51 protein-coding genes and 3 pseudogenes are annotated in these 56,768 nt (G+C 58.8%); 29 read left to right on the top strand and 25 right to left on the bottom strand.

What is annotated here, in order from left to right:
- Positions 1-134: 134 nt before the first annotated feature.
- On the top strand, positions 135-770 hold the full coding sequence (locus tag AOA62_RS12025) for a hypothetical protein (RefSeq protein WP_017134545.1): 636 nt from the start codon (positions 135-137) through the stop codon (positions 768-770).
- A 28-nt stretch (positions 771-798) separates the two neighbouring features.
- On the opposite strand, the gene AOA62_RS12020 is transcribed toward AOA62_RS12025, so the two are convergent.
- On the bottom strand, positions 799-1,884 hold the full coding sequence (locus AOA62_RS12020) for a LacI family DNA-binding transcriptional regulator (RefSeq protein WP_017134544.1): 1,086 nt from the start codon (positions 1,882-1,884) through the stop codon (positions 799-801).
- 304 nt (positions 1,885-2,188) lie between these two features.
- Between AOA62_RS12020 and AOA62_RS12015 the strand changes: the two genes are divergently transcribed.
- From AOA62_RS12015 to AOA62_RS12005, 3 genes are read left to right on the top strand one after another with little or no spacing between them, the layout of a single operon-like run.
- Entirely contained in the window at positions 2,189-3,514 is a 1,326-nt protein-coding gene (locus AOA62_RS12015) for an MFS transporter (protein ID WP_099548755.1), read from the top strand.
- Positions 3,515-3,537: 23 nt separating this feature from the next.
- Positions 3,538-4,524 (top strand): dihydrodipicolinate synthase family protein, encoded by a 987-nt coding sequence (locus AOA62_RS12010; protein WP_017134542.1) that lies wholly within the window; start codon positions 3,538-3,540, stop codon positions 4,522-4,524.
- Entirely contained in the window at positions 4,514-5,449 is a 936-nt protein-coding gene (locus tag AOA62_RS12005) for a PfkB family carbohydrate kinase (RefSeq protein ID WP_099548754.1), read from the top strand. The genes AOA62_RS12010 and AOA62_RS12005 overlap by 11 nt, the downstream gene beginning before the upstream one ends.
- Positions 5,450-6,004: 555 nt before the next feature.
- Here the strand turns inward: AOA62_RS12005 and AOA62_RS12000 are convergent.
- Complete coding sequence (locus AOA62_RS12000) at positions 6,005-6,916, bottom strand: LysR family transcriptional regulator (protein WP_099548753.1); 912 nt, start codon at positions 6,914-6,916, stop codon at positions 6,005-6,007.
- A gap of 250 nt (positions 6,917-7,166) precedes the next feature.
- Here AOA62_RS12000 and AOA62_RS11995 point away from each other — a divergent pair, with 250 nt between their 5' ends.
- Positions 7,167-8,582: a cytosine permease gene (locus AOA62_RS11995; protein ID WP_017139661.1), complete on the top strand. Its 1,416-nt coding sequence runs from the start codon at positions 7,167-7,169 to the stop codon at positions 8,580-8,582.
- Between the two features lie 29 nt (positions 8,583-8,611).
- Here AOA62_RS11995 and AOA62_RS11990 read toward each other — a convergent pair whose 3' ends face one another.
- From AOA62_RS11990 to AOA62_RS11970, 5 genes and pseudogenes are all read right to left on the bottom strand, one after another.
- Positions 8,612-10,144, bottom strand: a complete 1,533-nt coding sequence (locus tag AOA62_RS11990; RefSeq protein WP_099548759.1) for a sensor domain-containing diguanylate cyclase — start codon at positions 10,142-10,144, stop codon at positions 8,612-8,614.
- 181 nt (positions 10,145-10,325) lie between these two features.
- Positions 10,326-10,427: pseudogene (locus AOA62_RS32465) on the bottom strand (LysR family transcriptional regulator); the annotation flags it as partial.
- A 117-nt stretch (positions 10,428-10,544) separates the two neighbouring features.
- Positions 10,545-11,519: a hypothetical protein gene (locus AOA62_RS11980; protein WP_143521814.1), complete on the bottom strand. Its 975-nt coding sequence runs from the start codon at positions 11,517-11,519 to the stop codon at positions 10,545-10,547.
- Positions 11,520-11,646: 127 nt separating this feature from the next.
- Positions 11,647-12,687: a DUF4917 family protein gene (locus tag AOA62_RS11975; protein WP_099548751.1), complete on the bottom strand. Its 1,041-nt coding sequence runs from the start codon at positions 12,685-12,687 to the stop codon at positions 11,647-11,649.
- Positions 12,688-12,882: 195 nt separating this feature from the next.
- Positions 12,883-13,776 carry a LysR substrate-binding domain-containing protein gene (locus tag AOA62_RS11970; protein WP_169988761.1) on the bottom strand — a complete coding sequence of 298 codons (894 nt, stop codon included), beginning with the start codon at positions 13,774-13,776 and terminating at the stop codon, positions 12,883-12,885.
- A 94-nt stretch (positions 13,777-13,870) separates the two neighbouring features.
- On the opposite strand from AOA62_RS11970, the gene AOA62_RS11965 reads away from it, so the two are divergent.
- The gene (locus tag AOA62_RS11965) at positions 13,871-15,040 is read left to right on the top strand and encodes an MFS transporter (protein ID WP_099548750.1); all 1,170 of its coding nucleotides are present in this window, start codon (positions 13,871-13,873) and stop codon (positions 15,038-15,040) included.
- An 8-nt stretch (positions 15,041-15,048) separates the two neighbouring features.
- Here the strand turns inward: AOA62_RS11965 and AOA62_RS11960 are convergent, their stop codons facing one another.
- The 4 genes from AOA62_RS11960 to AOA62_RS11945 form a co-directional block, all read right to left on the bottom strand.
- Complete coding sequence (locus AOA62_RS11960) at positions 15,049-15,531, bottom strand: GNAT family N-acetyltransferase (RefSeq protein ID WP_099548749.1); 483 nt, start codon at positions 15,529-15,531, stop codon at positions 15,049-15,051.
- A 74-nt stretch (positions 15,532-15,605) separates the two neighbouring features.
- Entirely contained in the window at positions 15,606-15,965 is a 360-nt protein-coding gene (locus tag AOA62_RS11955) for a hypothetical protein (protein WP_099548748.1), read from the bottom strand.
- Positions 15,966-16,940 carry a hypothetical protein gene (locus tag AOA62_RS11950; RefSeq protein WP_099548747.1) on the bottom strand — a complete coding sequence of 325 codons (975 nt, stop codon included), beginning with the start codon at positions 16,938-16,940 and terminating at the stop codon, positions 15,966-15,968.
- A 193-nt stretch (positions 16,941-17,133) separates the two neighbouring features.
- Entirely contained in the window at positions 17,134-17,598 is a 465-nt protein-coding gene (locus AOA62_RS11945; protein ID WP_169988759.1) for a MarR family winged helix-turn-helix transcriptional regulator, read from the bottom strand.
- Positions 17,599-17,695: 97 nt separating this feature from the next.
- On the opposite strand from AOA62_RS11945, the gene AOA62_RS11940 reads away from it, so the two are divergent.
- On the top strand, positions 17,696-18,118 hold the full coding sequence (locus AOA62_RS11940) for an antibiotic biosynthesis monooxygenase (RefSeq protein ID WP_099548746.1): 423 nt from the start codon (positions 17,696-17,698) through the stop codon (positions 18,116-18,118).
- Positions 18,097-18,555 carry a hypothetical protein gene (locus AOA62_RS11935; RefSeq protein WP_099548745.1) on the top strand — a complete coding sequence of 153 codons (459 nt, stop codon included), beginning with the start codon at positions 18,097-18,099 and terminating at the stop codon, positions 18,553-18,555. Before AOA62_RS11940 ends, AOA62_RS11935 begins: the two co-directional genes overlap by 22 nt.
- 119 nt (positions 18,556-18,674) lie before the next feature.
- Here AOA62_RS11935 and AOA62_RS11930 read toward each other — a convergent pair whose 3' ends face one another.
- On the bottom strand, positions 18,675-19,214 hold the full coding sequence (locus AOA62_RS11930) for an AAA family ATPase (RefSeq protein ID WP_099548744.1): 540 nt from the start codon (positions 19,212-19,214) through the stop codon (positions 18,675-18,677).
- An 829-nt stretch (positions 19,215-20,043) separates the two neighbouring features.
- Between AOA62_RS11930 and AOA62_RS11920 the strand changes: the two genes are divergently transcribed.
- The 4 genes from AOA62_RS11920 to AOA62_RS11905 all read left to right on the top strand — a co-directional run bounded on the left by AOA62_RS11920 (position 20,044) and on the right by AOA62_RS11905 (position 25,181).
- A complete protein-coding gene (locus AOA62_RS11920; protein ID WP_099548742.1) occupies positions 20,044-20,784 on the top strand; it encodes a helix-turn-helix domain-containing protein in 741 nt (246 codons plus the stop codon).
- Between the two features lie 209 nt (positions 20,785-20,993).
- Positions 20,994-22,490, top strand: a complete 1,497-nt coding sequence (locus AOA62_RS11915) for a TolC family protein (protein ID WP_099548741.1) — start codon at positions 20,994-20,996, stop codon at positions 22,488-22,490.
- Entirely contained in the window at positions 22,487-23,641 is a 1,155-nt protein-coding gene (locus AOA62_RS11910; protein WP_099548740.1) for an HlyD family secretion protein, read from the top strand. Before AOA62_RS11915 ends, AOA62_RS11910 begins: the two co-directional genes overlap by 4 nt.
- On the top strand, positions 23,634-25,181 hold the full coding sequence (locus AOA62_RS11905; protein ID WP_099548739.1) for an MDR family MFS transporter: 1,548 nt from the start codon (positions 23,634-23,636) through the stop codon (positions 25,179-25,181). Before AOA62_RS11910 ends, AOA62_RS11905 begins: the two co-directional genes overlap by 8 nt.
- 218 nt (positions 25,182-25,399) lie before the next feature.
- Here AOA62_RS11905 and AOA62_RS11900 read toward each other — a convergent pair whose 3' ends face one another.
- The gene (locus AOA62_RS11900; RefSeq protein WP_099548738.1) at positions 25,400-25,774 is read right to left on the bottom strand and encodes a tautomerase family protein; all 375 of its coding nucleotides are present in this window, start codon (positions 25,772-25,774) and stop codon (positions 25,400-25,402) included.
- 6 nt (positions 25,775-25,780) lie between these two features.
- Positions 25,781-26,116, bottom strand: coding sequence for a carboxymuconolactone decarboxylase family protein (locus tag AOA62_RS11895; RefSeq protein ID WP_099548737.1), 336 nt, complete (start codon positions 26,114-26,116; stop codon positions 25,781-25,783).
- A gap of 109 nt (positions 26,117-26,225) precedes the next feature.
- Here AOA62_RS11895 and AOA62_RS11890 point away from each other — a divergent pair, with 109 nt between their 5' ends.
- Positions 26,226-27,113: a LysR substrate-binding domain-containing protein gene (locus AOA62_RS11890; RefSeq protein WP_099548736.1), complete on the top strand. Its 888-nt coding sequence runs from the start codon at positions 26,226-26,228 to the stop codon at positions 27,111-27,113.
- Positions 27,114-27,876: 763 nt separating this feature from the next.
- Here the strand turns inward: AOA62_RS11890 and AOA62_RS11880 are convergent.
- Positions 27,877-29,277 (bottom strand): J domain-containing protein, encoded by a 1,401-nt coding sequence (locus tag AOA62_RS11880; RefSeq protein WP_099548735.1) that lies wholly within the window; start codon positions 29,275-29,277, stop codon positions 27,877-27,879.
- Positions 29,278-29,605: 328 nt separating this feature from the next.
- On the opposite strand from AOA62_RS11880, the gene AOA62_RS11875 reads away from it, so the two are divergent.
- Complete coding sequence (locus tag AOA62_RS11875; protein WP_099548734.1) at positions 29,606-30,091, top strand: MarR family winged helix-turn-helix transcriptional regulator; 486 nt, start codon at positions 29,606-29,608, stop codon at positions 30,089-30,091.
- Here the strand turns inward: AOA62_RS11875 and AOA62_RS11870 are convergent.
- Positions 30,083-30,493 carry an ester cyclase gene (locus AOA62_RS11870; RefSeq protein ID WP_099548733.1) on the bottom strand — a complete coding sequence of 137 codons (411 nt, stop codon included), beginning with the start codon at positions 30,491-30,493 and terminating at the stop codon, positions 30,083-30,085. The two genes, AOA62_RS11875 and AOA62_RS11870, sit on opposite strands and share 9 nt — an antisense overlap.
- A gap of 112 nt (positions 30,494-30,605) precedes the next feature.
- On the opposite strand from AOA62_RS11870, the pseudogene AOA62_RS32455 reads away from it, so the two are divergent.
- Positions 30,606-30,710: pseudogene (locus tag AOA62_RS32455) on the top strand (Mg chelatase-like protein); the annotation flags it as partial.
- Between the two features lie 15 nt (positions 30,711-30,725).
- Here AOA62_RS32455 and AOA62_RS11860 read toward each other — a convergent pair.
- Positions 30,726-31,940: an aldose 1-epimerase family protein gene (locus AOA62_RS11860; RefSeq protein WP_099548732.1), complete on the bottom strand. Its 1,215-nt coding sequence runs from the start codon at positions 31,938-31,940 to the stop codon at positions 30,726-30,728.
- 227 nt (positions 31,941-32,167) lie between these two features.
- A complete protein-coding gene (locus AOA62_RS11855) occupies positions 32,168-32,962 on the bottom strand; it encodes a helix-turn-helix domain-containing protein (RefSeq protein ID WP_099548731.1) in 795 nt (264 codons plus the stop codon).
- A gap of 88 nt (positions 32,963-33,050) precedes the next feature.
- Here AOA62_RS11855 and AOA62_RS11850 point away from each other — a divergent pair.
- Positions 33,051-34,298: pseudogene (locus AOA62_RS11850) on the top strand (MFS transporter).
- Here the strand turns inward: AOA62_RS11850 and AOA62_RS11845 are convergent.
- Positions 34,211-35,122, bottom strand: a complete 912-nt coding sequence (locus tag AOA62_RS11845; RefSeq protein ID WP_099548730.1) for a LysR family transcriptional regulator — start codon at positions 35,120-35,122, stop codon at positions 34,211-34,213. The pseudogene AOA62_RS11850 and the gene AOA62_RS11845 overlap by 88 nt on opposite strands.
- A 145-nt stretch (positions 35,123-35,267) precedes the next feature.
- Here AOA62_RS11845 and AOA62_RS11840 point away from each other — a divergent pair, with 145 nt between their 5' ends.
- The 8 genes from AOA62_RS11840 to AOA62_RS11795 all read left to right on the top strand — a co-directional run bounded on the left by AOA62_RS11840 (position 35,268) and on the right by AOA62_RS11795 (position 42,140).
- Positions 35,268-36,665, top strand: a complete 1,398-nt coding sequence (locus AOA62_RS11840) for an amidohydrolase family protein (RefSeq protein ID WP_099548729.1) — start codon at positions 35,268-35,270, stop codon at positions 36,663-36,665.
- Between the two features lie 11 nt (positions 36,666-36,676).
- Positions 36,677-37,150 carry a DMT family transporter gene (locus tag AOA62_RS11835; RefSeq protein WP_099548728.1) on the top strand — a complete coding sequence of 158 codons (474 nt, stop codon included), beginning with the start codon at positions 36,677-36,679 and terminating at the stop codon, positions 37,148-37,150.
- A 39-nt stretch (positions 37,151-37,189) separates the two neighbouring features.
- The gene (locus AOA62_RS11830) at positions 37,190-38,050 is read left to right on the top strand and encodes an SMP-30/gluconolactonase/LRE family protein (RefSeq protein WP_099548727.1); all 861 of its coding nucleotides are present in this window, start codon (positions 37,190-37,192) and stop codon (positions 38,048-38,050) included.
- Positions 38,051-38,616: 566 nt separating this feature from the next.
- Positions 38,617-38,910: a hypothetical protein gene (locus AOA62_RS11825; RefSeq protein ID WP_056859523.1), complete on the top strand. Its 294-nt coding sequence runs from the start codon at positions 38,617-38,619 to the stop codon at positions 38,908-38,910.
- A 447-nt stretch (positions 38,911-39,357) separates the two neighbouring features.
- Positions 39,358-39,849 carry a GNAT family N-acetyltransferase gene (locus tag AOA62_RS11815; RefSeq protein ID WP_017139679.1) on the top strand — a complete coding sequence of 164 codons (492 nt, stop codon included), beginning with the start codon at positions 39,358-39,360 and terminating at the stop codon, positions 39,847-39,849.
- A gap of 175 nt (positions 39,850-40,024) precedes the next feature.
- Positions 40,025-40,570 carry a hypothetical protein gene (locus AOA62_RS31420; RefSeq protein WP_143521812.1) on the top strand — a complete coding sequence of 182 codons (546 nt, stop codon included), beginning with the start codon at positions 40,025-40,027 and terminating at the stop codon, positions 40,568-40,570.
- 193 nt (positions 40,571-40,763) lie between these two features.
- On the top strand, positions 40,764-41,183 hold the full coding sequence (locus AOA62_RS11800; protein WP_099548725.1) for a GNAT family N-acetyltransferase: 420 nt from the start codon (positions 40,764-40,766) through the stop codon (positions 41,181-41,183).
- Between the two features lie 63 nt (positions 41,184-41,246).
- Positions 41,247-42,140, top strand: coding sequence for an AraC family ligand binding domain-containing protein (locus tag AOA62_RS11795; protein WP_017139682.1), 894 nt, complete (start codon positions 41,247-41,249; stop codon positions 42,138-42,140).
- Here the strand turns inward: AOA62_RS11795 and AOA62_RS11790 are convergent.
- Positions 42,082-42,669, bottom strand: a complete 588-nt coding sequence (locus tag AOA62_RS11790; protein WP_017139683.1) for a LysE family translocator — start codon at positions 42,667-42,669, stop codon at positions 42,082-42,084. The two genes, AOA62_RS11795 and AOA62_RS11790, sit on opposite strands and share 59 nt — an antisense overlap.
- Before the next feature lie 219 nt (positions 42,670-42,888).
- Positions 42,889-43,323 (bottom strand): helix-turn-helix domain-containing protein, encoded by a 435-nt coding sequence (locus AOA62_RS11785; protein WP_017139684.1) that lies wholly within the window; start codon positions 43,321-43,323, stop codon positions 42,889-42,891.
- 107 nt (positions 43,324-43,430) lie between these two features.
- On the opposite strand from AOA62_RS11785, the gene AOA62_RS11780 reads away from it, so the two are divergent.
- Positions 43,431-44,129, top strand: coding sequence for an SDR family oxidoreductase (locus AOA62_RS11780; protein WP_099548724.1), 699 nt, complete (start codon positions 43,431-43,433; stop codon positions 44,127-44,129).
- A gap of 190 nt (positions 44,130-44,319) precedes the next feature.
- On the opposite strand, the gene AOA62_RS11775 is transcribed toward AOA62_RS11780, so the two are convergent.
- The 3 genes from AOA62_RS11775 to AOA62_RS11765 form a co-directional block, all read right to left on the bottom strand.
- On the bottom strand, positions 44,320-45,765 hold the full coding sequence (locus tag AOA62_RS11775; protein ID WP_099548723.1) for a mechanosensitive ion channel domain-containing protein: 1,446 nt from the start codon (positions 45,763-45,765) through the stop codon (positions 44,320-44,322).
- A gap of 214 nt (positions 45,766-45,979) precedes the next feature.
- Positions 45,980-46,606 carry an isochorismate family cysteine hydrolase YcaC gene (gene ycaC, locus AOA62_RS11770; RefSeq protein WP_017139687.1) on the bottom strand — a complete coding sequence of 209 codons (627 nt, stop codon included), beginning with the start codon at positions 46,604-46,606 and terminating at the stop codon, positions 45,980-45,982.
- 85 nt (positions 46,607-46,691) lie between these two features.
- On the bottom strand, positions 46,692-47,558 hold the full coding sequence (locus AOA62_RS11765) for a pirin family protein (RefSeq protein ID WP_017139688.1): 867 nt from the start codon (positions 47,556-47,558) through the stop codon (positions 46,692-46,694).
- 106 nt (positions 47,559-47,664) lie between these two features.
- Here AOA62_RS11765 and AOA62_RS11760 point away from each other — a divergent pair, with 106 nt between their 5' ends.
- Positions 47,665-48,573, top strand: a complete 909-nt coding sequence (locus tag AOA62_RS11760) for a LysR family transcriptional regulator (protein ID WP_026013891.1) — start codon at positions 47,665-47,667, stop codon at positions 48,571-48,573.
- Positions 48,574-48,690: 117 nt separating this feature from the next.
- Here the strand turns inward: AOA62_RS11760 and AOA62_RS11755 are convergent, their stop codons facing one another.
- Positions 48,691-49,893 (bottom strand): multidrug effflux MFS transporter, encoded by a 1,203-nt coding sequence (locus tag AOA62_RS11755; RefSeq protein ID WP_099548722.1) that lies wholly within the window; start codon positions 49,891-49,893, stop codon positions 48,691-48,693.
- A 101-nt stretch (positions 49,894-49,994) separates the two neighbouring features.
- On the opposite strand from AOA62_RS11755, the gene AOA62_RS11750 reads away from it, so the two are divergent.
- From AOA62_RS11750 to AOA62_RS11740, 3 genes are all read left to right on the top strand, one after another.
- Entirely contained in the window at positions 49,995-51,101 is a 1,107-nt protein-coding gene (locus AOA62_RS11750) for an efflux RND transporter periplasmic adaptor subunit (RefSeq protein WP_099548721.1), read from the top strand.
- Between the two features lie 2 nt (positions 51,102-51,103).
- Positions 51,104-54,187, top strand: a complete 3,084-nt coding sequence (locus AOA62_RS11745; protein ID WP_099548720.1) for an efflux RND transporter permease subunit — start codon at positions 51,104-51,106, stop codon at positions 54,185-54,187.
- Positions 54,188-54,333: 146 nt separating this feature from the next.
- Positions 54,334-56,768, top strand: a 2,435-nt coding sequence (locus tag AOA62_RS11740; protein ID WP_143521816.1) for an RHS repeat domain-containing protein, incomplete at its 3' end; no start/stop codon positions are given.

The raw sequence follows: 56,768 nt of genomic DNA, 5'->3' as shown, positions 1-56,768 counted from the left end.
CTGACTGCGTCATCTTTTCAACAAAGGTAACCCACATGCGAGTAGAAACCTCTCCTCCTCCCTATATCAGTTTGGGCGTCAGAGATGCGCTATTGAATGGGCGATCCCCCTTTGATACCGGCGGATTGGAGAACATGAGCAACGCCGATGTCGCACGTCACGCCAACGTGCGCTTTAGCCCGAATTATGGCGCGCCGACATTTGAGGTTGCTCAGCAGTCCACTGGTGAGGTCTTGGGTGGCTGGAGCTGCGAAAATAAAGCACTGAAGCTCAAGAAGTTTCCATTTATCAAATTCACGCGCACACCCGCCAAAGAAGAAGGGAAATCGGTGGGCGACAAGTTCCACATCAGCGTGACACAAAAGGATGTGCCCAAAGCCTTTGAAGTCATCAGCACGCTCATTCACTCAGAGGACAGCCCGATCAATAGCTGGAAAACCACTGATGTAAGCCGTGTTGATCCAAGGGACACCCGAATTTCGCAGGGCGCTCAGTTCACGCTCTACCCCAAGCCAGACCGCACGGATGGCACCTATAGCCCCGAGCACATGGGAAAAATCCGGGCCTTGGTAAAAGCCCTCGAACAGGCGTTGCAAGAGGCCGGCGTCGGTAAAAGCGAGCACAAACCCGCCTCCGATGTCTCGGCACCGCAGTGGGGATACGTGTCTTATCGCAATGAAGTACGCAGCGACCGGCAGGGCTCCGAAAGCCAAAGCGCCGCATTGAAACAAGAGCCGTTTTTCAAGCTCATCGCCGGGATCACCACCTGAATACACAGAGCAGGCGTGAACGATCTAGCTACTGTGGGGGCCGGCTTGGCGCCGGGCCTGTCGACTCGCGCTCGACGAGCTGCACCTCCAGCATCGGCGGCGCCTCACAGGCAAGTCCCGCCAGACGGTCGATCAGGTACTGCGCCGCCATTTCACCTATCAGCCGGTCAGGCACCTGAACGGTGGTCAGGCCGGGCTGGCTGTGGGCCGCGATCTCGATGTCGTCGAAGCCGCAAATCGACAATTGGCCGGGCACTGCGATACCCAGTGCCTGAGCCTCCAGCAACGCGCCGATGGCAAGCATGTCATTACCGCAAATGATGGCGGTGGGGGCCGGTTGCTGGCTCATGATGTGCCTGAGGCTGGCACGGGCAAACGCGACGCGTCCCTCGTTCAGGCGCTGGTCGCGGATAGCCTGATGCTGAGGCCGCAGCGCAAGCCCTTGTTCGGCCAGGGTGGCGTGCACGGCTTGCAGCCGCGCCTGGATCCGGCCGTTGTCGGTGACCGACTGGAAAATAATGCCCAAGCGCTGATGCCCAAGCGCCAGCAGGTGTCGGGTAATCATGGCGTAGGCCTGCCCGTGGTCGAAACCCGCGCAGGGGTGCCGCGCACCGGCACGCTTGCCGAAGGTGACCACATACGGCGTGCCCTTGGCATTCAACTGATCAAATAACGCATCGGGATAATCATCCCCCAGCAGCGCCAACGCATCGACGCCGCGCGCCAGCATACCTCGAGCCTGACGATAACCCTCGCCAGGATCATAGGCCGAGCAGGCGACAAACACCGCCAGCCCCTGAGCCCCCAAACGGTTCTGGAAAGCCTGTAACTGCTGGTGAAACTTTTCGTGCTCTAGGGTCGGCACGATCACGCCGATGGTATACGAGCGCCTGGAAACCAGCGACCGCGCCGCCGCGTTGGGCACCCAGTCCAATTGGTCAATGGCCGCGCGGACCTTGGCCCGGGTCTTCTCACTGACACGTTGCGGCTCATTCAAATAGCGCGAAACCGTTGCGGTCGACACATTAGCGATCCGGGCAACGTCGGCGAGTACCGGCTCCTGGGTAACCAGCGCTTGGGGCGTGTCGGGGGGCGTGGTGGTGGCAGCGGGCATAGGCGGCTTCATGTCAAAAGTTAAGCGTCAGGCACAAACTAAGCGGGCGCCCAGACACAGTCAATGAACCGTTGACAGCGCGCAAACTGAAAACCTAGGATGTAAGCGCTAGACAAAAATCATAAACGGAAAAATTAGAAGTTTATATTGGGCATAAATCAGTAAAACTTTAAAAGCCCTAAGCGCTTTTTTGTCTTTATGATAAACGGTTACATAACGCCACGTACGGCCAGGCCAACCTTTATGCCGAGCCAACGCGCCAGTTAAGGCACGCTGTCAAAAACAATAAAAAGAGACCTCCACCATGAGCCAGACACCTGCACACCCGGTTGCGCCACCGCGTATTCGACGCCAGCAAACCCTCGCCCTCAGCCTGTTGGTGCTCAGCGGCATCATCAACTACCTGGACCGGGGCACCCTGGCCGTCGCCAATGAATTCGTGCGCGCCGACCTTGGCCTGTCGATGGGCGAAATGGGTATCCTGCTCTCGGCGTTCTCCTGGAGCTACGCGCTGTGCCAACTGCCCGTCGGAGCCCTGGTCGACCGCATCGGGCCGCGCTGGTTGCTGGGCGGCGGCCTGGTGCTTTGGTCCCTGGCCCAAGCGGCGGGCGGCCTGATGTCGAGCTTTGGCTGGTTCTTGCTCGCCCGTGTGCTGCTGGGTATCGGTGAGTCGCCGCAATTTCCGTCTGCGGCGCGGGTGGTGAGCAACTGGTTCCCCGTGCGCTCGCGCGGCACGCCCACCGGCATCTTCAATTCGGCCTCTCCACTGGGTATTGCCCTGGCCCCGTTGTGCCTCTCGGCGCTGATCGCGGCACTCGACTGGCGCTGGGCGTTTTACATTACCGGTGCCGCCGGCCTGCTGGTCGCGGTGGTCTGGCTGGCAGTCTATCGCGACCCGGTCAAGAACACGCTCACAGAGGAGGAACGTCGCTACCTGTACAGCGACGAGCCCGACCTCATCAGCCCCAAGGTCACGTTCGCGGACTGGCGCGCGCTGTTCTGCCATGCGACGACCTGGGGCATGATGCTTGGCTTCATGGGCTCGGTGTATTTGAATTGGGTCTACCTGACCTGGCTGCCCGGTTACCTGCGCAGCGCCCGGAACATGAGCCTGGAAATGAGCGGCGTGGCCGCCGCCCTGCCGTTCCTCTGCGGTTTTATCGGCGCGCTGGTGGCCGGCTGGGTGTCCGACCGGATCACCCGCCGCAGTGAAACAGCGGTGCTGGGACGGCGCAACGCCATGGTCGCCGCCATGCTGGGCATGGTGATATTCACCATCCCGGCAGCGCTGGTCGAGAGCAACGTGATCGCCGTGGCCTGCATTTGCGTGGTGATCTTCCTCGCCAATGCCTCCTCGGCCTGCGCCTGGTCACTGGCCACTGCGGTGGCGCCGGCCAATCGCGTGGCCTCGCTGGGTTCGATCCAGAACTTCGGCGGTTTCCTGGGCGGTGCACTGGCGCCCATCATCACCGGCTTTATCGCCCAGACGTGGTCGTTCGTACCCGCACTGCTCACCGGTGCCGCCATAGCCCTGGTCGGCGCGCTGTCGTACCTGTTGCTGGTACGCAAACCCATTCCGGACATTCGGCCATCACCTTCGGCCCAAGCCGCAATAACAGCTCACCCATGAGCACTCGCACAGAGGACACTGCTATGCCACGCCCTGCCCAACCCATCATCGAAGGCATTGTCCCGGTGATGCTCACCCCCTTTAACGACGCCGGCAAAATCGACTTCCCCAGCGTTGAACGCTTGATCGAGTGGTACCTGGCACATGGCTGCGACGCCCTGTTCGCAGTGGCCCAGTCCAGTGAGATGCAATGGCTCAGCCTTGAGGAGCGCACGCAGCTGGCCCGGCATGTCGTAGAGTACGTGGCAGAGCGAGTGCCGGTGGTGGTGTCGGGCCATATCAGCGACGACCTCGACACCCAGGTGCATGAGCTCAATGCAATGGCCGGCAGCGGCGCCGATGCGGTGGTGCTGGTCACCAACCACCTTGACCCGCAACGCGAGGGCAGTCACGTGCTCCTCGCTAACCTGCATGCCCTGCTGGACCGCCTGCCCACCGACTTGCCACTGGGCCTCTACGAGTGCCCGGCGCCTTATCGGCGCTTGCTCAGCGATGAGGAGCTGCAAGCCTGCATCGACAGCCAGCGCTTCATCATGCTCAAGGACGTGAGCTGCGACCTGCAGGTGGTCAAGCGCCGCGTGGCCCTGGCGCAAGGCTCGTCGTTGCGCATTCTCAACGCCAATGCGGCGATCGCCTGGGACGCCATGCAAGCCGGCGCAGCAGGTTTCAACGGCGTGTTTACCAACTTCCATCCCGACCTGTACCGATGGCTGCGCCTGCAGGGCACGCACCACCCGCAATTGGCTGAAGAGCTGGCAACGTTCTTGGTGCTGGCGGCCACCACGGAAGGCATGGGCTACCCGGCACTGGCCAAAATCTACCATCAGCGGCTGGGCACCTTTGATTCAATCCGTTGCCGGGTGATCGACTACGACGTGCGTGAGCGTTTCTGGGCCCTGGATGCGGTGCTGGATAAAATCGTTGCGGGCACCGAACACTTTCGCGCCAGGATTCAAGCGCTTGACGCCCCGCAAGGCACGCCCGCAGGAGAACGGCTGCATGTCGGCTAACCCTGTGATTTGTGTCGGCTGCGCGCTGTGGGACACCATTTTCAGTGTCGATCACATCCCGCCACTCAGCGCCAAGGTCCTGCCCCGCCTGGCGGTACAGGCCGCTTCAGGCATGGCCACCGCTGCGGCGATCAGCATCGCGCGCCTGGGTGGCCCGGTCGCCCTCTGGGCGCGTGTCGGCGACGACGCCACCGGCAAAATGCTCATCGACAACCTGAAGCGCTCCGGGGTTTCCACCGCCGGTATCCAACCAGTCCCAGGAGGGCACACTCCGTTCTCAACCATCCTGGTCGACCGCGATGGCGAGCGACTCGTGGTGCCCTACATCGACCCCGCCCTGGACGCAGCCCCCGACTGGCTGCCCCTCCACGACATCGCGGGCGCTGCGGCGGTGATGGCCGACGTGCGCTGGGTAGAAGGCGCAAAGGCGGCGCTCACCGAGGCCAGGCGCGTGGGCGTACCCACGATTCTTGACGCCGATGTCGCCGCCGTGGAAGACCTCAACACACTGATCCCCTTGGCAGACCACCTGCTGTTTTCCGAACCGGCACTGCGCTCACTTGTCGATAACGCCACGCCCGAAGAAGCACTACTGACGTTGGCAGCCCGCAGCAAAGCCAACGTCATCGGCGTCACCCTTGGCGAGCACGGCGCGCTGATCTGGCAGCGCGGCACATTGACTGTGCAACACGTTGCGAGCCCGCGTATTCGAGCCATCGACACCCTCAACGCCGGGGATATCTGGCACGGCACCTATGCGTATGGCCTGGCGCACGGCTGGACACTCGACAAGCGTGTGCACGCAGCCAACATTGCCGCCGCCATGAAGTGCGAAGTGTTTGGCGGGCATCTGGGCGCCCCTCGCATGGAGCAACTGCTGGCGCGCCTGAGCGTCGAACGCCAAGCGCTTCTTTCAGGCCGTTGAAAAGACGCGCAACACGGCCTGGCGGTGTAAGGCCGTGAGGGGCGGCCTCCCCCTGTGGGAGCTGGCTTGCCCGCGATGGCGGTGTATCAGGTGGCCCATTCTCAGCTGGCCCACCGCTATCGCAGGCAAGCCAGCTCCCACATTTTTTGCCCTGTGTTCCAGTCCAGGCACCGCACAACCTGTGGGAGCCGGGCTTGCCCGCGATGGCGGTGTATCAGGTGGCACATTTGCAGCTGGCCCACCGCTATCGCAGGCAAGCCAGCTCCCACATTTTTTGCTCTGTGTTCCAGTCCAGGCACCGCACAACCTGTGGGAGCCAGGCTTGCCCGCGATGGCGGTGTATCAGGTGGCACATTCTCAGCTGGCCCACCGCTATCGCAGGCAAGCCAGCTCCCACATTTTTTGCCCTGTGTTCCAGTCCAGGCACCGCACAACCTGTGGGAGCCGGGCTTGCCCGCGATGGCGGTGTATCAGGTAGCACATTTGCAGCTGGCCCACCGCTATCGCAGGCAAGCCAGCTCCCACAGGTGATTTTCAGTGTTTATCAGAAGGTATTCAGCCAAGGAGTCTTGCGAGTTCTTCGCGGCAGTAATCCACAAACAACTGCACCGGCTTGGTCAACGGTGCCCGTCGCAACCAGACGGCGGATAATCCTGAACCGGTGACCGTTTCCGCCAACGGCACACACACCACTTTCTGCCCGTCGTAGGTGTACTCGGTAAACGGCTTGGTCACCAGAATCGAAAAGCCAAACCCGCGCCCTACCATGCCGCGCACCATCTCGATGGACGGCGAGCTGAACACGATATTCGGCGTTAACCCGCGTTCTTCAAAGATGCTCACGAAGTAGGTCCGGCTCGGCAGCACATCGAGCAAAATCATCGGTTCCAGCACCAGGTCCGCCAGCGACACCTTGGCCTGCTGCGCAAAGCGGTGATCGGCCGCCAACAACGCATAGGGCTGCTGCGGCGGCATCAATGGCGTGGTTTCGATGGTGCCGCCCAGGTCGTGCTCAAACAGCATCGCCACATCGATACTGCCGGCAGTCAGCGCCTGCACCAGCTCTTGCTGCTCGCCGTCGCGAATGCGGATTTCCACCCCAGGCCACAGCGCCTTGAACCCCGCGATCAAGCGCGGCAAATACAACGGTGCCACCGTCTCAAAGCAGCCGATATCGATCTGCCCCGCCACCACATCATTGTCGGCCAGGGCGTTTTGCTCGAACTCATGGGCTACCCGTAGCAACTCCAGCGCCTTGCGATAAAAGCGCGCGCCGCTGGGGGTGAGTGAAACGCCCTGGGCGTGATGACGGATAAACAGCTGCACACCAAAGCTGTCCTCCAGCTGCTTGATCGCGGTCGACACCGAGGGCTGGGCGATATACAGCTTGCGCGATGCCTCGGCAACGCTGCCGCACTCGGCCGTGGTGACAAAATATCTGAGCTGGCGCAGGTTATAGGCAGCCATCGGGACCTCCAGAAACGTGGGACTTCGCCCCAAACAAGTGCGTAAAAATCGGCTTTTTCACACTGATTCAAGACCATGCAACATACCGGAGCAAAAATTCCGGTGAGCTATATTTTTTAAGGTCTATAGCAACAAACTTACTAATTTACCTCCCTGCGCCCATTGCAGATGATCACTCCAACAACAAAGCGCCGCCCACGCTGCGCACAGCGAAGTACGTCAACGTACTCACCTTGCCTTGGAGTTCGTCATGGTCACCACTGCAACATCCTCCGCCCCGCTTATCGAAAAACACACGATCGGATACGTGCCCCCCGAAGACCGCCATGGAAAGGTAAGAGACCTGTTCACCCTGTGGTTCGGCGGCAACATCGCGCCGTTGCCGATCGTTACCGGCGCGCTGGGCGTGCAATTGTTCCACTTGAACCTGGTGTGGGGCATCGTCGCCATCCTGGTTGGCCACCTGGTCGGCGGCGTGCTGATGGCGCTGCACTCGGCCCAAGGCCCGCAAATGGGCATCCCGCAAATGATCCAGAGCCGCGCGCAGTTCGGCTCCTTGGGTGCCCTGCTGGTGGTGGTGATCGCCGGCGTCATGTACATCGGCTTTTTCGCCTCCAACATCGTGCTGGCGGGTAAATCCCTGCACGGCGTGGTCGACAGCGTGCCCGTGCCCGTCGGCATCGTGATCGGCGCCATTGGTTCCGGCATCATCGGCATCATCGGTTACCGCTTTATCCACGTGCTCAACCGCATCGGCACCTGGGTGCTCGGCGCCGGCATCGTGCTGGGTTTTGGCTACATCTTCACTCACGTGCAGACCACCGACTTCCTGACCCGTGGCAGCTTCAACATCTCCGGCTGGCTGGCCACCGTATCCCTGGCGGCGTTGTGGCAGATTGCTTTTGCGCCCTACGTGTCCGACTACTCGCGCTACCTGCCGGCTGACGTGCCTGTGGCGTCGACCTTCTGGACCACCTACCTGGGCTCCGCCCTCGGCTCCAGCCTGGCCTTTATCTTCGGCGCCGTCGCCGTGCTTGCCACTCCGGTGGGCATGGACACCATGGACGCAGTAAAACTCGCCACCGGCGCCATCGGCCCGTTGATGCTGGTGCTGTTCTTGCTCAGCGTGATCAGCCACAACGCCCTCAATTTGTATGGTGCGGTGTTGTCGATCATTACCCTGATCCAGACCTTCGCCTACCGCTGGATCCCCACCGCCAAAAGCCGCGCAGTGATCTCCACCCTGGTGCTGGCCGCGTGCGCCATTGCTGCCGTGTTCGCCTCCAAAGACTTCATCGGCCACTTCGTCGACATGGTGCTGGTGCTGCTGGTGGTGCTGGTGCCGTGGACGGCGATCAACCTGATCGACTTCTACGCGATTCACAAAGGCAAATACGACATTGCCTCGATCTTTCGCGTGGATGGCGGGATTTATGGCAAGTACAACCCACAGGCGCTGCTGGCCTATGCGATCGGGATTGCAGTGCAGATTCCGTTTATGAACACGCCGCTGTATGTAGGGCCGATTTCCGAGCACATCAATGGCGCGGATTTGTCCTGGGTGGTGGGCCTGGTGGTGACGTCACCGCTGTACTTCTGGTTGGCCAGTCGAGACAGTGCTTATAAGCGCCGGATGGACGGCGGGAAATTGGTGAGCGGGGTTTAAGCAAACCGACTGAAGCGGGCTGGCCCCGTTCAACTGGGGTTCAATGGTGAACCCCAGTCACCAGCCCCCGTCACACACTGGTTACGACCCGCCGCCTTGGCGCTGTACAACGCCTGATCCGCCACCTCCACCAACCCTTGCAAGTCCTCCAACTGAACCCCGGTGGCCGTCGCAATGCCGATGCTTGCCGTCAGCCGCCCGAACGGGCTGGTGCTGTGCACGATGTTCTCTTGCTTCAACAGGTCGAGAATAAGCTGGGCCACCACGGCGGCGCCGTCAGCGTCGGTGTCCGGCATGATGATGCCCATCTCCTCGCCGCCATACCGCGCCACCAGGTCTAACGGCCGCCTTACGCACGCCTCGAAGATTCTGCCCACCGTCTGCAGGCATGCGTCCCCTGCCACATGCCCGTAAGCGTCGTTAAAGCGCTTGAAATAGTCGATATCGATCATCAGCAATGCCAGCGTCGTGCCCTCACGCTTGGCGCGCAGCGCCTCCCTGGCGAGGCTCTCATCAAAGCAGCGCCGGTTTGCCAAACCCGTCAGCGCATCCTTCATCGCCAGCAACTCAAGCTGCCCGTTGGAGGTGAGCAACTGCCGCTGAGTTTCACGCAACTGATCTTCAGCCTCGGTGCGCCGACGGATATCCAGGATCAAAAACCAGCCGATAAGACCGGTAAGCCCCAGCAGCCCCGCCACTACCACCGCCGACAAGAGCGCCTCGGTGCGCCACGCGGCGAGGGCTTCGTGCTTGCCGATTGCCACCGTGGTGATCAGCGGCAGCCGGTCGCTCTGGCGAAAGGCGTAGAGCCGCTCCACGCCGTCCAGGCTGGAGGTAAAAGAGGCGGTGCCGACTGACTGATCAACCAGGTACTTCACATAGATGGGCGACTTGGAAAAGTTGCGCCCCATGTCCTGCTCGCGAAACGGATAGCGAGCCAGCAACGTACCGTCTGTGTGGGACAAGCCAATCGCGCCGTCCTGCCCGACATCGATCTTGCCAAACAAGCGCAGGAAGTTTTCGATGCCTAAGGTCACCGCCACAACACCGGCAAAATCACCCTGCGAATCATTGAAACGCCGGCTGATGGTCATCACCCATTCCTGATTCGACCGGCTGATAATCGGCGGGCCGATAAAGATCTCGTGGGAAGGATCGTCACGGTGATGAATGAAATAGGCACGGTCTGTGCTGTTGGCGCCCGCAGGAATCGGCCGGTTGGAGGACATCAACCAGTGCCCCTGTTTATCGTAGATCGTGACACCACTGAGTTGTGGCATCAGCGGCTGCTGGCGGTTGATCAATGTACTTAGCCGCTGAATCTGCACCGGGCCGCTGCCTTCGGTTTCCAGACGCTCGACCAGCCCGAGCAACAGCAGCGCACTTTGGCGCACGATGCCTTCGGAATAAGTCGACAGCGCCTGGGTAAGGTTCAGGCCATGGACGTCCACCTCCTGCAGGGCGCGATCTCGAGAGGCAAACACCTTCCAGACCGTCAATGACCCCAGGGAGCAACCGATAACGGCCAGCAAAAGCACAACCAGGTGGGTATCACGCTTCACATTGCTACCTTTGGCAAGCACGGTTTTCCATAACAGCGGACAGTGGACCTGGGCACCGGCGGCAACCATTCGCCCTTTTTCGCGGGCAAGGATACAAGCAGTTATAAACCGGCGCAGCAACAGATTATGCGCACGAGAACGGTTCATATTGCCGCGCCTCATGGCGCCCCCGAGCCGACGCTTACAACTGATGATGTTCGAGCAAAAAGTCCACAAACAAGCGCACTCGCGCCGGCATCGCCGCGCCGCCGACGAACACCGCGTGAATCGGCTCAACGTCGCCGGAATACTGGCGAAGCTGCTCAGCTTATGGAGGTCGAGAAAACCTGGAAATAGTTGGAGCGGGCTCTGCGTGATGAGATGCCTACTACCCGATCAAACAGGTTTCTCGCTACCCACACTAAAATACCTTGATGGTAACCAAGCCCTTGTGGGTGAACCATTCCTCAACTTTACTCACGTCCTTAATCGAGGTACCAGTAGCATTAACCCACAACTTCCGTAACCATCTATTTTTTTGCTCAACAGAAACATTAATCGGAACCTCCATTTTTTGCAGAGCAGTTACCACCCTACTCTCTACTTCTTCCTCGGCTTTTGCGACATTGCAATATTTCGCGTCGAATGCAAAGGCTATTCGTTGAACGACCCCTAATAACAGCAGTGAGTCTGGCAGGCTGATATCAGCTCTGGAACCCACTATCGGCGCAGGACTACTATAATCCCGTGACATCCCGAGAGATTTGAGCGTGGTGCTTACTGCAACATTGTATAGATCCAGACTGTACTGATCGAGAATACCCCCGCCGTGCGCCAAAGAGTTTCTAACTGATTTGAAGTAACGATACCAGTTCAGAAGCCCGTCTAAAGACGCTACATTCGAAGCGTTTTTTTTCATAAAAGCTGGTTGAACTTGACATTCCAGTAAAGCTGAGCGGATGAAAGCTCCAGGAGCATCTAGTTTTATCCAGTTGGTGTATTTTTTATTTATATGCCCTCCAGGAAACTGAAAGGACTCGGCTTTAATTTTCAAACCTGCTGCAACAAACATATTTGCAAAATCACCACACCACTCCTCGAACATCATAATCCCTTGCATCAATGTCATTTCAACAAAGTGATTTTGATGGTCGACCCAAGCGCAAGAAGCAATGTGCTTTAGATCAATACCGGGTATATCGGGAGTATCTCCCAGCAAGTGTCTTTCAAGACGTCTCCAGTCAGTCTTTTCGTTGAGGTTTTTTAAGACATTGGCCGAATTATATAGCGACCATAGCCCTCCGTAAGCACCCAGTGTCACGCTAGTTGATTTACCAATCTGTTTGCTTAAAGATCGAGTAAGAGGAAGAAAACATAAAATAGCTGTGCTGCTCATCACCACCCTCCTAAAAATGCGGTGCTGCCTTTCGCATAAAGCGCACCGTCTCAAATTTTTTACTTCAACGCGATTCTCTTCGAATATGGAGGCAGGTCTATTTTTCGGCCCGTATGCGCCCCTTCCCTTAAAAACGCTGAGAGCCTTGGGAGAACCTATGAGTATTGACTGGGGTTCCCGGGTGAATCCAGGAGCCAGGGCTTTCGCAATCAAAGAATTCTACGATGACGGCACCCAAATACTGTTGAATGGTTTCATATATACGATTGCAATATGCCTGGTCTTTTCCGAACACCGATACGGCAATTCTATTAATACTTGTTCCTCTTAAATTCTGTAAAATATGAAGGTCTTGCTCGCCCATGGCCCAACCAAAAATGGTAAGTTTTATTCGAGGCGTCTTCAACACTTCTCGGTAAACCGTGGAGAGGTAGAAACTGCTCTGTATGGATCTGATTTTCTGCTGAAGGGTTCCCTCGCTCACGAACAATGGCACATACGTTTCGCTAGCCCACAAATCCAAAATCTCATTCAAGAGGGCATTCCCTCCACCGCTAATTTTGTATTCCTGCTCCGTGATGTCCCGGCACAGCGCTAGGTTTCCGTGTGGATAGAAGACTAGTGTATTGGTCTGCTCCGAGATTCGATCACGATAGACGCGCCAGTTTTCAGCGAATGAACCACTTTTGAAACAATCCTTGAAAATATGGGAGCGCTGCATATCAAAATCGTGCATCATCGCCCAATAAACTAGCAAATCATAGTTCAGCGATAAAACCGTATTAAACTGCTTCAGGAAGCTATGCATGTGCGGCAGATGCTTGCTAACCTCCTCGTAAGCAGGGTGAATATCACGTACCGCCTGAATCAAACAATTACGAACATTCAAATAGGCTTGACGCGTACGGCGATCTTGTATTGCAAGTGCTTTATTAACCCTTGCGGCTTGCCAGACCAATCGAAGGATTAGTTCAAAGTCATCGGTTTCAAAACGTGAGAAAAGTGTCTGCACATCTTCTTCGAAAAGATGATTCTGACGGACATGTTCAAGGAGTGAGGCATATCCGAAATTTCTGGAAACTGCCATGCTCGCGCCATTGCCTAGAAGTAATGCGCCATGGCGGTAGTTGTTAACGATGCTTTGCCATTGATGAATGATGTGAGCCACTGATGATTACCCTGACTAATAGTGCACGAGGCAGAATACAGATACAGCGAATTATAATTCCAACAACACTACCCGTACAGCCATCCGCTCTTTTCGTGGGCAAGGATACAAGTAATTATAAAACGGCGCAGCAACAGATTATGCGCACGAGAACGGTTCATATTGCCGCGCCTCATGGCGCCCCCGAGCCGACGCTTACAACTGATGATGTTCGAGCAAAAAGTCCACAAACAAGCGCACTCGCGCCGGCATCGCCGCGCCGCCGACGAACACCGCGTGAATCGGCTCAATGTCGCCGGGGTTCCAGGCTTGCAGCAGCGGTATCAGCTCGCCGCGCCGCAGGTCTTCGCTGACGGTAAACTCGCCGATACGCGCAATACCGGCCCCCACACGCGCAAGCTGTGCCAGCGCCTCACCACTGCTGCATTCGATGTTGCCGCCGACCTTGAGGGAGAACGCCTGGCCGTCGCGGCTAAACGGCCAGTGGGGTTCGGCACGCCGAAAGTTGAAGCGCAGGCAATTGTGCCGCAGCAGGTCTTCGGGTTGCTGCGGGGTGCCGTGGCGCTGCAGGTACTCGGGCGAGGCCACCACCACCTGGCCGGTGTCGCCGAGCCTGCGCGCGGTCAGCGGGCTATCGGGCAGATGGCCAAAGCGTATCGCCACATCGGCCTGGCCGCCGAGAATGTCGACCACCTCGTCGCCCAGGGTAAGGTCGACCACGATGTTCGGGTAGCGCGCACTGAAGGCGGCCACCAAGGGCACGATCGTCATGCGCCCATGGCCCAGGGCGGCGCTGACCCGCAACCGGCCCCTCGGCACGCCCTGGTCGGCAATCGCTTCTTCCACCTCGTCCATATCGGCCAGGATACGCCGCGCCCCGCGCAGGAACGCCTCGCCCTCGGCAGTAAAGGTGATCGCCCGCGTGGTGCGCAACAGCAGCCGCGTGCCAAGGCGTTGTTCGGCCCGCGCGATGATCCGGCTGACCGCCGACGGCGTAAGCCCCAACACGCGCGCAGCCGCCGACAGGCTGCCCTCCTGCGCCACGCTGGCGAACACCAACATCTCCCCTGACCTGCCGTTGAAGTCCATTTGTGCCTCTTACGCAAAGGTGATTGTCAAAAACGCCATCTACCGCCTTCAAAGGCTGGATCGTAGCATTGGCGGCATAGATAAGGAGCTTTCCATGCGTATCAATCCACCTTTAGTTGCACTCGCCATGGGCGCCTTTGGCATCGGCGTCACCGAATTCGCCCCCATGGGCATGTTGCCGGGCATCGCCGCCGACCTCGGCGTCTCGATCCCGGCCGCCGGCCTGTTAGTCAGTGCTTACGCCATGGGCGTGCTGCTTGGCGCGCCACTGATGACCCTGACCACCGGCAAGATCCCCCGGCGCTACCTGCTGATCGGGCTGATGGCGATTTTCACCCTGGGCAACCTGATGTCCGCCCTGGCCACCGACTATTACAGCCTGATGATCGCCAGGGTCGTGACCTCACTGAACCACGGCGCATTCTTTGGCGTGGGCTCTGTGGTCGCCGCCAGCGTGGTCGCCCCGGAGAAACGCGCCGGCGCGGTGGCCGCGATGTTTATGGGCCTCACCCTCGCGACCATCGGCGGCGTGCCGCTGGCCGCCTGGTTTGGCGAACTGTTCGGCTGGCGCACCGCCTTCTGGGGCATTACCGGCCTCGGCGTCATCGCCATGGCCGCGCTGTGGTTCGCCCTGCCCAACCTCAAGGCGCCGCCACACGTCAGCGTGATGGCCGAAATCCGCGTACTGGGGCGTGGCCCGGTGTTGGGCGCACTGGCCCTCACCGTCATCGGCTCGGGCGCCATGTTCACCGTGTTCACTTACATCGCGCCGATTCTCAGCAGCGAAACCCACGCCTCCACCGCCTACATCACCGCCATGCTCGTACTGTTCGGCGTAGGCCTGACCCTCGGCAACCTGTGGGGCGGCAAGGCGGCGGATCGCTCGATAGACCGCACCTTGATCGTGTCGCTGAGCGTGCTGATTGTGGTGTTGCTGGCGTTTACCGTGCTGATGCGCTGGCCGCTGCCGGCGGCTGTGGCCATCTTGATATGGGGTGTGGCCAGTTTTGCCCTGGTGCCGCCGTTGCAGATGCGGGTGATGGAGGCGGCAAAGGACGCGCCTAATCTGGCGTCGGCAGTGAATATTGGGGCGTTTAACTTTGGCAATGCGATTGGGGCGGCGTTGGGCGGTGTGGTGATTAATGCCGGGTGGGGCTATCCGGCGATTTCGTTGGCGGGTGCGGGGATGGCCGGGTTGGGGTTGTTGATGGTGGTGGGGTTTGCTTGGCGGTCGAGGGCAAGGGGGGTGTTAGCCGTCAATTAGGCATCCAGCTAGCCAGCTGGGCCAATCGCCGGAACACTCCGGCGAACATAATAATGGTCGAATTCACTGCTTTCGATGAATTGGAAACCATGGCGGATGTAAAAGCGATTCGACGCACTGTCCTTGAGAGCACCCACTTTAATGGGGAGTGCAGCTGCATCCGCCTCTTTGAAAATTTGAGTGAGCACCGCAGACCCTACACCTGATCCTTGCGCGCCCGGCCTCACATACAAATGGTCGAGCAAGAGTTCATTGTGGTGATGCTTGACCACTACGAAACCGACCCTCTCGCCAGATGCCTCGATGTGGCGTGTGGTGCGAGCTTCAAAACCGCTAACAAACCGCTCGCGCGCACGCACTGGATCAAATCGCCCAACACGCTCCAGGCTTTCGCGCATGGCCTCAATTCGAATGGCTACCAGATCATCCAAGTCACTTTCTTGAGCCTGGACCAACATGATTGGGGAATTTTGATCGGGTGTGACCGGCATAGTCTGCGCTCGAACTAGGATCCTGGGACAGCCAGTATAGAGAGCCTGGCATGAGCCGCCACATCCGAGGGGAATTAGCGTGATATCAATAGCCAACTGATACACATGACGGTAACGGATGTGAAAGCAATCAGTGTCGGAATGACCATCCAGTACTTGAGATGTCGTGGGATTTTTTCAACGTCCTCAACCCGTACTAAACGCCTCCATTCAAATATTCTTGGAATAAGAATGATGATAGCCATGGCAACCAGCCGCTGGGGCCTTCCATCAAAGGGTGCATGACGAAAAATATCCCTGTGCACAGTGATGTAAGCACTGCCCTCCACGTAGCGCTCTGCAGCGTCGAGCTTTTTGAACATGGCACAAAAAACCAGCGGGAGGCTTAATATCATGACGACCCCAGCGCACATGCCGATATATTCAAAGACCATTTAATCCCCCACCGTCCTATAGAGAAATTTCCCTGTGCCTTCTCCCAAGACGCTTCCGGCTTTACCTGCGGCAAATCCACCTGCGGCACCGCCGACAATGGCACATGCCAACGCTCCGGCACCCGCTGTGGGTATGCCAAAAACAATCATGCAGGCGCCGACACCGATAGGCGCCCCAAACGCCGCGCCCACAGATGCACCACCCACCCCCAACACCAATTTTCCCCCTTCAACATACTTCGCCTGCGTACACTCTTGCTCACGCCCTGTGGAACACGCCTCCGTTATCTCCAGCGCCGTCGCCCCAACATCCAACGCTATGCCAATGTAAGTCCCCTTCTTCAATATTTGCGAGGCCTTGGCTAAACGTTTAACCCTTTCCTCATACCCACGAATGTCTCCATGGTGCCAATAGCTTTTACTGGAAATCCCTAACATCTTTTTAATCGAACCTTCGTTTCTCAACCCCGTACCAAAGCGCGCCATGCCCGAGATTTGGCTATCCAACTTGGCAAACAGCGCCCTTCGCTTAACCAAAAACTCCTCCCTTGCCCCAGTGGTGCCTTTGCTCAAGTACTGCTTATGCAAACTCTCGATTTCGATAAGGGTCTTCTCGACTTGCGCCAAATGCTTGCTCCATGCACTGCTGGCACTGCCGATGCCAAGGGACGAATAGGTCAAGATGGCCTGCAACTGATCATAGTTTTTGATCAGAAATTGGTCAGTTGCGGAGTGCGCCAACAGGGCGAGCTTTATATTTTGCGCCGAGCGCATCAGCTGTGCCTCTTCAGCGGTGCAAGCGGCGGTTCGGCTATCCCCGATGATCACCAATTGCCCCGGCAACACCACCGTGTTGCGGATGTGCTGGTTGAGGGTGTCGAACTTGGTGTGTGAATACGGATCAAGCGCCAAGCTTAGTTTAAGCAATGGATAAGGCTGGGGATATTCATTGATAAATGCGTAGGGTCCCTGCATGCGTGCACCTCCAAGTGGCTGAGGCGCACGACTATAAGAAGGCGCCACAGCGGAGGTAAGACGTGTATCGGGGTGTTTTTAACGTTTCAGAAACGGACTACTTCACTCTAAGTACATGCCTACGCACTGGGCATAAAACGGGGTCAGACCCTCAGGGATTCTGACACGCTGGATTATGCTGAGGCTGGCCGCGTCAGTCGGCCTGGTCATCCTCAAGCCTATTGCGCAGGTGGTTTAGAACCTGATGGGTAGTCTGGATAGCATCGATGTCCGCCCCCTCCGCCAGCTCATTAATCCAGGGCGTCTGAAGATTCATCGCCAGATCGAATGCTTCTCTTCCAGCTTCAGTCAGGACAACCAACTGCGCTCTGCGGTGGTGTGGGTTTGGCTGAAACTCCAGCAGTCCATCATTCACCAGATCGTTAACGATCCGCTGAACGTTTTGCCGATTTGCCCCCATGTCGCGAGCAATCCATGAAACCGGTTGTGCTCGTTCGGCGTACACAATAGTACCCAGTAGTTGCCAGCGGGCGCTTGTCAGACCTAGCTCTGCGACGAGTCGATCGCCTGCAGTAAGCAGACGCGCACTTGCTCGAAAGATCTCAAGAACCAGATCGCTCATGGCGCGTCCTGCGGGGGTGTAGTTTGTCTTTTTCATGGCGCGAATCCTTCCACGTTGACACCATGATGTCAATCACAGTAGGTTTGGAGCGTGAAACCCAAATTGTCATCATGATTACAATGTAGAGGTCGCCATGCTTTCTATTCGCCCCCTTGATCCGATCGTCCCCATCACTCAACAGCTGCATTGCAGCGAAGCTCCAGTGGTATTGATCAACCTCTTCACTGTCGACGCAGACGATATACCTGACCTCCTTTGCGCATGGGAGCTGGATGCCAACTGGATGAAACAACGTGCCGGTTTCATCTCCACGCAGCTTCATCAGGCCATCGGTGGCAGCAACATGTTCTTGAATTACGCCGTATGGGAATCGGTAGAGCGGTTTCGCGATGCTTTCAATCATCCGGAATTCACCAATGCCTTGGCGCGGTATCCCTCAAGTGCCTTGGCCATGCCGCATCTGTTCACCAAGGTAGCTGTGCCGAATATCTGCACGGCCAGAGTATTAACCAACTGTCTGACGGTATTAGATAAATGCTTAGACGATTACATTTGATCTCCAGCACGCTGGCACTGATGTGCATCGCCACCTTCTTTCTGTCGACTATTTTTGTCGAACTCATCGGATCCGGACGCTCGATAGCCTCACTCAAGCACCTGATCGTGAGTCCCGGGCTTTGGATACTGGTACCGACAATGATTGCGACCGGTGCAAGTGGAGTGCTAATGAGTCGGAAACGACAAGGACGACTGGTCGCCTTGAAGAACAAACGCATGCCATTCATTGCCGCCAATGGCCTGTTGGTTCTGATGCCGTGCGCCATTGTGCTTAACCAATGGGCGTCGGCGGGAATCTTCGATACGCGTTTTTACTTCGTACAGTTAATCGAACTGATCGCAGGGGCCACCAATCTTGCATTAATGGGGCTGAATATGCGTGACGGCCTGCGCCTCAGCGGCCGACTGCTGCGGGTTGAACGTCACAGACAGTAAGCTGAATACTTGCTCCCGTTTGTCTTAAAAAGCTGGGCCGGAATCCGCCGTTTGTGACCGACAGCTATCGGCCAGAAGCAGCCGCTCGCAATCGGTAGCTTCCATACCGCAGCCGTCGATCAATCTCGTGGAATCTGACCGCTCAAATAGGCAATGCTCGAAAGAAACACGCTGGTATCTCGATTAGAGCGCAGGCGAACGACGCGGCATGTTGATGGCGCTGTCGCCACCAGCTGCTGCATATTCACCCGCGCTGTTTTTTTCGTCCGCCACATAAATCTCAAAAACTCTGGCAGATTCGCCAGCAGTTCGGGGCAGTTGTCCGGCAAATCGGGCCGAGAGCTGCCGCGCTGGAGCAGCGTTCTTCGCAGCACACGCCAAAATCGAAGCGTCGCCGAACGATCAATCCAGATCAAAAGATCTGCGCGCGCTACCCGATTCTTCCAAGTAACGGAATGGCCGCCTTCGAATATCCAGCGATCACGAGCCTCGACCTCGGAACACAGGCGCGTTTTCTCGTCCCGGCTTCGTTCAACCCACCCTGGCTGCCAGTGGATAGTGTCGATATGAACGACAGGTAAGCCCGTGCGCAGACCAAGCTCACGCGCCAAAGTGCTTTTGCCCGACCCAGGTTGACCAATAATCATCACCCGCCGCATCTAAGCTCCTTCTCGCCATACGCGCTATTTTTTGGGGGCGGCGATTTTACGTCAACCTCCTACTCCGTCAACAGGCAGCAAGCCAAGACTTGATTGTCTCGACGGTCCGCTTTGGGTCGATAGTTGCAACTCAGTGAAGGTGGAAAAGCCTCAAGATCAAGCGTGAGGCTTTATCACCGTCGGCCTCATATAGACCGTGTAATCCGGCCTGATCGGTGAGTTTGTGTAGATTGAAGTGGTTGTAAAACGCTTGGCCCAGTCGCTGATGCTCGAAGCTTCCTTGACTCCAAAGCCGGACGAACTCCTCATAAGCGGCGCATTCGATCTGCAACGAGGAATCATGTCCCATGTCAGGTTCCTATCATTAGAGGGACTCAAGCGTACTAGCTGCCTATCAGCCCTTCCAGCTCGGCCTTTCCAATCAGAAAGTCAGTTATCGGCCAGTTTCTACCGTTCGGATTTTATGTCGCCACTAGACGCGAAATGGTCTTCTCGTTCACTCGGTTCGGCCCGCTGGCCAGTACCAGCGCCGATATATTGTTGCTGGTGCGATTGCAGTTAATTATATATGAGCCAGTTAAATAACCAGTAAAATCATATTTGTTAGTTTTTTATGCTGAAAATAATGATTTTTTTGAGATACTTTGCAATTGGTTTTTGTCTGTTTCGTTTAGTGTTTGATCTAGCGAGCGAGCGTTAACGGCAGCTTCTGCGGCCCACTGTCGTAACTGTCGAAAAAAGGAGAAACCGTCATGATGCTCAAGGATCCGTCCAGCACATATCGCCATTTTAATACCGTGGACTTGCCTGCCCGAGGTACCTTCCTGCGATGATCGCGCACACCGCATTGGCGGCGCTCGCTGGTGACTATGGTCATGGCGACATAGTGGCCTCGCATCGGCATGAAGAAGGTCAACTGGTTTATGCCATTAACGGTGTGATGCTGGTATCGGTCGTCGGGACCACTTGGGTGGTGCCTTCCGGGCATGCGCTCTGGGTCCCTGCGGGGGCGGAGCACCAGATCCGCATGACCGGCGAGGTGCGCATGCGCACCCTGTTGATCTCGCCGGGCGCACACCGGGCGTTGACGGAGGAATGCCACGTTCTCAAGGTTTCGCCGTTGCTGCGGGAGTTGATCATCGCCGCGGCCGATGAACATGACACTGAACCCGCTCTGTTGCGCCATGTGCAGATTGTCGAGCTGATTTTCTCGGAGCTCGACATTGCGCAGAGGGTGCTGGCGCATGTGCCGATCCCTGATGAGCCAAGGCTCAAGTCGCTGTGTGCCGAGTTTATCGACAACCCTTCACAGGAGTCGAAACTGGAGAGTTGGGCGGTGCAGCTCAATATGAGTTCGCGCACCCTGGCGCGGCTGTTCCAGAAAGAGTTGGGCATGAGTTACGGGGAGTGGCGCAAGCGCACCCGGCTGCTACTCAGCATGCAACGGCTGGCCTGCGGCGTATCGATCCTGGAGGTGGCATTGGAGCACGGTTACCAGAGCCCGAGCGCGTTTACTGCAATGTTCAAACGCACAATGGGCTACACCCCGAGCACCTGCCGCCTGGTCTGACACCCCGGCGAGCGCGCAACCCCAAGCGTCCATGGCCCCGCCTACAGGCAGGGCCATGTCTTTGCGCGTGCCCGGCCCGTGAGCGCCTGCGATAAGGCGGTCTACAGGCACATTGTCCAAATCGAAACGATGGTTGTCTGGAACTCGGGAGATGCGCGGCCCAGTGCTCTCTTAACCTGTGCGTCTACTTGGCATTCTGGGTTATTTCGATGGGTCCGCCTTTTTTCTGTGCATGGCATGGTCGTCTCTCACTCCTGGGTGTGGCGGTCGTATTGTTGGCGGGTTGTTCCTCTTGGGTCGCCCATATACCCGTGCAGCCGCAGCCGGAGCGCTTTAATGCCCTGAGCCGCCTGCCGCAGGGTGTTTCGGCCCAAGCGTTACCCGACCATTGGTGGCAGTTGTATAACGATCCGAAACTTGACGCGCTGGTGCAGCAGGCATTGATGCATAACCGCGACCTGGCTGCAGCTCAGTCCCATGTGCAGGCGATGTTGGCCGGGATCATGCGGGCCGATGCCGGGCGCTGGCCGTCGACCCAGGCCTCACTGGGCGCCGAGTACGGCAAGACAGCCGATGATCAGACCCTGGCCAAAGCCACGGACAGCCATGCTCCGTCACAGTGGGCGTTCAACCCAGGCTTCGAGCTGGCTTATCAGGTGGATATCTGGGGCCAGGTTCAGCGCAGTATCGAGCGGGCTCGGGTCCAGACGGCTGCAGCGCAGGACGCCGAAGACTTGTTGCGCATCACGGTGGTGGCGCAAACCACTCGCGCTTATGTCAATGCCTGCGCCATGGGCGCACGCGCCAGGATTCAGCGCCATTCGATGGATGTGGTCGGGCACAGCTTGGCGTTGATCGACCGGCAGCGTCAGGCCGGTGTGGTGACAGATCTCGAATACACCCGGATGCAGGCCCTACAGGCTGAAACCCTGGCGCTGCTGCCGATGTTGGAAGCACGCCGGCAAGCTGCCCTGTACGAGCTGGCAATGCTGACCGGCGTGGCGGACCTGGAACAAGGCATTGGCGCGGTGACCTGTGAGGTCGTGCCGCAACTCAATGCCGAGCTGCCGGTGGGTGATGGCTGGCAATTACTGGCGCGCCGCCCCGATATCCGTCAGGCCGAGCGCGCGCTGCAAGCGGCCACGCTGCAAGTGGATATCGTCCAGTCCGACCTGTATCCGAAGGTGACCTTTGGCGCTTCAGTGTCCTCATCCGCCAACAAACCCCATGAGTTGGGAGACAGTAGCGCGCTGGTGTTCGGCGTTGGGCCGCTGATTACCTGGCAATTCCCCAACTGGCGTGTCAATCGCGCACGGGTCAACCAGGCCAGGGCGTTGGAGCGCATGCAAGTGGCGCAATTCGAGGCCAGTGTTCTCAACGCCCTCAAGGAGGTACGCCAGGCGCTTGCGCTATACGACGGCGAGCGCCGGCGCCACGCCGCGTTGAACCAGGCCCTTGTCAGCAGTCGCCAAGCCTACAAATTGGCCCAGTTCAATTACGACGCCGGGTCTATCGACTTTCTCGACGTGCTGGACAGCGAGCGTGAGCTGATCCGCCTGCAGGCCACGCTTGCCGATGCCGACGGCCAGCTGTTGCAGCGCCAGATCGGCCTGTTTCGCGCGCTTGGCGGCGGTTGGCAGTCTTCTGCCTCTGCGACCGCTGCCCTCAGCCACACTTCCGTCAATTTTTCCGGTACCCAGCCATGAATATTGCTGTCGATGAAAAAACCGTTGTCCAGGACGAGCAGCTCATGCATGCGCGCAAGCAACGCCGCAAACGTAACCTTATCCTGCTGGGATGCGTTGTGCTGTCGATCGCGGCGGTAGGGTTCGGGGTGTACTGGATGACGGTTGGCCGTTACCTGGAACAGACCGATGATGCCTATGTGCGTACCGACTGGGTCCCCATCAGCCCGAAGGTCTCCGGGTATGTGGCCCAGGTGCTGGTGGAGGATGATCAGCCCGTCAAGGCCGGGGATGTGTTGGTGCGCATCGAGGACCGCGATTACCAGGCGCGGTTGGCGCAGGCGCGTGCGCAATTGGCGCAAACCCAGGCCTCGGTCGCGGCCCAACAGGCCAACCTGCAAGTGACCGACAGCCTGATCGCCCAGCAAAAGGCCGGGGTAAACCAGGCTGAGGCCCACACCCGCAGCGTGGCGGCCGAGTTGCGCCGCGCGAGCCTTGACCAGCGCCGCTACCAGGGCCTGGTGCGCGAACACGCGGCCAGTGCCCAGCGTCTGGAAACGGCGGCTGCCAGCTACACCCAGGCTAACGCCGCGGTGGAAATCGCCAAGGCCATGCAGCGTCAACAGCAAACCAGGTTGACCGTCGCCATTAGCCGGCGCCAGCTGGCCCAAGCCTCGCTCCAACAACAGATTGCCCGGCGCAGCCAGGCCGAGGCGCAGTTGAGCCTTGCGTCTCATGCGCTGGAAGACACCTTGATCCGCTCGCCCATCGACGGGGTTGTGGGGCAGCGCAAAGTGCGTATTCGCCAATACGTCGCGCCGGGCTTGCCGTTGCTGGCGGTGGTGCCCCTGCAGCAGGCCTATGTGGTGGCCAACTACAAGGAAACCCAGTTGCGCGATATGCGCGCCGGTCAACCGGTGGATATCAGCGTCGACAGCTATTCGGGACGCCAGCTCAAGGGCCATGTGGTGAGCTTTTCGCCAGGTTCCGGGGCCGTGTTCGCACTGCTGCCGTCGGATAATGCCACCGGCAACTTCACCAAGATCGTGCAGCGCTTCCCGGTGAAAATCGCCATCGATGAACATGACGAGGGCGGGCCTATTCTGCCGGGCATGTCGGTGATCACCACCGTTGACACCCGGCCTGGCACAAAGGGCGCGACGCATGACTGAGTCCGTTGAAAAAACTGTCTCCTTTCGCGCCTGGGTGGCGGTGATCGGCGGGCTTTTCGGCTGTTTCATGGCCGGTATGAACGTGCATGTGACCAGCGCCGCGCTGCCTGAAATCGAGGGCTCCCTGGGGGCTACCTTCGAGGAGGGCTCGTGGATTTCCACGGCTTACCTGGTCGCGGAAATCGTGATGATTCCTCTGACGGCCTGGCTGGTCCAGGTGTTCTCGCTGCGGCGGGTGATGTTGGCGGGCTCGTTTGTGTTCCTGGTGGCATCCATTGCTTGCTCCTGGGCGCCCAACCTGGAAGTGATGATCATCATTCGGGTGATCCAGGGTGCTGCCGGCGCGGTGCTGATCCCTTTGTCATTCCAGCTGATCATCACCGAGCTCCCGCCCAGCAAAATCGCAATGGGCATGGCCTTGTTCGCCTTGTCCAACAGCGTTGCCCAGGCTGCCGGGCCATCCATTGGTGGCTGGTTGACCGATGCTTACTCGTGGCGCTGGATTTTTTACCTGCAACTGGCACCGGGCATTCTCTTGTTGCTGGCGGTGGCATGGTCCATCGATGCCAAGCCCATGCAGTTGAGCTTGCTCAAAAGCGGTGATTGGGGCGGCATCCTGGCCATGATCGTCGGCCTGGGGGGCTTGCAGATCGTGCTGGAGGAAGGTGGTCGCAAGGACTGGTTCGGCTCCGATTTCATTGTGTGGGTGTCGTTGATCGCCGGCGTCGCCCTGGTGTACTTCGTGCTGTCGCAGTTGTACGGCAGGCGTTCATTCATCAACCTGCGCCTGCTCAAGAGCTACAACTTCGGAGTGGCCAGTGCGGCGATGTTCATTTTCGGCGGGGCTACCTTCGGCCTGGTGTTCCTGGTGCCCAATTACCTTTCCCAACTGCAGGGGTACAACGCCCGGGAAATCGGCATCAGCCTGATCGCCTACGGCATGGTGCAATTGGTGCTGGCACCGTTCATGCCGCGCTTGATGAAGTGCCTCAGCCCGAAACTGATGGTCGCCAGCGGCTTTTTCATCATGGCGCTGGGCTGCTACCTCGGCGCGCACCTGGACGTCGATAGTGCCGCCAACGTGATCATTCCTTCCACCGTGGTACGGGGTATCGGACAGCCGCTGATCATGGTGGCGCTTTCTGTTCTGGCGGTTTCCGGGCTGGCCAAAACTGAAGCCGGTTCCGCATCCGCGTTGTTTTCCATGCTGCGAAACCTTGGCGGGGCCGTGGGTACTGCAGGGCTGACGCAAATCGTCGCCATGCGCGAGCGCTTTCACTCAGAGCGGGTGGGAGAGTCAATCACGCTGTTTTCCTTTCCCTTGCAGGAGCGCCTGCGCGCCAGCATGGCAGACAGCGAAGACTTCCTATTCAACCAACTGTTACCCGCCCAACAGCAGGTCCTTGAAAGCCTGGTCCATACCGTGCGTCGTGAGGCGTACCTGATGGCCTACAGCGATGCGTTCTATGTGTCCTGTATCGCACTGATCTTGTGTGGTGTAGCGGCCTTGGCATTACGCCAACAATCTGGACGAGCCTAGGTTCAGGCGCACGCTATGTGATCAAGGGAGGATTGGCGACGTCCCGGGCTCGTTGAGCCGTTATTACATCGGCATATTCAATGTCGACACGGGCGTGCGCGTGCCCACGGCCAAAGAGCCGAAAATAGAACGCATTTGTGCGTTGGATCGGCTGCCGGCGCTGTAGCGTAAAAACGGGATCATATTTAACTGGGGTATGACCCCGTTTTACTTAAAGCCTAGTTGCCCCGCCCTCCTCCAAACGACCACTCATCACTGGCCGTCGTGGTGATCACCACCATGACGTCTTCCGCGTTCAACCCCGTCGCCCGCCCCAATTTCTCGACCAGATCACGGTAAAAATGCTGTTTAGTCGTAACACTTCGAGCACGCCCAGCGGTAATCGCGATCAGCACAAAGTCATGGCTACGCGGCCCACCCAGATAGTGGGGATCGAATATCAGCTCGCCGACCTCATGTTGGTGAATGACCTGGAAGCGATCTGTCTTCGGCACTTCGAAGCTCTCGACCAAAGCGTCGTGCAACCCCTGCGACAACGCCTGTAAATACTCGGCCGACTTACCTCGGTGCAGTGAAATCCGTGCAAATGGCATCAGCGCTTACTCCTGGCGTGCTGAAAGGCAAAGCTGTAGTTCGCTCAGCACATTCAGCGCCGAAGCAGCCGTCGGCCAACCTGAATAAAACGCCAGATGGGTGATGACTTCGGCCAATTCATCGGCACACACGCCGTTATCCAGCGCACGTTGCAAATGAAACGGCAGTTGCTCAAGACGGTACATCGCCACCAGCGCAGCCACCGTCACCAAACTGCGTTCACGGGGCTTGAGTTGCGTAGGCGTCCACATGTCGCCGAACAATACGTTGTCGGTCAACTCGGCAAACTTCTGCGGATAGTTGCCCTGGGGTTCTCCCCCAGTGGACGTAGCTGTATTCATGATGTTTTTCCCTCCGATGTCCCGATCTGAAGGATGAAATTATCAAGTCGCAACCCTTCCGAATATCAGATTTAATAGCGCCTACCATCCGGAATTAGTGGACTATTGAATGCGCCGCCCCACCTTCGATCTTGATGTATTGCGCACCTTCGTCACGGGTGTGGAGTTCAACAGCTTTGCCAAAGCTGCGGATCGTCTCGGTCGGTCGACGTCTGCCGTGAGTGCTCAGTTAAAGAAACTTGAGGAGCAGATAGGCACGCCGGTACTGGCTAAATCCGGGCGCGGGCTGGTCTTGACCCCCACAGGCGAATCACTGCTCAGCCATGCCCGCCGGTTACTGGAGTTGAACGACAGCATTTTCCACAGCGTGCATCAAAGCCAGACCGCCGGAACCCTGCGCCTGGGGCTTCAAGAGGACTTTGGCGAACATTTCCTGAGCGATATCCTGCGACGCTTTGTACAGACTTACCCGAGGGTGAGCCTCGAAGTCAGGATCGCCCGTAATGCCGAGCTGCTGACGCTGGTCGAAAGTGCAGCCCTGGACCTGGCCCTGACCTGGGACACCGGGCCTATGTCGCCCTATGCCACGCGCCTGGGCGAAACACCGATGCACTGGATCGGGCCGCGCGATACGCCATTGCTGACCGCCGCTGACGACTCACCACTGCCCTTGATAATGTTCGACGCGCCTTGCGTACTCCGCAGCGCCGCCACCCAGGCGCTGGACGCCGCGCAAATACCCTGGCGCATCGCCCTCACCAGCCCCAGCGTGGCGGGTATCTGGGCAGCCGTCGCCGCTGGCTTGGGCGTGACGTTGCGTACCCGTATTGGGTTGCCGAGCCATCTCAGTGTTGTTTCTGGTTTACCCGTCGTGCCGAGTCTTGGTTATGTGCTGCACAGCGGTGGCGGCGAGCCCACTGCGGCTGCCCGACAATTGGCTGCTTTGATCAAGGCGGGGCTGCAAGAACAGGCGTTTCGGTTCACGGTTACGCAATAATCGAAAGTACGTAAGGGCTCAGTTCGAGTGATGTGGATGGGGAGCGTAACTGAGCAGAATCGGCCAAAAGCTGACGGTGGCTACAGGCATAAATCGACCCCAGCGAACGTCGACAACAATGCAGAAAGTTGAAAGGGCACTTAATCGGGTCTCACGCATCGAGTGAGTCTTGCACGATCTGCTATTAGGCGGCCACGACACTTTTCAACTGGCAGCTGGATCACTACTACGCGGAAGTCGTCCTGCCACGAATTCAAAGTGGCCGCGTCGTAACTCCGAGCAAGGTTCCGTACAAACCACCGAGGTAACTCGTTTGCGCTAAAACGTTGAGACCGTTGATCTTGAAGGTTCCGCAACCCGGTAATGATTGCCGTGCAGCACTGCTTAAACGTCGGCCTCTCGGACACAAAACTCCGGCAACAGGACTTTCGGCCTTCCGGCACGGACATCGGCCGCCGCGTCTCAAATGGGTTTTTGTGTGCGATGCCATGCTCGGCCAACGCCCATTTACGCGCGAGTGCGCCATCATTGATTTCCCACGCCAGGCTCATGGGCACGGTGTGATTCCACCATGGCCGTCCACCACAAAGTGAAAGGGGTTCAATGGGCCTGCGGATGTCATCAGCACGATAAGCTTTTGGTTATCCAGATCAGCAGGCTTCTGGGGCTCACCGTATCGCGCCAAGTAATCAGGCGAGGCGCACAGCACCCGCCAATTGGTGCTGAACCGGATGGCCATGTCTTGCACCTATTCCAGATCTATCTAAAACTCGTCCTCTGAAAGGCCGTATGTCGCAGTGTTGCCGTTAGCAACTTTATAGAGCGTGAGCGTGATTGCGCTGTATTGGATGTTCCGGCTGCTGGTGGTTTCAGTGAGCGTCATTGATTCGGAGCGTGAAAGGCCCCCAGAGGTCAGGTCGCGATACCGAACGTCATAAGCACCGGCAGTGAGATTTTTGATGGTGAAGCGGCTTCGTGCAGGAATGTAAATCTGCCTTGCCGGCCTGGCTACCGCGCCTTGTAGGGAGACGAGTTTTAGAAACACGTCTGAGTTGTTCTGCCCATTGTCGATGGTTACTTCTGAATGGCCGGCTTTGTGCGTTTGTGGCTCATCTACTAGGTAACCGGCAGTACGGGGCCATGGGCGGCCATTGGGCGCGTTTTTTGGCCGCACGTAGGCCGGTTTCTTCGCGGCCGCCTCGCGCTGATTTGCAACGCTTATAGGGCGTTGAGCTGCGTTGGTGCCTGAGCCGTTAGAAGCTGTAACCGATGGAACGGCCTGAGCGGAATACGGCATCGGACCACGCGGAGCGGAATAATGCGTTCCGGACGAATTCATTACCGTGATAATGATCACCGCAGCCACTGTAGCGATAGCGCCGAGATGGATGAAGAATCGGCTGTGAATGAAACCCCAACTACTCTTCAAACGATTGTCTTTGTCGCCGCCAAGTTCGTCTATGAAGGCTTCAAGGTTGCTGGTCAGGCTATCTCTTTCGTTGATCCCTGCCTCAGTGCGGCCAAGCGTCTTAGGGATCTTCTTGCAGTACGTTATCGCGTTTTGGGCGATTGACCGCGCTAGGTCTGGACGACCGGTTGAGTAGAAGTAATATGCTTGGTAACCCAACATTCTGGCGTTCTCCAGCGGTGGATGTGATCCACCGAACATGTTGGTGACCAATGCATGAACCGTGTACAGCGGGCCCCATGGAAATCCCCACCATCCAAGCAGCCAACTTGTTGCTGACGCCTTGAGAGACTGCTTTTGTGCGCAGGGACTGCAATACACGCCAACGATGGGTTTACGAATTGTGAGTAAGAGGAAGCTCTTCACGGAACGGAACACCACTACTCGTGGCTGGGCTGATACCTTGGCGCAGACGGAGCACACGATGGGATCTGGTACTTTAGAGGTCTCGGGTTCTACGGCCCTGCTACGAGTGGTCTGAGTATCGTAATCGGCTTTGGAAGCCGGGTCCGAAAGCACTGCGTACGCCTCATTCAAAAACTGAAATTGCTGAGTCGTGTTGTTGCCAGGGTTGCGGTCAGGGTGCAGCTCCATGGCGCGTCTGCGGTATGCCGTTTTGATCTGCTCGGCGCTGACGATCGATGTTAGACCCAAGACTGCGTAGTAGCCTTTAGGATCGTCCTTATCGTGGTGCATTGAACAGTCCTTGTCGCATTCGTGGATAGGCAGAAAATTGGTTTTGAATCGATGGAGGCTATACCACTTCGAGCCGTGGGCTTGGGGCAGGGCAGGTTTTGTTCAGCGATTGAAGCGGAGTCGCTTTATGAATGCGGCGACATGATAGCTAATTGCTATATTTGCCGTCCAACTGAACCGATTGATGGTCGTTACCGGTTTAAAAGATCGTGAGCTAATACGGGCCGACTTTCACAGGAGCTAACCTTGCCGTCAGTCCGCTTTTGGCCGGAAGGAGTCATTCGAACTCATGTATGCTCGTCTGCTCAACCACATCTGAGAAAGCCCATTGTCCTCCCCTTCAGAATCTCCCAATCATTACTCTGCTTCTTTTGAAGAGACCGTTGAACAGTTAGCCGAAGATCTGCGAAGAGTAGTCGGCAATCTTGTCCGGGAAGTGCGCAGTGGGTCGGACACACCGTCCTCGGCACAATCTGAAACGCTAGGTTTGCTTGACCGTCATGGCCCCGCGAGCATAAGCGCGCTTGCTGCACATCGTCACGTCAAGCATCAAAGCATGCGGCTGGTTATCGCCCAGTTGGAGCAGCAGCAGCGGGTTACACGAGGTCCTGATCCAAGCGATGCACGAAAGCAGCTCTTTGAGCTGACGCACGCTGGTCGAGCTGCGCTTGAACACAGTCGTCTTCAGCGCAGTGACTGGCTGGCACGCCAGCTTAAGGAAAAAACCACCGCGTCACAGCTGCAAACACTCGAAGCTGCGGTCAGAATCCTGGAGCAATTAATTGCCGCCGCGCCAAACGATCAGTCAACCTGAGCGCAAAGCCGATAGCACACTCGGCAACGAATTGACGCCCCAGTGCTCGACATATTGGCCGTTGCGGATGCGAACGATGTCGATGATATCAATAGACACTGCACGTCCCGTTGCCTGTATCCCGGCAATCACCCCGGAGTGGCGGCCGGTAATGCGCTTTCGGGTCGTCACCTTGTCGTCTTCAGCAACCTGATCCAGCACCTCGACCTCAAGGTCGGACAAGCCCGGATGCAGAACATTGTGAAAGGTATGCCATAGACCTTCCCGACCGCCGTCTTGCCCCGCCGCCGCTGAATGGTTTATGAAATCTTGCGCCACGAGCACTTCAAATTCGTGGCGGTCGCAGTTCTCAATAACCTTCTGATTGAAACGACGGACGATAGCCTTGTTCACTGCTGACATAACGCCACCTGATGCTTGAATGCGTAGAATCTCAAATATATACAGTCAGACTGTATATATCCAGAGCATCAGTGAGCGCTGTCCGGTGACATCCGCAGGGCATTGATCTATTGCTGCCAGTCGCAGGCCCAAGGTCACGCGCTCGCGGGCGGACCTTGAACAAGCCAACGGAATCAGACGCGAACACTTGGCCGAAGGGCCGCAATATCGGCCCACAATGTTCCAGCCGGTGTCACTCCTTGGTCAGATCAACCAACGGCGTCTGCCGCACTTCAGTCTCCCGCCCATCCTGAATCTCGCTCACCTGCTTCAAGGCCTTATCCACCGCTGCCTTGTCCGCTAACAAGCTGTAGCTGATGCGGAACTGCTTGTGTTCCTTGGGCCCAATTGTCGGTACCAGGTTCAGTGGCCGCTGGTAACGGCGGTTGTAGGAAAAACTTGTCCCCGGCTCCAACCCCGTGACATAGCCCTGGCCTTGGGTATCGGTGTTTTTCCACAGGGAAAACACCGGCAGTGTCTGGGTATTGAAGCCGACCGAAACGCCCAGGCTGCCGGCCTTGTTATGCAACACGGTCAACGTATCGCCCTTGGCATCGGCATACGGCACCACGTTGTACACCGTTTCGTCGTAGTCCTTGGTCGGTGCGCGGTAGGTTTGCCAGTCGGGCAGATCGCCCTTGGCCTTGTCGTTGAACGGCGACACCTGTTTCACCGGCGCGACGAAACGAGCGCCCTGCTCCAGGAACGGGGTGCTGAAGTTGCTGTGATACAGCGCCTGGTATTCCTTCGGATAGTCGCCGTTGTTGGTCAGGGTGTCATTGAGGGCGAACACGACGCTGCCGGGTTCGGTGACCAGTTCGGTCGCGACCGAGAAGTCGACCTTCTTGAACGCCTGCTCTTTCAATTCGCCGCGCAGGGTGATGGCGTACGGTGGTTTTTCATCGATATGCAGCGTGACTTTGTTCGCAGGAATGTTGGCGGCCCGACCGTGCAGGGTCAGAAGTTCGCCGTTGTCGACGCCGGGGTGGCCGACCCATTCGTATCCGCAGCGGGCGACCAGTTCATTGAAACCTTCCAACCAGCCCAGACCACCGCGGCCATTGAGTTCGATGAAGGACGGATTGACCACTTCCTTGACCGGGGAATCCCAGCCCATGCGCACACTGCCGACCGAGGCCTGCAAGACGTTCATGCCGCGAGTCGGCACTACCGAGAGTTTCATGGTGCCGTTATCAATGTCGACGATGCTGACGCCCTCCTGGCGACCGCCGTGCAAGGTACGCAGGGTAACGCTGAAGGGCTTGTCGGTTTTTATCCCGAGTTGCTGGCTGGTGATCTGCCAGCTCTGGGCGGCTTTGTCGGTGTCGAGCAGAACGTAATCCCAGGCCATGGCGTGGGAGGCAGCGGACAGTGCGCTGAGGGCAACGAAGAGTTTGAGCGGGGTCATGGCGGCAGCCTTTCTTGGAGTTGTGCCATTTTTATAAACTTGATGAAACGTTTCAGCAAGCTAAAAATAGGGTTAACGCCGACGAGGTTGGCTGCGTGCAGTGGGCGTAAGGCAAAAAGCGGTAATGTCGCTGATAGCCGCTTGCAGACCTTCTTTACAGTCAGCAATCGGCCAATAGCAGACAGATCGTTCTACAGCCTCGGCGCTTTGTATCAGCCAGCAGAGCACTAGCGCAGAGAGGAAAAATACTGAGTAGGCGGTTTACCCAGTGCTTTCTTGAACATAGTGATGAATGCATTAACAGAGTCATATCCCAGGATGCCCGCCACACGTTGCACGGATACCCCCTCCGCCAAATGACTCAGTGCGATCATCAAATGCAATTGTTGACGCCAGCGTCCGAAGCTCAGCCCGGTCGTGCTTTCTACAAGCCTGGCCAGCGTTCGCTCACTGGTTGCAAGCCGAGTGGCCCACTCGCGCAACGTGGTTCGGTCGCCTGGATCGGAGAAGAGCATATCCGCGATTTGTTTGATCTTGGGGTGGTCTGATATCGGCAAATGCAGCTCTTTCAGCGGAGCATCGGAAAGCTGCTCAAGCAGCACTGCAACCAGCCGCGCTGTCTTGCCCTCGGAATCGTAAGCAGGTTCCTGTTCAGCGAGATGCAGGATCATCTCCCGAACAAGGGGCGTAATGGCAACCGTGCAGCATTCTTCAGGCATGGCTGCCGCACCGGGCTCAACGAACAGAAAGCAGGTCCGGGCGTTTTCGGTCACTCGGCAACTGTGCGGCGTGCCGCCCGGGATCCATACGGCGTGCTGGGGAGGGACAAGCCAGAGTGCATTTTGCACCTCACAGCTCACTGCGCCATGCAAAGACAGGATCAGCTGGCCTTTGCGATGATCATGCGGACGGGCACCCGAACCATTGAGGTCAGGCGCAACCTTGAGCGCAATCGCTGCCTGGGCGAAAAGGTCTGAATCGAAATCTTCCGGCGAGGAAACGACATTTTTTGAGCTTGGCATAATTTAGATACCAGGTGTCTTGATATCTATATTAGACGATTCTGAAGTTCTCTACATTTGTCTTCTTTTAAGAGGACAGATAAAGAATATGTCAGATACAAAAAACAAGTGGCATGCCATCGCGCTCGTCGCAGGCATTCTGCTTATCGCCGTGAACCTGCGCGTTCCCTTTACCAGCATCGCGCCCGTTTTGCCGCTGATCCAGAATGATTTTGGCTTGAGCGCCTCAGCTCTAGGCCTGCTTACTTCACTGCCATTACTTGCCTTTGCAGCCTTCTCCCCGCTCAGCGCATCGGTCGCCCGCAGGTTCGGCATCGAGCGCACGCTTTTCGGTGCACTGTTGGTCATTTGAGCGGGCATCCTGCTCCGCTCCGCAGGCAGTGCCTGGGCGTTGTACGCCGGTGCGGTATTGATAGGCACCGGGATCGCCCTGGGCAACGTGCTGCTGCCCGGCCTGATCAAACGCGACTTTTCAACAAAAATGGCGTCCATGACCGGCGCTTACTCCATCACAATGGGCGCAGCAGGCGCTGTCGGTTCAGCTGTGATAATTCCGCTGACCCAATCATGGGAATGGCCGATTGCCCTGAGTTTGTTGGTCGCAGCCCCTCTGTTGGCGATGGTGGTGTGGCTTCCGCAGTTGAAAAAACACGAACACGTAAATCTGTCCGGTCCGAAACAAGCGCCAACCGTGGCCGTCTGGCGTTCGCCGCTGGCATGGCAGGTCACGCTGTTCATGGGGCTGAACGCGATGCCTTTTTATGTCGCCGTCGGCTGGCTGCCGACCATTCTGATGGACCATGGCATATCCCCGGAGCAAGCAGGCACGGTACACGGCACGCTTCAACTGACCACGGCCATTCCCGGCTTGATTCTGGCGGCCACGCTTCGTCGTCTCAAAGACCAGAAACTGGCAGCCGCTACCGTCAGCCTGTTAACCGCCTCATCCCTGATCGGGCTCATTTACGCGCCAGACTACGCCATGTTGTGGGCCGCGGTCCTGGGCTTCGGCTCTGGTGCCAGCATGATGCTCGGCCTGACCTTCATCGGCTTGCGCACAAAAAATGCCGGTGACACGGCGGCACTTTCAGGAATGGCGCAGTGCGTCGGCTACCTGATGGCAGCCGCAGGCCCCTTGCTGCTGGGCCAACTGCACGACTGGACCGGTGGCTGGACAGCACCGCTGCTGATCACAGCCGCAATCTCCGTAGCCGGCGCATTCACCGGCATGCTGGCCGGGCGCAACGTTCAACTTGAATCTGCTGAATCATCGTCGCGAACAAGCCCAGCAATCCAGTCAGCGAATGCGCTCACAGTTGGCGATAAAAAGCGCTGATGCGGGTATAGCAGGTGCACAGGAACCGATGCGGGCTGCCAGTCAGCAAGCACTTCGACCAGTCGCCCTTCTCGCAGATGCTCGCTGACCACATTCTCAGCGAGCTGCACCAGCCCGAAGCCTTCAAGGCACATTTTGATGTAAAGCCCAGTCTCGTTGACGGCCGCTGTGCCGTTCACCGGGACTGAGATTTTTTCGGTACCACGGGCAAAACGCATTTCACCTGCTTGCCTTGCGCGGCCCGAGAAGTAATGGATGGCCCGGTGGTGAGACAAATCTTGCGGATTTTGCGGAGTGCCGTTCTCTTCGAGATAGGCGGCAGACGCACAGGTTACCCAGCGAAACCGACCGAGTGGGCGCGCAACGAGCGTTGAGTCATCGAGCTCGCCTGTACGAATAACGCAATCGACACCCTCTTGAACCAGATCAACCTGCCGATCGTTGACGCCTATCATCAGGTAGATATCTGGGTAGCGCCTGTAGAAGTCTTGCAGGTTTGGCATGACGATGAAGTGTGCAATGCCACCCGGCATATCGACACGCAAACGCCCCTGTGGCCGTTTTACGGAATCCGTCAGGCTGGTCTCTGTGTGTTCGATCAGCTCCAATATTTCCCGGCATTGCGCCAAATATTGTGCGCCCTCAGAGGTCAGGCTGACACGCCGCGTTGTTCTGTTCAGCAGGCGTACCTGCAAGTACTTCTCAAGACTTTTAACGCTGCTGGTAACTGTCGAGGCCGGCAGTGAGAGCGTCTGCGCCGCCTGGATAAAGCTTCCTGCTTCAGCCACACGTACGAAAACCTGCATCGCTTGAATACGGTCCATGACTGTTAGCAACCTCAAAGCAGTGATCGGGGGAAGTCGTTATTATTCGTAAATATTGAATAATAAAAACAGTTTAACCATCTTTTTCCCGCGGTACCGCATTGCGTACATTGCTTCCAACGAAATTTGAAGAGGTGTACAGAAAATGGCTAAATATAACCGCAGCATTGTGCAGGCCCCGGCCGCTCCGGCCGCCCGCACCCTTATCCGCGGCGCCACTGTGCTGAGCATGGATGGCGATATTGGCAATCTGGCGCGCGGCGATATCCTTATCGAAGGCAGCACCATCACGGCCATAGGTGAAAACATCGAGGCTGGCGACGCCGTTGTTATCGAGGCATCCGGTATGATTGCCATGCCTGGCATGGTCGATACGCATCGTCACTCATGGGAGGGCCAACTGCGTCGAATCAATCCGAATGCCGAAACCCTGGAAGACTACTGCAACGCCACGCACTTCTCGTTCGCCAAATACTATCGCCCGGCTGACATGTATATCGGCAACCTGCTGACTGCATTGGGCTGCATCGATGCGGGCATCACGACCGTGGTCGATAACTCGCACAACAGCCGTACCGGCGCGCACTCCGATGCTGCGGTAGAGGCGCTGCTTGATGCTGGTATCCGATCTGTACACGCCTCCGGTGCGCCAGTTTCCGGTGAGTGGGACAAAGCCCACTGGCCCGGCAACCTGGAGCGTCTCCAGGAAAAATACGTCAATAACGGTGACAACCCGCTGCTCTCGCTGGCGGTGATGGCACAGCTTGAACCTGAGCTGTGGGCTGAGGCCAGGCGTCTGGGGCTGCCGATCATCACCGAATTTTTTGGCGGGGACATGGCAGCTGAGTTGGAGGGTTTGCATCGCGAGGGCCTGCTGCGTCCCGATAACATCTTCAACCACTGCACCTCGCTGCCGGACGCCGGCTGGAAAATCCTTAGCGAGGCTGGCGTGCGGGTCAACGTATGCCCGCGTTCAGATGCCCACTACGGCATTGAAGATGGAATGTTCGCCATGCAGTCGGCCCAGCGCCACGGCATCAGCCCGGGGCTGAGTGTCGATAACGAAACCTCCTACAGCGGTGACATGTTCATGGAGATGAGGGTGGCTTTCTACCTGCAGCGCGTCATGGGCATGCATCAGCAGCGCTGCTGCGGCGCAGAACATCATCCGGTGACCCTGCCTGCTCATGGCCTGCTCAAAGCCGCCACTCTCGACGGCGCTGCCTGCGCCGGATTGCAGGAGAAAGTCGGCAGCCTGGCCCCCGGCAAACAGGCCGACTTGATCCTTATAAACACGCAGGACATCAACCTTTACCCGTCAGGCAACGCATTCGGCACCGTGGTACACGCGGCCGAACGCAGCAATGTCGACACAGTCATGATTGGCGGGTGCATCGTCAAACGCGGCGGCAAGGTGCTGGGCGTGGACAGCGCAAGGCTGCGTGCAGCAATCGACGAGTCCCGTGAGCATCTGTTTGCTGCCGCAGGCTACCAGCCCGATATTTTTGCCGAGACATTCATGCCGCTTGAGTCAGCCAAGTAAGGGGGCGCGAGATGAACGCAGCTTACTACCTGCTGGCCATCGCCGCGGGGCTTGGCATTACCCTGCAGACCACGCTGAATGGTCAACTCGCTAAAGGTGTGGGTGGAGATTCCGTAGCGGCGGCGCTGTTCTCATTTACTGCAGGTGCGGTATGCCTGGGCTTCTTTTCATTGATGCGCGGCGGGATAGTGGCCTCACTGGCGGCTATACCTGCCCAGCCCTGGTGGAGCCTGTTGGGCGGTCTGCTGGGTGCCGGTGCCTTGCTTAGTTATGTGGTGCTTGCGCCAAAAATCGGTCTGTCAGCCCTGCTGGGCCTCGCTATCGCAGGTCAGATTATCTCTTCACTGGTTATCGATCATTTCGGATTGATGGGGGCATCGGAAAGGCCGGTGTCTCTCGTCAAGTTGGCCGGGGCGATGGTGATGCTCGCAGGCCTGGCAATCGCCTTGTTCGGTGATAGGTGGTCAGCGCTTTTCTCCAACTGACTGCCTTGTTTGCCCCATCCTGTTTCGTAGGACGCAACCATGTTTAAAACCCTAACCGGCACCACAAGTCTTCTTGGCGAGTGCCCTATCTGGTGTGAAAGAACCGAACGCCTGTTCTGGACCGACATCTCCGGTTGCGAGTTGCGTGCTCTGGACCCCGAAAACGGCGAAGTGCAGCGTTGGTCCCTGCCAGAGCCGCTAGGGTCATTTGCCCTCACGGCAGACGAAGACATATTGCTGATGGGACTGGCATCCTGCCTGGGCTACTACAACCTGAGCACTGGTCGTTTCAGCAAAATCACAGCCACCCCTGGCGTGGCAGGAACCCGGATCAATGATGGCCGCTGCGACCGTATGGGCAACTTTGTGTTTAGCACTATGGATGCCGGTGAGCCGGTGCAAACTATAGGGCGATTTCACCGGTTCAATGCCGCGACGCTCAAGACTGAAACGCTGGACCTTCCCGAAGTGGCGATCCCGAACAGCATCTGTTTTAGCCCGGACGGTTCCACCATGTACTACGCGGACTCCCTGCAAGAATGCATTTTCTGCTGCGATTACCCGTCGCTAGAAAACCAGCGTGTATTCACTACAGTCAACGGTCAGGGTGCTCCAGACGGTTCTTGTATTGATGCGCAGGGCTTTCTCTGGAATGCGGAATGGGGCGGTAGCAGAGTCGTGCGTTACGCGACTGACGGCAAAGTTGACAGCGTGATCGACTCCCCGTGTATTCAGACAACTTGCCCGGTGTTAGCGGGACCTGGTTATAAAACGCTTTACTGCACCAGCGCACGGATAGGGCTGGATAAGCCGGCAGATTTCGATAGCACGCTGATAAAAGCCGAAGCCGTTTTAGCTGCCGGATCCCCTGAAGAGCGATTTACAGGACGACTGCACTGAATATTAGGTTCTAGCCTGTCGCGCCGTTCTGAATGCCAACTTGGTAGACGCGTATGAATGACCGGTTCTGGCCGTTTGCCGCCGTTCACCTTCGATGGATCTAAGCTATTTGCACCAGGTAACGCTAGTAGCCAATCAGGAGATTTCTGCCAGCTATGCACGCAGACCTACTGAGGCTCCCGCTGCAAACGACTGTGCAGGCCGAACGCACTTGACTGCGCTGGCCTGTGAAACTAGCCAGATCTTCCTGACCTAGGGATGGAAAAGTTAATGACTGAGGTTGATACATCCTCTCAGTTGCACCCTGGCTACCCACACCTTATAGTTCGCCCCGTCGCCAGCCTTGGCCAGCGACAGGGTTTCGCAGCCCTAAAAACTATTACCTGTACCGTCAAACTCGACGCAGCCGATTCACAGCTGTCTCTCGTTTTATGGCGGTTGTGCGTGGGAGACCTTCGGGTCTGCCGGGTCTGGTAATAGTCCTCCGGTCTGCGAACCCGCGCACAGCTGCCACCCGTTTGTTTCGCAGCAAAAGGTGGCAATTTTTCTTTTTAAGGACTATTACCATGACTACTCAACACCCGCCCCGCCGCTTCACCCCCATGTCCCAAACCGCAACCGAATACCCTGTCCTGCTCATCGACAGCGACGCCCCGCTCAGCGAGCTCCATGCCTGCGCCAGCGAGCGTCTCAATGCTGCCCTCGCCTACCTGCACCTGATGGCCTGTTCCAATGTGTCCGACTACGCCGAGCATGACGTTAATACCGTCGCCAATACCGCGCGGATCATGATCCAGGACGTGTCGGATGTGTTTACGGTGATGGAGCGGCGCGGTTTTGATGTGCCTGCTGTGAGTTGAGGTGATGTGAGCTGTAAGGAAACCCGCTTTGGCGGGTTTTCTGGTTTTTGGGGCGACTACTGCCTGGCGGTCTTGATGGTCACAACGTTTTTTCTAGGCGGCTCGCCAAACAGGCGCTTGTATTCTCGACTAAGGTACGCGGTGATAGGCGTGATGCTCGATTCACACTCCCCTCTTTTATTGGCGAAAATGGCTGTTGGAAACCCCGGCATCTGTGGCGAGGGAGCTTGCTCCCGCTGGGGCGCGAAGCGGCCCAAAAAATGGGACAGCTACGCAGTCCAACGGGAGCAAGCTCCCTCGCCACAATTACCGGCTATGCCTTAACTGACTGGCATTAGCGCAAGCCCCCTCGCCACAGTGAGCTTGTTTGCCATCACCACAATCTGTGTCAGGCACTGGATGTTTCTTTATGATGTGGCCTTTCGCTTAATGCCCCAGGAAACTCCCATGCCCGCCCTCACCTTCCGCAACGCCCTGCCCGCCGACGCCGCGCGTTGCTTTGAAATCGAAACCAGCGCCTACGAAGGCGATGAAGCGGCGACGCTGGAGAAGATCGCCACGCGTATTGCGCAGTACCCCGAGGGCTTTTTGATTTTGGAGGCGGATGGCGCGGTGGTGGGGTTTATCAATTGTGGCTGCGCCCATCAGGTGGTGATGTCGGATGAGGCGTTCAAGGAGTTGGTGGGGCATGCGGCCGAGGCGCCGAATGTGGTGATCATGTCGGTGGTGGTCGACCCGGCGCAGCAGGGTAAGGGCTATTCCAAACTGCTGATGACTGAGTTTGTGCAGCGCATGCGTGCGATGGGCAAGCAAACGATTCATTTGATGTGCAAGGAGCAGCATGTACCGTTGTATACGCGCATGGGTTACGGCTATGTGCAGCCGTCGCCGTCGGAGCATGGCGGGATGGCGTGGCATGAGATGGTGATGGGCCTTTAGGCCGTTAACTTTCTGGTCGTGTTTATGTAACGGGATTTACGCCCGCCAGCCATCATTGAACGGGCAGCTGTGTTGCAACAGGTAAGAAGCTCGCCTCTATTGCCTTTTCTGATAGCCAAATTGAAACGTCATACGCGGTTTTGAGCCACGGCCTATAGACCGCACCCATCGTTACATGAGCGCAGTCACCAGCAGTTTTGAGCAGTTACATCTGCAAAAAATCACCTTATTGAATGCCTTGGCAGGGCTCTGTAGTTTTCGAAAGGAATCGCCGGATCAGGTTCTGGCGATACTTTTTCTTAAAGATCGCCGAGGTACGTCCATGTTTCCAATCACCCGTACGCCCTACACTCCCCCTTCGCACATCCAACACATGCATGAGGCAGCTCACCGTGCTCCCTTGGATCGCGAGCCCCAGGCCTCGCATACAAGCATGTCCCCAAGGGGCAAGACGGAAAACCAGGCAGATTTCCCGCTGGTCAATTCGAATACCAAACTCTGGGCCAGCCTCGAACACCGAATTGATAACGACACCCCCTTACGCAACAAGATGGATGACACTGCCGGTGACGATGCCGAAGTGTTCGATCCAGAGACACAAACATGGCAGCCTACCCAAGCACTCGGCGGGGGGCTGCACGCCAATCTTGGCGACGCTTACCGCGAAGCCATCGATTTCGAAATCAAGGCCGACAACATGGGCGGCTGGCAGCGAGTGTGAGTCGCTGACGGTGTTAGGCTCCGTGGAGGGTGTTCTAAGCGCTAGACGAACCCGGCCCACACCTTCGGCCGCTCGCAGGAGCTGTGTCTGCTGATGGAAGGCGCACAGGTGGTGGCGCAGAACAAAGGCTTTGATCAGGTGGGTGAACGGCTGATGCACATGGTGCGCCAGCGGCTTTGAGGAGCGAGAACGCATGAGCATGATTGAAATCAGCGACCAACCCAACCCCGACGCCGAGCGCCTGCTGGGCGATGGCCTCGCCGCCTTCAATGAGGCCTTCACCGGCTCCAATGATCGGCGGCCACTGATGGTGTTGCTCAAAGACCCGGACACCCAGCAGATCCTGGGCGGCATCACGGGTAAAACCACCCTGGGCATGGCCTTCCTCGACCTGTTCCACTTGCCCGACGCCCTGCGCGGTTCGGGCCTGGGCAGCCGGTTGCTGCAGGCCTTCGAAGACGAGGCGCGGCGCCGGGGCTGCCAGCATGCGGTGCTGTACACCCTGAGTTTTCAGGCACCGGGGTTTTACGAGAAACAGGGGTGGGTGCGGTTGGGTGAAATACCCTGCCAGCCCGAAGGCAGCAGCCGGGTGTTTTTGTCCAAGCAGCTTTGAAGCTGACGACTCCGGCGCTCTGTGCAATGATCGCAACTCGCCTCAAGGGATGGAGCCACCGCCATGTCGCTGAACACCCCGCCTCACCTCGCGCACGCGCCACGCTTCTGGCGTGACGAGCGCTTGCCGTTCATTGAGGCACGCACCATCGCCGACGGGCGCAAGGTCACTTACACCCGTCACGCCCACGAGCATTTTTCCATCGGCGCCATCACCCGCGGGCGCAGTTATTACCACTATGGCGCGCAGACCTTCGAGATCAGCGCCGGCACGGTGGTGTTGATGAACCCCGGTGATGTGCACGCGTGCAACCCGATCCACGACCAGCATTGGTCGTATCACATGATTTACCTCGACACACCGTGGCTGACGGACCTGCAATACCAGCTGGGTTTCAGTACCGAGCAGGGTTATCGGCCGTTCAATACGCCGCATACCCGCGACACGGTGTTGTATAACGGCCTGATCGAGCTGTACGGCATTCTGTTGGATGAGCAGGCCGAGTTGCTGCAGAAAGAGAGTGCGCTGGTGAGTTATTTCACCGAGGTGCAGCAGCGCCTGAACCCGTCTTTGACGCCGCTGCGTGAGGTCAACCACAAGCTGGAGCGCGCCGCCGAGTACATCCGTGCGCACTGCACCGAAGCGTTGAAGCTGGAGGATATTTGCCTGGCGGCCGAGCTGTCGCCGTCGTATTTGATTCGTGCGTTCAAGCAGTATTACGGGCTCACGCCCCATGCGTTTCTGGTCAACCGGCGCATTCAGTTTGCCCGCACGCAATTGCGCAATGGCGAGCTGATCGCCGATGTAGCCCTGGCCGCCGGGTTTGCCGACCAGGCGCATTTTCAGCGCACCTTCAAACTGCATTTCGCCGCTACGCCGGGCCAGTACCGCGACTTGCTCAAGCCATCAGCAAATAACCCACACTGGCCACCAGCAACGCGGCCATTGAGCGGTTGAACAGCCGCACGCCTTGCGGGTTGCTCAGGTAGCGCCGCAAAAACGTGCCGGCGTAGGCCCAGCACGCCACCGACAGGTAGCAGATCACCAGGTACAGCGCCGCAAACAGCCACACTTGGCGCGCATCGCCATCGGCCACGAACAAGCCCATGCCCGCCACACAGGCCAGCCAGGCTTTGGGGTTGAGCCATTGCATGATCGCGCCGTAGAGCATCGATGGCGCGGTGGCAGTGCCTTCGGCGTCGAGTCGGCCATCGTCGACCGCGAGTTTCCAGGCCATGTACAGCAAAAAGGCGACCCCGCCCCACTGGATCAACTGGGTGAGGATCGGCCAGCGCACCAGCACTTCATGCAGGCCCAGGCCGATCAGCACCAGCAGCAAGGTGAAGCCCACGGCGGCGCCGACTACGTGTTTCTGGCTGGCGGCAAAGCCAAAGCGCGCGCCGGAGCTGAGCGCCACCACATTGACCGGGCCGGGGGTGATGGAAGTGGCCAAAGCGAAGGCGGCCATGGAGATGATCAAGCTCATTGCAGTTCCTTTTGGTGATGCCGAGTGACGATGACTTCACGGTAAAGGGCTGAGCTGCGGTGGTATTGAAGAAAATGCCCCTGAGGTCTTGGAGGCTTTGCCTGAGAGCGTTTCAGGTCGCCATGTTCCCTTTGTGGCGAGCCTGCTCGCCACAACAAGCCTGTTTTCCATAACAAGCCTGTTTGCCACAACAGCCTGCTCGCCACAATGGCCCAGTCGTTATGCCGCTGGCATCTGGGTGATGATGTCTTCCAGGCCCAGCACCCGGCCGTCTTCGGACACGATCTCAACCTTGCGCAGCGGCTTGAGCAAGCGCGCATCCAGCAAGTGGGTGCTGCCATCGGCCGGCTGCGTGAAGGTTTCGCCCCATTGCGCCAGGGTTACCAGTACCGGCATCAGCGCGCGGCCTTTGTCGGTGAGTTGATATTCGCTGCGCGCGCCCACTTCACTGGTTTGCAACAGGCCTTGTTCGACCATGTCCTTGAGGCGCGTGGCGAGGATGTTTTTCGCTACGCCCAGGCGTTTTTGAAAGTCGCCAAAGCGCGTCACCCCGGCGTAGGCGTCGCGGATGATCAACAGCGTCCACCAATCCCCCACCACGTCGAGCGCGCGGGCGACCGGGCAGCAGTCGCCTTCCAGGCATTTGCGTTTCATCGTCGGGCCTCCGGGCATGCATAAATATTAGGTTGCATTATAGGACCAACAGGCTCAAGATAAAAACGGTTTCATTATTAAACCTAATTCGTTGCCTGGAGTGCATCATGGATATTCGTGGAAAAGTGGTGTTGGTTACCGGTGCCAATCGTGGCCTGGGCAAAGCGTTTGTCACCGCGCTGCTGGCAGCGGGTGCGGCCAAGGTGTATGCCGGTGCACGTGACCCGGCCAGTGTGGATATCCCCGGCAGCACGCCGATTGCCCTGGACATTACCGACCCGGCCAGCGTGCAGCGCGCCGCCGAGCAGTGCGGCGATGTCAGCGTGTTGATCAACAACGCGGGCTGGCTCAAGTACGGCTCGTTGCTGGCCGAAGACAGCATCGAGAACCTGCAGCAGCACTTTGAGGTGAACACCTTCGGCACCTTGCGCCTGAGCCGCGCTTTTGCACCGATCCTGGCCCGGCACGGCGGTGGCGCGTTGATCAATATCCTCTCGGTACTGAGCTGGCTGAGCCCTCCCGGCTCCGGCGGCTACAGCACCTCCAAGTCGGCGCAGTGGGGTCTTACCAATGGCCTGCGTGGTGAATTGCGCGAGCAGAACACCTTGGTGATCGGCGTACACCCGGCCTATATCGACACTGACATGGTGGCGGATGTGCAGGCGCCAAAAAGCACCCCGCAGGAAGTGGTGGCCATTACCCTCAAGGCATTAAGTGAGGACCGCGAAGAAGCGCTGATCACCGACATGACCCACGCGGTAAAAGCTTCGCTGTCCACCGACAGCCCGGTGTATTTGAGTCATTGAGCAACCAGCAGTGCGCGCCGAACCCGGTGCGCACCTTCCAACTGAAACAACTCAGTCTGAATGTGGGAGCGGGCTTGCTCGCGAATGCGTAGTGTCAGTCGATGCATAGGCGACTGACCCACCGTATTCGCGAGCAAGCCCGCTCCCACATTTAGATCGCGTTATATCCCGAAGATATGGCGTTACGGCCTCACAACCCGCGGTTACGCAGCCATTGCAAAAAGCCTTTCTTGACCGGCACCACCGGCGCGTCCTGGGTCAGGGCTTGCGCGGCGTGCACACGGAAATCCAGCAGTGCCTTCATCGCTTCGCTGATGTCGTGGCGCGCGTCCAGGCAGGGTTTGAGGTATTCATTCTCGATGCGGTACAGCGTGCAGAAGGTCTTGGCGGTGAAGTCCGCCAGCGCCGCTTGATCGGACAAAATCCCCGACTCGCCAATCACCTCGCCCGGCCCCATGCGCCCGGCTTCGAACGTGTGGCCATCCTTGATCAACATCACCGAGACCACGCCGGACTCGACGATAAACAAATGGTCGCTGACCTCCCCCGCCGGCAGGATCATCTCGCCGGCACGGTAGGTGTGCAGGGTCATGTTCTGGCTGAAGGTGTCTTTTTCCTCTTGGCGCAACGTGGAGAAAATCGACGAACGCTCCAGCAATGCCCGTGCGTGGGACATCACCGGCGGCGCGCTGCTTTCAGTGGCCGACAGCAGGCCCACGCCCGCTGCTTGCAGGTGGCGGAACGCCAGGTCGTAAAGCTGGTTACGCACTTCGCGCTTTTGGCCCATGGCCGGCACAAACCCGCTGATCTCGTATTCCACGCCGCCACTGGCTGAAGCCTTGAACGCCACGCTGGGCGCGGGCTTGGTCAACAATGGCCGGCAGCCTTGCATCGCGCGCTCCAGCGCTTCGATCACGGTTTGCGGGCGCGCATGCGGGCTGACTTGCAGGCTGACCGCCAGGCCGAACATGTCCGCCGGGCGTGAGAAGTTGATGATCTTGGCCTTGGCCGCCAGGGAGTTGGGGATCACCGCCATGCTGCCCTGGGAGGTTTGCAGGCGTGTGGCACGCCAGTCGATGTCAGTGACGCGCCCTTCGGTGCCGTCGATGGAGATCCAGTCATCCACCTGATACGGCTTGGTGGTGTTGAGCACGATCCCGGAAAACACGTCGCTCAAGGTGCTTTGCAGCGCCAGGCCGACGATGATCGCCACCGCGCCGGAGGTAGCGAGCACGCCCTTGACCGGCAAGTCGAGCACATAGGCCATGGCGGCGATGATCGCGATCAGGAAGATCACTGCGCCCAGCAGGTCTTGCAGCAAGCGCCCGCCGTGCCCGACGCGATTCATCATGACCGTGCCGAGCAATACCGTGAGGGTGCGCGCTGCGAACAGCCACCAGCCGATCTGCAACGCCGTGGCCGCCAGGTGCAAGGCGGTGTTGTCGCCATAGGGCGCAAGCTGCATGGGGTTCATGCCGTCGTTGAACAGCACGGCGCTGAACACCGCAAAGATCGCCAGGCGCGCCGCCAGCTTCCAGTTGGCGAGGTTGGCGGAAATAAGCCGCCACACAGCGATGTCGATAAAGATCAGCGCCACGGCGCACAGCATCGGGTGATCAGCGATAAATGAGGGCATCCAGGCGACTCCAGGGTGTATGGCGAGAAGATCGCATGAATCGGCAATACTGAATAACAAAATGTGGGAACAGGCTTTGTGTGGGAGCTGGCTTGCCTGCGATGCGGACACCTCGGTATGACTGATAAACCGAGGTGATGCCATCGCAGGCAAGCCAGCTCCCACACTAACCCGCTCCACACATGGGGTATGTGGCAACCCTTGGGTCTTGCGCTTACTTGGCGCCAGTCAGCGCGTTATAGCTGGTAAACAAGTTGCGATAGTCCGGGATATGGTTGGCAAACAAGGTGCCCAGGCCTTCGATATCGTTGCGCCAGTCGCGGTGCAGCTCACAGGCCAGGCCGAACCAGGTCATCAGTTGCGCGCCGTTGGCCGACATTCGGTCCCAGGCCGAATCGCGGGTGATTTCGTTGAAGGTGCCGGATGCGTCCGTCACCACGAACACCTCAAACCCTTCAGCCAGAGCCGACAACGCAGGGAACGCCACGCAAACCTCGGTTACCACACCGGCTATGATCAGTTGTTTCTTGCCGGTGGCCTTGACCGCCTTGACGAAATCTTCGTTGTCCCAGGCATTGATCTGGCCAGGGCGCGCAATGTACGGCGCGTCCGGGAACAGTGTCTTCAGCTCCGGTACCAGTGGGCCGTTGGGGCCGGTTTCGAAGCTGGTGGTGAGGATGGTTGGCAGCTTGAAGTACTTGGCCAGGTCAGCCAGGGCCAGCACGTTGTTCTTGAACTTGTCCGGTTCGATATCTCGCACCAGAGACAGCAGGCCAGCCTGATGATCAACCAGCAGAACGGCGGCGTTGTCCTTGTCCAGACGTTTGTAGGGAGTAGTCATGAGTGCTTCCTCTTTTCCATGGGCGACAGCCATCCTTGGCCGGTAAACCGGCCTGGCTATCTGGGTTGGGTGTTGCGGGGGTGAATCAGTGATGCATCTGGCCGAACTGGCCTGATTGGAAGTCAGCAAAAGCCTGGTGGATCTCTTGCTCGGTGTTCATCACGAACGGGCCGTGGCCGACGATAGGCTCGTCGATGGGTTCGCCGCTGAGCAGCAGGAACATCGCATCGTTGTTCGACTCCAGGGCGAGTTGGTCGCCGTCGCGTTCGAACAACGCCAGTTGCCCTTCGCGCACCAGTTCCTGGCCATTGACCTGCACCGTGCCTTTGAGCACTACCAGCGCGGTGTTGCGCCCGGCGTGCAGGTCGAGGGTCACAGACTTACCGGCATTGAGGCGCACATCCCACACGTCGATCGGCGTGAAGGTGCGGGCCGGGCCTTGTTTACCGGCAAACTCACCGGCAATCAGGCGCAAGCTGCCGGCGTTGTCGGCCAGCGGTAATGACGGGATATCGCCGTCGAGGATGGTCTGGTAGCCGGCATCGGTCATTTTGTCCTTGGCCGGCAGGTTGACCCACAACTGCACCATTTCCAGCGCGCCGCCCTTTTGGGCAAACGCTGCGGAGTGGAACTCCTCATGCAGGATGCCTTTGGCCGCCGTCATCCATTGCACATCGCCTGGGCCGATGGTGCCGCCAGCGCCGGTGGAATCGCGGTGCTCGACTTCGCCCTTGTAGACGATGGTCACGGTTTCAAAGCCGCGATGCGGGTGCTGGCCGACGCCACGACGTGCTTGGGTCGGGGTGAAATCGGCCGGCCCGGCGTGGTCCAGCAACAGGAACGGGCTGATGTGCTTGCCCATGGTGTCGTAGGAAAACAGCGTGCGAACCGGAAAGCCGTCGCCTACCCAATGGCTGCGTGGGCTGGTGTAGATACCGATGATATTTTTCATGGCGTTTCTCCAAAGGCGTGAAAGCAGTGCATGTACACAGCTTAAATCCGCTACCTTTACCGCGCTAGACGGCAAAAATAACCCTTAGCGTTCTATTTGGAGAACGATAGTGGAAGACCTCAACACCCTCTATTACTTCACCCAAGTGGTCGAGCACCGTGGTTTTGCCGCCGCGGGCCGCGCGCTGGACATGCCTAAATCGAAGCTCAGCCGGCGTATCAGCGAGCTCGAAGAGCGCCTGGGTGTGCGCCTGATCAACCGCACCAGCCGGCATTGTTCGCTCACCGAAATCGGCCAGGTCTATTACCAGCGCTGCCTGGCCATGCGGGTGGAGGCCGAAGCCGCTGCCGAAGTGATCGAGCGCAACCGTTCCGAGCCCCAGGGCATTGTGCGTTTGAGCTGCCCCACCGCCCTGCTCAACTCCTGGGTCGGGCCGATGCTGACCCGCTATATGCTCAAGTACCCGCTGGTGGAGTTGCACCTGGAGAGCACCAACCGGCGCGTGGATGTGATTCACGAAGGCTTCGACATCGCCCTGCGCATTCGCTTTCCGCCCTTGGAAGACACCGATCTGGTGATGAAGGTGCTTGGCAACAGCACGCAGTGCCTGGTGGGCAGCCCGGCGTTGGTGTCGCGCCTGTCCAACCCGCCGTTGCCGGGGGATTTGAATGGGTTGCCGAGCGTGTATTGGGGCTCGGCGCAGCGTGAGTACCAGTGGGAATTGTTTGGCGAGAACGGCGCCAGCGCGGTGATCCGGCATTTCCCACGGATGATCACCGATGACCTGTTGGCGTTGCGCCACGCGGTGTGTGCCGGGGTGGGTATTGCGCACCTGCCGAGTGTGGTGGTGCGCGAGGACATTGCTGCCGGGCGCCTGGTCAACTTGATCCCGGGTTGGTCGCCAAGGACCGGGATCGTGCACGCGATTTTCCCTTCGCGCCGTGGGCTGTTGCCGTCGGTGCGCACCCTGATTGATTTTCTCGGCGAGGAATTCGCGCACAGCGACATGGCCTGACCGCTGATCGTTCCCACGCTCCGCGTGGGAATGCATCCAGTGACGCTCTGCGTCACGACTGCCAGAGCGGGACGCGGAGCGTCCGGGGCGGCATTCCCACGCAGAGCGTGGGAACGATCAAGCCGCGGCCAGCAGCGCTTGGCGCTGGCGCAGCAGGTGGAACGCCACAAACGCCGAAACCGCAAAGCTCGCCTGGATCATGATCATCGGCGTGGCACTGCCATCACGCAGATGGCTCAGCAACAGGCCACTGCACGTCGCGCCAAACATCTGCGAAAAGCCCATCAACCCCGCCGCCAACCCCGCACGATGGGCGTTGGGCATCACCCCGCCCGTGACAGAGCCCGGCAACACCAGGCCGCCGCCGAGGGTGACCAACGCCACCGGAATATCCAGGCCCAGCGCCGACAGGCCGAACAGCTCGTAAATCACCACCGCTAGAATCCCGCCGATGGCGACCAGCGTCACGCCCATCGACACAATGCGTTGCGGCCCCAGGCGCAGGATATTGCGCCGGGTGTAGGTAGAGCCAACGATCAGCATCGACACGATCAGGCCAAAATTAAGCCCGTACTCAAGGCTGCTGAACCCCAGCAGGTTGATAAATACCGCCGATGAACCCGCGATCACCGCGAACATCGCGCCGTAGGTACAGGCCAACGCCACCGCGTACGCCCGATACTGGCGGCCCTTGAGCAGATCCAGGTATTGGCCGCCGAGGGTGCGCCAATGCCCGGCCTTGGGGTCCAGAAAGTGATTGCTCTCGCGAAAGAACAGCAGCGCCAACACCAGCACCACGCTGCCGATCACCAGCGCCAGCACGATCGGCGCCTGCCAGCCCAGCAGCTTGATCAGCAGGCCACCGATCATCGGCGCCACGACGATGGCGTAGAGCATGCCGATCATGGTCAACGCCAGCGCCGGCCCCGCTTCGGCCTTCCACACATCACGCACCACCGTGCGCGCCAGCACCAGCGCGGCGCAGGCGCCCAGGCCTTGCAGCACGCGGGCGGCAATGAACTGTTGAATGTCGCTGACCAGCAGCATCGACAGGGTCGCCAGCACATACAGCGCCAGGCCGCCAAGTAGCACGGGGCGACGGCCGATGCGGTCCGACAGCGGCCCGAACAGCAATTGCCCAAGGCCAAATGCAGCCACAAATGCCGACAACGCCATCAACGCCGAACCCGCTGGCGCCGCCAGTGCCTGCTCGATGGCGCCCAGGCCGGGGATGAGCAATTGGGTCGAGACTTCACCGAGTGCGGTGAGCGCCATCAGTAAAAACAACAGGCTTCGTGAGGGGGCCGGGGCGTTCGACATAAGGAATATCCGGGGGCTGGATTAATTTATATTTCGACCATAATATGAGAAAAAAATTATGTCCATAATTTTTTATCCATTGGCCACCCCTGGAGCCCGTCATGCACCCTCTTCCCCTGCGTCTTCTCACGCCCCTGGCCCTGTTGATTATCCTCAGCGGCTGCAACAGCAAGGCCGACACCGCTGCTGAAGTGCCGCTGCCGCGTCCCGTTCTGGCCGCCAAGGTAGAGGCCGCCGGCACCCAGCAAAGCGCCTACACCGGCGTGGTCGCGGCGCGCACCGAAAGCGATTTGGGCTTCCGGGTCAGCGGCAAAGTCATCGAACGCAAGATCGACCCCGGCCAGCACGTCGCCCGTGGTGACACCTTGCTGGTGCTGGACATCGGCGACTTCGAACTGGCCCTGCGCTCGGCCAAAAACCGCGTCAACGCTGCCCAGGCGCAATTGCGCCAGCGCCGTGATGACGAAAACCGTTACCAGCGCCTGGCCAGCACCGGCGCCGTGTCGCGGCAGATCTTCGACCAGTCGGCGACCAACCTGCGCGTGGCCGAAGCCGAACTGGCCGCGGCGCAATCGGATGCCAGCCAGATCGAAAACCGCCGCACTTACTCGGTGCTCAAGGCCGACGGCGACGGCATCATCACCGATGTGCGCGTGGATCGCGGCCAAGTGGTCGCCGAAGGCCAGATCGTGGCGCGCCTGGCCCACGACGGCGCCCGCGAAGCCATCGTCAACCTGCCGGAAAACCAGCGCGACCAAGCCGCGCAAAAAGCCCTGGCCTTCCCGTTCGGCGCACAGGACCAGGCCGTGACAGCCACCCTGCGCGAGCTGTCGGCCAGCGCCGACCCCACCACCCGCACCTACCGCGCACGCTACGTGCTGCATGGCGCCGTCGACCGTTTTGCCCTCGGCTCCACCATCACCGTACGCCTGCAAGGCAATGGCCAGGCCCAGCAAACCCGCGTGCCCATCGGCGCGTTGCAGGATGCGGGGCAAGGCACCGGCGTGTGGGTGATTGGCGCGGACGACAAGGTCAGCTTCGCCCCCGTCAACGTCGCCAGCCTCGGCCAGGAAGACGCGCTGCTCGACAGTGGCGTAACGCCCGGCCAGATCGTCGTCGCTCTTGGCGCGCACTTGCTGCACAGCGGCGACACCGTGCGCCTGCTGCCGGCCCAGGCACTGGCCCTCAACCGTAAACAGGACCACTGAGCATGCGCGGCATCAACCTCTCCGAACTGGCGGTAAAGCACCGCGCCGTCACGCTGTTTCTGATCATTGCGATCCTCGCCGCCGGGATCTTCTCGTTCGGCAAGCTGGGGCGCGCTGAAGACCCGTCGTTTACCGTCAAGGTCATGACCATCACCGCCGCCTGGCCCGGCGCCACCGCCCAGGAGATGCAGGAGCAAGTCGCCGACCGCCTGGAAAAACGCCTGCAGGAACTGGACTACTACGACCGCGTCGAGACCATCGCCCAGCCGGGTTTTGTGTCGATGCGCATGACCTACAAGGAATCCACGCGCCCCAGTGAGATCCAGGACCTGTTCTACCAGACCCGCAAAAAGCTCAGCGACGAAGCGGCGAAACTGCCCAAAGGAGTGATCGGGCCGTTCTTCAATGACGAATATTCCGATGTGTATTTCGCCCTGTATGCGCTGGAAGCCGAGCACCTGCCCCATCGCCAGCAAGTGCAGATGGCCGAAGACTTGCGCCAGGGCTTGCTCAACCTGCCGGGCGTGAAGAAGGTCAATATCCTCGGCGAGCAGGCGCAGCGGATATTTGTCGAGTTCTCTTATGAGCGCCTGGCCACGCTGGGCATCAAGCCGGACCAGATCTTCGCCGCCCTCGCCGCGCAAAACGCGGTGGCGCCGTCGGGGTTTGTCGAAACCGCCGGCGCGCGTGCCTATATTCGCATCGACGGCGCCTTCGACAGCCTGGCGCTGATCGAAAACGTACCGCTGGAAGTCAACGGCCGCGTACTGCGCATTGCCGATGTGGCGACCGTGAGCCGTGGTTATGAAGACCCGCCCAGCTATCGCATCCGCCATCAGGGCGACCCGGCGCTGATGCTTGGCGTGATCATGGAGAAGCACTGGAACGGCCTGGAACTGGACAAAAGCCTCAAGGCCCAGGAAGCCAGAATCCAGGCGGACCTGCCGCTGGGCGTGAACTTCGCCAAGGTCTCCGACCAGGCGAAAAACATCAGCCTGGCGGTGAATGAGTTCATGCTCAAATTCTTCGTCGCCCTGGCCGTAGTGATGGTAATCAGCCTGTTGGCCCTGGGCTTTCGCGTCGGGCTGGTGGTGGCCGCCGCGGTGCCGCTGACCTTGTCGGTGGTGTTTGTGATCATGCTGCTCACCGGGCGTGAATTTGACCGCATTACCTTGGGCGCGCTGATTATTTCCCTGGGTTTGCTGGTGGACGATGCGATCATCGCCATCGAGATGATGGTGGTAAAACTCGAAGAAGGGTTTGACCGGATTCACGCCGCCACGTTTGCCTGGAGTTCCACTGCGGCGCCGATGCTCACCGGCACCTTGGTGACCATCATCGGCTTTCTGCCGGTGGGTTTTGCCCGCTCCGGCGCCGGCGAATATGCCGGCAATATCTTCTGGATCGTCGGCTTTGCGCTGATCTCGTCCTGGCTGGTGGCCGTGGTGTTCACGCCGTACCTGGGCGTGAAGTTGCTGCCGCAGATCAAACCGGTGCCAGGCGGTCATGACGCGATTTACGCCGGCCGTTATTACCAGAAACTGCGCAGCCTGGTCGAAGCCTGTGTGCGCCAACGCTGGCTGGTCACTGGCCTGGTGGTCGGTGCCTTTGTACTGTGCGTGCTGGGCATGGGCGTGGTGAAGAAGCAGTTTTTCCCCAACTCCGACCGTTCCGAGCTGATCCTTGAGGTGTACATGCCGCCCGGCAGCGCCTTCAAAAGCACCGAAGCGGTGGCGGCGCAGCTGGAAAAAGCCTTGCTGCAAGAACCGCAAACCAGCCTGGTCGACACCTATGTGGGCGGCGGTGCGCCACGCTTTTTCCTGTCGCTGAACCCCGAACTGCCCGACCCGGCGTTTGCCAAACTGATTGTGCAAACCCCGGACTCCCATGCCCGTGACGCATTGAAAGTGCGCATGCGTGAACGCATTGCCGCCGGTGAATTCCCGGCAGCGCGGGTGCGCGTCACGCAATTGCTGTTTGGCCCGCCGGTGCCGTTCCCGGTGGTGTTTCGTGTGTCCGGGCCGAACCTGGATGTGCTGCGCGGGGTGTCCGAAGACGTGCGCCGCGTCGTGGCGGCCAACACGCTGACCAGGGACGCTTTCCTCGACTGGGGCGAACGCACCAGCGGTTATCGGCTGGTGCTGGACCAGGACCGCCTGCGCCTGCTGGGCTTCACGCCCAACGAGGTCAAATCCCAGCTCAACGCCTTGCTCAGCGGCAACCCGATCACCGAAGTGCGCGAAGGCAACCGCACCGTGTCGGTGGTCGCGCGTGCCCAGGGCAACCAGCGCGAGAACCTCGGCAACCTCAACAACATGACCCTCACCAACAGCGCCGGCACCTCGGTGCCGCTGGCCCAGGTCGGGCACTTCCAGGCGGTGATGGAAGAGCCGATCCTCAAGCGGCGCAACCGTGCAAGCACCGTGGAAGTGCGCGCCGACATCATCGACGGCGTGCAACCGCCCGACGTGGAAATGGCCGTATACAAAGACCTGCAACCCTTGATCGCCAAGCTGCCCGCCGGTTACCAGATCGAGATCGGCGGCCCAGTGGAAGAAAGCGCCAAGGCCAACGTGGCGCTGGCGGCACTGTTCCCGATCATGATTTTGCTGACCCTCACGGTGATCATGTTCCAGGTGCGCTCGTTTGGCGTGATGTTCATGGTCTTCGCCACGGCGCCGCTGGGCTTGATTGGCGCAGTGCCGACCTTGCTGCTGTTCAACCAGCCGTTCGGGTTTAATGCGATTCTGGGCCTGATCGGGATTGGCGGCATTCTGATGCGCAACACGCTGATCTTTACCGACCAGATCCGCCAGAACCAGGACCATGGCATGGCAGTGCGCGAGGCGATTATCGAAGCCACCGTGCGCCGGGCGCGGCCGGTGATCCTGACCGCATTGGCGGCGGCGCTGGCGTTTATTCCGTTGACGCTGTCGGTGTTCTGGTCGTCCCTGGCCTACGTGCTGATTGGCGGGGTGCTGGTAGGCACCGTGTTGACGCTGTTGTTCCTGCCGGCGCTGTGCAGCCTGGTGCTTGGGCGGGAGCGCACGAAGGCCGTTGAAACTTCCCACGTAACCACCGGATAAGCTCTACAGAGTTGTCCTGAAAATCTCTGCAAAGTCCTTCGCCTGATCACACAGTGCGAGGGATTGCAGATGGTTTTTCCGACTTATAGGGTTGTCTTTTGATCGCCGCCACCGGCCAGACCATTGGCCTGCTGGTGCTGGCGGCCATGGATTCAAAAACGCGGGACGTTGAGTCCGTTCTCGGCGATTTCAGACGCTGCCTCAATACCTACGATGCCTGGGCGGAAAGCTTTTTCAGCTTTTCAGCGCTGGACGTCGAACAGGTGTTCAAGGTCGGCAACGAAGTGGCGCTGGTGGCGCCGATCAACCGCTCGATCATTCCCAGCACCACCGTCGCCACCTGCCAGGCCAGCGGCACGTTGACCCTGGTGCATATGTTCCAGAGCACGCGCTTTGTGCCCATCGGCAATACGCCGGTGGTGCTGCAACGCGTAGACCCCAATGGCGGCCCACTGGGCGAGCCGATCCGCAAAACTATTGGCCCCAGCGGCATTCTCGAAATCACCGAATGTGATCGCAACCAGCAGTACCGGGTCAACTTTTACCCCGACGTTTCGCCTGCGTATTTCAAGGCGTTGTATGCCTCCTATCAGTCGGTCATCGAACCGCTGGAAGGCTGGCTGCGCAGCGAGTGGAGCGGCACATTTGCGCCACTGTGGCAGGACTACTCCGAGGCCAATGTCCTCAAGCGTTATCTCATGCTGGACCAGGCTTACGCCAAAGGGTTTGGCCAGGCGCTGTACTCACTATGGGACAGCCTCAAGCAGCTATTTGAGTGGCTTGCACACCCGTTGGATAACGCTGAAAAGCTGCTGAGTTATCTGTCCCAGGCCGAGTTTGAACAGCTGCTGAATGCCAGCGCCGAGGCGCTTGAAAAAGGCCTGTTGGTGCTCAGCGATGAGCCGCTGCTGTTTATCTACCTGTCGGCCATGGTCAGTTGGATGCGGTTGTTGCCGCCTGCCTACATGAACGAGTTGCTGGGTGAGATCAGCGCCGACGTGCTGATTAACCTGGTGCTGGCCCTGGCCACGGGCGGTATGGGGATTGCGATACGCATGAGCGCCCAGGTGCTGGGCGGCATCAAGTCTCGGCGCGCGCGCCGGTGGTTGGAGCAACTGGCCGGGCAATTCGGTAAATCTCGCTTGGGTGAGCATGTCGAGGCGGCCAAGCCGATCTTGCTGGGCAGTGCCCCGACGCCGATCAAGACCGTGCCGGTTGCGCCGTTGAAGGCTGGGGACCAGTTGGTTGCCAACCCGGTGCCGGCGGTGCGCAGCAAGACGCAGCAGACCGCGTTGGTGCGCCAGGAACCTGTGGATGATGTGCCGGCTTCGGGCAAGAATCTGAATGGCGATGCGGCGGCACCTGCGGACAAAACCGTCACCCACGGTTGCCCGGTGTCGATGGTCACCGGCGAGGAATTGCTGACCCTCACCGATGGCACGTTGGATGGGGTCTTGCCGTTTGAGTGGACACGGCTGTATCGCACCAGTGCGGTGGAAGTGGATGGCGGGTTGGGGTTTGGCTGGAGCCATTCGCTGGCGCAGCGGCTTTCTGTTTCCGGTGATTCGGTGGTGTGGACGGATCATGAGAATCGTCGTACCGAGTTTGTGCTGCCCTCCGCTGCTCGACCGGCGATTACCAATAGCTTGGCTGAAGCGGCGATCTACTTGGGCGATTTGCCCGATGAACTGGTGCTGGCCCAGGCGTCGCGGTTCTACCACTTTCAAGAGGGTGTGCTGACAGCCATCAGCGATGCATATGACAACCGGTTGCGGGTTTTCCGCGATCGTTTGGGGCGGGTTGAGCGGCTGGACAATGGTGTAGGTCGCTCGCTGTTTCTGCGTTATGAATTTGGCCGCATTGTGGCGGTGGACTATCAGGTTCATCGGGCCAAAGGGCATGAGCCGTTTGAATGGGTGACGGAGCAGAAGGTTGTTTCCTACGCCTATGACGACCTTGGCCGACTGGTTTCTGCGACCAATGCTGTAGGCGAAAGCGAGGTTTATCGGTACGACGAGCAGCACGTCATTCTTGAGCGTGGGTTGGCCGGTGGGGCGAGCTTCTTTTGGGAATGGGAACGGGCGGGTAAGGCCTCCCGATGTGTTCGGCACTGGGCCAGCTTTTCGCAGATGGATACGCGGTATGCCTGGGGTGACGACGGCCGTGTCACGGTGCATAACGCTGATGGCAGCCGGGAAGTGTATGTCCACGATGACCGTGCGCGGCTGGTGCAGCGCATTGATCCGGACGGTGCTGAGCACTTCAAGTCTTATGACGACAAGGGCCGGCTGACGGTCGAGCAGGACCCGCTTGGGGCGGTGACGGCGTATCAGTACGACGACGCCGGACGCTTGGTGGCGCTGTTTCCGGGGGACGATGAGCCGACGTCCTACGAGCATGACAACGGTTTCGTGCGGGTTGTACGCCGTGGTGAGGCCGTTTGGAAGTATGAGCGTAACGATCAGGGCGACGTCATTCGCAAGACCGATCCTGACGGCAATATTACGGACTACAGCTACAACAAATATGGGCAGCTGACGGGGGTTTGGTTTCCCGATAACAGTTGCCATCGGCTGGTCTG

This window comes from Pseudomonas sp. 2995-3, assembly GCF_002742565.1.
In the GTDB taxonomy this organism is placed as follows: Bacteria; Pseudomonadota; Gammaproteobacteria; order Pseudomonadales; family Pseudomonadaceae; genus Aquipseudomonas; species Aquipseudomonas edaphica.
This window is presented reverse-complemented; position numbering and strand designations above follow the sequence as displayed.

What these genes read in the sequence shown, in the direction of transcription:
- AOA62_RS12025 (WP_017134545.1), top strand. Translation starts at nt 135, where the DNA reads ATGAGCAACGCCGATGTCGCACGTCACGCCAACGTGCGCTTTAGCCCG.
- AOA62_RS12020 (WP_017134544.1), bottom strand. Translation starts at nt 1,884, where the DNA reads ATGCCCGCTGCCACCACCACGCCCCCCGACACGCCCCAAGCGCTGGTT.
- AOA62_RS12015 (WP_099548755.1), top strand. Translation starts at nt 2,189, where the DNA reads ATGAGCCAGACACCTGCACACCCGGTTGCGCCACCGCGTATTCGACGC.
- AOA62_RS12010 (WP_017134542.1), top strand. Translation starts at nt 3,538, where the DNA reads ATGCCACGCCCTGCCCAACCCATCATCGAAGGCATTGTCCCGGTGATG.
- AOA62_RS12005 (WP_099548754.1), top strand. Translation starts at nt 4,514, where the DNA reads ATGTCGGCTAACCCTGTGATTTGTGTCGGCTGCGCGCTGTGGGACACC.
- AOA62_RS12000 (WP_099548753.1), bottom strand. Translation starts at nt 6,916, where the DNA reads ATGGCTGCCTATAACCTGCGCCAGCTCAGATATTTTGTCACCACGGCC.
- AOA62_RS11995 (WP_017139661.1), top strand. Translation starts at nt 7,167, where the DNA reads ATGGTCACCACTGCAACATCCTCCGCCCCGCTTATCGAAAAACACACG.
- AOA62_RS11980 (WP_143521814.1), bottom strand. Translation starts at nt 11,519, where the DNA reads ATGAGCAGCACAGCTATTTTATGTTTTCTTCCTCTTACTCGATCTTTA.
- AOA62_RS11970 (WP_169988761.1), bottom strand. Translation starts at nt 13,776, where the DNA reads ATGGACTTCAACGGCAGGTCAGGGGAGATGTTGGTGTTCGCCAGCGTG.
- AOA62_RS11965 (WP_099548750.1), top strand. Translation starts at nt 13,871, where the DNA reads ATGCGTATCAATCCACCTTTAGTTGCACTCGCCATGGGCGCCTTTGGC.
- AOA62_RS11960 (WP_099548749.1), bottom strand. Translation starts at nt 15,531, where the DNA reads ATGCCGGTCACACCCGATCAAAATTCCCCAATCATGTTGGTCCAGGCT.
- AOA62_RS11955 (WP_099548748.1), bottom strand. Translation starts at nt 15,965, where the DNA reads ATGGTCTTTGAATATATCGGCATGTGCGCTGGGGTCGTCATGATATTA.
- AOA62_RS11950 (WP_099548747.1), bottom strand. Translation starts at nt 16,940, where the DNA reads ATGCAGGGACCCTACGCATTTATCAATGAATATCCCCAGCCTTATCCA.
- AOA62_RS11945 (WP_169988759.1), bottom strand. Translation starts at nt 17,598, where the DNA reads ATGAAAAAGACAAACTACACCCCCGCAGGACGCGCCATGAGCGATCTG.
- AOA62_RS11940 (WP_099548746.1), top strand. Translation starts at nt 17,696, where the DNA reads ATGCTTTCTATTCGCCCCCTTGATCCGATCGTCCCCATCACTCAACAG.
- AOA62_RS11935 (WP_099548745.1), top strand. Translation starts at nt 18,097, where the DNA reads ATGCTTAGACGATTACATTTGATCTCCAGCACGCTGGCACTGATGTGC.
- AOA62_RS11930 (WP_099548744.1), bottom strand. Translation starts at nt 19,214, where the DNA reads ATGCGGCGGGTGATGATTATTGGTCAACCTGGGTCGGGCAAAAGCACT.
- AOA62_RS11920 (WP_099548742.1), top strand. Translation starts at nt 20,044, where the DNA reads ATGATCGCGCACACCGCATTGGCGGCGCTCGCTGGTGACTATGGTCAT.
- AOA62_RS11915 (WP_099548741.1), top strand. Translation starts at nt 20,994, where the DNA reads ATGGGTCCGCCTTTTTTCTGTGCATGGCATGGTCGTCTCTCACTCCTG.
- AOA62_RS11910 (WP_099548740.1), top strand. Translation starts at nt 22,487, where the DNA reads ATGAATATTGCTGTCGATGAAAAAACCGTTGTCCAGGACGAGCAGCTC.
- AOA62_RS11905 (WP_099548739.1), top strand. Translation starts at nt 23,634, where the DNA reads ATGACTGAGTCCGTTGAAAAAACTGTCTCCTTTCGCGCCTGGGTGGCG.
- AOA62_RS11900 (WP_099548738.1), bottom strand. Translation starts at nt 25,774, where the DNA reads ATGCCATTTGCACGGATTTCACTGCACCGAGGTAAGTCGGCCGAGTAT.
- AOA62_RS11895 (WP_099548737.1), bottom strand. Translation starts at nt 26,116, where the DNA reads ATGAATACAGCTACGTCCACTGGGGGAGAACCCCAGGGCAACTATCCG.
- AOA62_RS11890 (WP_099548736.1), top strand. Translation starts at nt 26,226, where the DNA reads ATGCGCCGCCCCACCTTCGATCTTGATGTATTGCGCACCTTCGTCACG.
- AOA62_RS11880 (WP_099548735.1), bottom strand. Translation starts at nt 29,277, where the DNA reads ATGCACCACGATAAGGACGATCCTAAAGGCTACTACGCAGTCTTGGGT.
- AOA62_RS11870 (WP_099548733.1), bottom strand. Translation starts at nt 30,493, where the DNA reads ATGTCAGCAGTGAACAAGGCTATCGTCCGTCGTTTCAATCAGAAGGTT.
- AOA62_RS11860 (WP_099548732.1), bottom strand. Translation starts at nt 31,940, where the DNA reads ATGACCCCGCTCAAACTCTTCGTTGCCCTCAGCGCACTGTCCGCTGCC.
- AOA62_RS11855 (WP_099548731.1), bottom strand. Translation starts at nt 32,962, where the DNA reads ATGCCAAGCTCAAAAAATGTCGTTTCCTCGCCGGAAGATTTCGATTCA.
- AOA62_RS11845 (WP_099548730.1), bottom strand. Translation starts at nt 35,122, where the DNA reads ATGGACCGTATTCAAGCGATGCAGGTTTTCGTACGTGTGGCTGAAGCA.
- AOA62_RS11840 (WP_099548729.1), top strand. Translation starts at nt 35,268, where the DNA reads ATGGCTAAATATAACCGCAGCATTGTGCAGGCCCCGGCCGCTCCGGCC.
- AOA62_RS11835 (WP_099548728.1), top strand. Translation starts at nt 36,677, where the DNA reads ATGAACGCAGCTTACTACCTGCTGGCCATCGCCGCGGGGCTTGGCATT.
- AOA62_RS11830 (WP_099548727.1), top strand. Translation starts at nt 37,190, where the DNA reads ATGTTTAAAACCCTAACCGGCACCACAAGTCTTCTTGGCGAGTGCCCT.
- AOA62_RS11825 (WP_056859523.1), top strand. Translation starts at nt 38,617, where the DNA reads ATGACTACTCAACACCCGCCCCGCCGCTTCACCCCCATGTCCCAAACC.
- AOA62_RS11815 (WP_017139679.1), top strand. Translation starts at nt 39,358, where the DNA reads ATGCCCGCCCTCACCTTCCGCAACGCCCTGCCCGCCGACGCCGCGCGT.
- AOA62_RS31420 (WP_143521812.1), top strand. Translation starts at nt 40,025, where the DNA reads ATGAGCGCAGTCACCAGCAGTTTTGAGCAGTTACATCTGCAAAAAATC.
- AOA62_RS11800 (WP_099548725.1), top strand. Translation starts at nt 40,764, where the DNA reads ATGAGCATGATTGAAATCAGCGACCAACCCAACCCCGACGCCGAGCGC.
- AOA62_RS11795 (WP_017139682.1), top strand. Translation starts at nt 41,247, where the DNA reads ATGTCGCTGAACACCCCGCCTCACCTCGCGCACGCGCCACGCTTCTGG.
- AOA62_RS11790 (WP_017139683.1), bottom strand. Translation starts at nt 42,669, where the DNA reads ATGAGCTTGATCATCTCCATGGCCGCCTTCGCTTTGGCCACTTCCATC.
- AOA62_RS11785 (WP_017139684.1), bottom strand. Translation starts at nt 43,323, where the DNA reads ATGAAACGCAAATGCCTGGAAGGCGACTGCTGCCCGGTCGCCCGCGCG.
- AOA62_RS11780 (WP_099548724.1), top strand. Translation starts at nt 43,431, where the DNA reads ATGGATATTCGTGGAAAAGTGGTGTTGGTTACCGGTGCCAATCGTGGC.
- AOA62_RS11775 (WP_099548723.1), bottom strand. Translation starts at nt 45,765, where the DNA reads ATGCCCTCATTTATCGCTGATCACCCGATGCTGTGCGCCGTGGCGCTG.
- ycaC (WP_017139687.1), bottom strand. Translation starts at nt 46,606, where the DNA reads ATGACTACTCCCTACAAACGTCTGGACAAGGACAACGCCGCCGTTCTG.
- AOA62_RS11765 (WP_017139688.1), bottom strand. Translation starts at nt 47,558, where the DNA reads ATGAAAAATATCATCGGTATCTACACCAGCCCACGCAGCCATTGGGTA.
- AOA62_RS11755 (WP_099548722.1), bottom strand. Translation starts at nt 49,893, where the DNA reads ATGTCGAACGCCCCGGCCCCCTCACGAAGCCTGTTGTTTTTACTGATG.
- AOA62_RS11750 (WP_099548721.1), top strand. Translation starts at nt 49,995, where the DNA reads ATGCACCCTCTTCCCCTGCGTCTTCTCACGCCCCTGGCCCTGTTGATT.
- AOA62_RS11745 (WP_099548720.1), top strand. Translation starts at nt 51,104, where the DNA reads ATGCGCGGCATCAACCTCTCCGAACTGGCGGTAAAGCACCGCGCCGTC.